54 protein-coding genes, 1 pseudogene and 1 riboswitch (2 of these 56 running past the window's edge) are annotated in these 56,613 nt (G+C 60.0%); of the genes and pseudogenes, 28 read left to right on the top strand and 27 right to left on the bottom strand.

Annotated features, from left to right (window positions below):
• Positions 1–187 carry the beginning of an adenosylcobalamin-dependent ribonucleoside-diphosphate reductase gene (locus H8L67_RS09740; RefSeq protein ID WP_220379658.1) on the bottom strand. 1,967 nt of this gene lie to the left of the window's left edge, so the window shows 187 of its 2,154 coding nt (coding positions 1–187); the start codon lies at positions 185–187; its stop codon lies off the left edge, out of view.
• 322 nt (positions 188–509) lie between these two features.
• Here H8L67_RS09740 and H8L67_RS09735 point away from each other — a divergent pair, with 322 nt between their 5' ends.
• Genes H8L67_RS09735 through H8L67_RS09705 form a run of 7 tightly spaced genes read left to right on the top strand, consistent with a single transcriptional unit; the run spans position 510 to position 6,519 of the window.
• Positions 510–1,925, top strand: coding sequence for a trypsin-like peptidase domain-containing protein (locus H8L67_RS09735; protein ID WP_220379657.1), 1,416 nt, complete (start codon positions 510–512; stop codon positions 1,923–1,925).
• 35 nt (positions 1,926–1,960) lie between these two features.
• On the top strand, positions 1,961–2,317 hold the full coding sequence (locus H8L67_RS09730) for a hypothetical protein (protein WP_220379656.1): 357 nt from the start codon (positions 1,961–1,963) through the stop codon (positions 2,315–2,317).
• 6 nt (positions 2,318–2,323) lie between these two features.
• Entirely contained in the window at positions 2,324–2,863 is a 540-nt protein-coding gene (locus tag H8L67_RS09725; RefSeq protein ID WP_220379655.1) for a phage holin family protein, read from the top strand.
• 11 nt (positions 2,864–2,874) lie between these two features.
• Positions 2,875–3,285, top strand: a complete 411-nt coding sequence (locus H8L67_RS09720; protein WP_220379654.1) for a hypothetical protein — start codon at positions 2,875–2,877, stop codon at positions 3,283–3,285.
• Entirely contained in the window at positions 3,285–4,415 is a 1,131-nt protein-coding gene (locus tag H8L67_RS09715) for an AI-2E family transporter (RefSeq protein WP_255555967.1), read from the top strand. Before H8L67_RS09720 ends, H8L67_RS09715 begins: the two co-directional genes overlap by 1 nt.
• 35 nt (positions 4,416–4,450) lie before the next feature.
• Complete coding sequence (locus H8L67_RS09710; protein WP_220379653.1) at positions 4,451–5,143, top strand: HAD family hydrolase; 693 nt, start codon at positions 4,451–4,453, stop codon at positions 5,141–5,143.
• Positions 5,143–6,519 carry a leucyl aminopeptidase family protein gene (locus H8L67_RS09705; RefSeq protein WP_220379652.1) on the top strand — a complete coding sequence of 459 codons (1,377 nt, stop codon included), beginning with the start codon at positions 5,143–5,145 and terminating at the stop codon, positions 6,517–6,519. Before H8L67_RS09710 ends, H8L67_RS09705 begins: the two co-directional genes overlap by 1 nt.
• Before the next feature lie 7 nt (positions 6,520–6,526).
• On the opposite strand, the gene H8L67_RS09700 is transcribed toward H8L67_RS09705, so the two are convergent.
• Genes H8L67_RS09700 through H8L67_RS09685 form a run of 4 tightly spaced genes read right to left on the bottom strand, consistent with a single transcriptional unit; the run spans position 6,527 to position 9,965 of the window.
• Positions 6,527–7,129, bottom strand: a complete 603-nt coding sequence (locus H8L67_RS09700) for a response regulator transcription factor (RefSeq protein ID WP_220379651.1) — start codon at positions 7,127–7,129, stop codon at positions 6,527–6,529.
• Entirely contained in the window at positions 7,126–8,262 is a 1,137-nt protein-coding gene (locus tag H8L67_RS09695; protein WP_220379650.1) for a sensor histidine kinase, read from the bottom strand. The genes H8L67_RS09700 and H8L67_RS09695 overlap by 4 nt, the downstream gene beginning before the upstream one ends.
• Positions 8,263–8,286: 24 nt before the next feature.
• Positions 8,287–9,057, bottom strand: a complete 771-nt coding sequence (locus H8L67_RS09690) for an ABC transporter permease (RefSeq protein ID WP_220379649.1) — start codon at positions 9,055–9,057, stop codon at positions 8,287–8,289.
• Positions 9,057–9,965, bottom strand: coding sequence for an ABC transporter ATP-binding protein (locus H8L67_RS09685; protein ID WP_434063402.1), 909 nt, complete (start codon positions 9,963–9,965; stop codon positions 9,057–9,059). The genes H8L67_RS09690 and H8L67_RS09685 overlap by 1 nt, the downstream gene beginning before the upstream one ends.
• A 153-nt stretch (positions 9,966–10,118) precedes the next feature.
• Here H8L67_RS09685 and H8L67_RS09680 point away from each other — a divergent pair, with 153 nt between their 5' ends.
• Entirely contained in the window at positions 10,119–11,255 is a 1,137-nt protein-coding gene (locus tag H8L67_RS09680; protein WP_220379647.1) for a hypothetical protein, read from the top strand.
• Positions 11,256–11,313: 58 nt separating this feature from the next.
• Here the strand turns inward: H8L67_RS09680 and accC are convergent, their stop codons facing one another.
• The 6 genes from accC to recQ form a co-directional block, all read right to left on the bottom strand.
• Positions 11,314–12,681 carry an acetyl-CoA carboxylase biotin carboxylase subunit gene (gene accC, locus H8L67_RS09675; RefSeq protein WP_220380813.1) on the bottom strand — a complete coding sequence of 456 codons (1,368 nt, stop codon included), beginning with the start codon at positions 12,679–12,681 and terminating at the stop codon, positions 11,314–11,316.
• A gap of 19 nt (positions 12,682–12,700) precedes the next feature.
• Positions 12,701–13,174 carry an acetyl-CoA carboxylase biotin carboxyl carrier protein gene (gene accB / locus H8L67_RS09670; RefSeq protein ID WP_220379646.1) on the bottom strand — a complete coding sequence of 158 codons (474 nt, stop codon included), beginning with the start codon at positions 13,172–13,174 and terminating at the stop codon, positions 12,701–12,703.
• A 21-nt stretch (positions 13,175–13,195) separates the two neighbouring features.
• Positions 13,196–13,639 carry a type II 3-dehydroquinate dehydratase gene (gene aroQ / locus H8L67_RS09665; RefSeq protein ID WP_220379645.1) on the bottom strand — a complete coding sequence of 148 codons (444 nt, stop codon included), beginning with the start codon at positions 13,637–13,639 and terminating at the stop codon, positions 13,196–13,198.
• 86 nt (positions 13,640–13,725) lie between these two features.
• Entirely contained in the window at positions 13,726–14,337 is a 612-nt protein-coding gene (locus H8L67_RS09660; protein WP_220379644.1) for a TlpA family protein disulfide reductase, read from the bottom strand.
• Complete coding sequence (locus tag H8L67_RS09655; RefSeq protein ID WP_220379643.1) at positions 14,334–16,700, bottom strand: protein-disulfide reductase DsbD family protein; 2,367 nt, start codon at positions 16,698–16,700, stop codon at positions 14,334–14,336. Before H8L67_RS09655 ends, H8L67_RS09660 begins: the two co-directional genes overlap by 4 nt.
• A gap of 78 nt (positions 16,701–16,778) precedes the next feature.
• A complete protein-coding gene (recQ, locus tag H8L67_RS09650; protein WP_220379642.1) occupies positions 16,779–18,602 on the bottom strand; it encodes a DNA helicase RecQ in 1,824 nt (607 codons plus the stop codon).
• A gap of 225 nt (positions 18,603–18,827) precedes the next feature.
• On the opposite strand from recQ, the gene groES reads away from it, so the two are divergent.
• Both groES and groL read left to right on the top strand, forming a co-directional pair.
• Positions 18,828–19,115: a co-chaperone GroES gene (gene groES / locus H8L67_RS09645; protein ID WP_220379641.1), complete on the top strand. Its 288-nt coding sequence runs from the start codon at positions 18,828–18,830 to the stop codon at positions 19,113–19,115.
• A gap of 36 nt (positions 19,116–19,151) precedes the next feature.
• Positions 19,152–20,792, top strand: a complete 1,641-nt coding sequence (gene groL / locus H8L67_RS09640) for a chaperonin GroEL (protein ID WP_220379640.1) — start codon at positions 19,152–19,154, stop codon at positions 20,790–20,792.
• Between the two features lie 165 nt (positions 20,793–20,957).
• On the opposite strand, the gene H8L67_RS09635 is transcribed toward groL, so the two are convergent.
• The 4 genes from H8L67_RS09635 to H8L67_RS09620 form a co-directional block, all read right to left on the bottom strand.
• On the bottom strand, positions 20,958–21,323 hold the full coding sequence (locus tag H8L67_RS09635) for a hypothetical protein (protein WP_220379639.1): 366 nt from the start codon (positions 21,321–21,323) through the stop codon (positions 20,958–20,960).
• Between the two features lie 27 nt (positions 21,324–21,350).
• Positions 21,351–22,139, bottom strand: a complete 789-nt coding sequence (locus tag H8L67_RS09630) for a LytR/AlgR family response regulator transcription factor (protein WP_220379637.1) — start codon at positions 22,137–22,139, stop codon at positions 21,351–21,353.
• Positions 22,132–23,394 (bottom strand): sensor histidine kinase, encoded by a 1,263-nt coding sequence (locus H8L67_RS09625; protein WP_220379636.1) that lies wholly within the window; start codon positions 23,392–23,394, stop codon positions 22,132–22,134. The genes H8L67_RS09630 and H8L67_RS09625 overlap by 8 nt, the downstream gene beginning before the upstream one ends.
• Positions 23,395–23,558: 164 nt before the next feature.
• Positions 23,559–25,175, bottom strand: coding sequence for a phytoene desaturase family protein (locus H8L67_RS09620; RefSeq protein ID WP_220379635.1), 1,617 nt, complete (start codon positions 25,173–25,175; stop codon positions 23,559–23,561).
• A 78-nt stretch (positions 25,176–25,253) separates the two neighbouring features.
• Between H8L67_RS09620 and glnE the strand changes: the two genes are divergently transcribed.
• Entirely contained in the window at positions 25,254–28,058 is a 2,805-nt protein-coding gene (gene glnE / locus H8L67_RS09615; protein WP_491546934.1) for a bifunctional [glutamate--ammonia ligase]-adenylyl-L-tyrosine phosphorylase/[glutamate--ammonia-ligase] adenylyltransferase, read from the top strand.
• Here glnE and H8L67_RS09610 read toward each other — a convergent pair.
• Complete coding sequence (locus H8L67_RS09610; protein WP_220379632.1) at positions 28,006–28,974, bottom strand: mitochondrial fission ELM1 family protein; 969 nt, start codon at positions 28,972–28,974, stop codon at positions 28,006–28,008. The genes glnE and H8L67_RS09610 overlap by 53 nt on opposite strands.
• 86 nt (positions 28,975–29,060) lie before the next feature.
• Between H8L67_RS09610 and H8L67_RS09605 the strand changes: the two genes are divergently transcribed.
• From H8L67_RS09605 to H8L67_RS09580, 6 genes are read left to right on the top strand one after another with little or no spacing between them, the layout of a single operon-like run.
• Positions 29,061–29,651: a malonic semialdehyde reductase gene (locus tag H8L67_RS09605; RefSeq protein ID WP_220379631.1), complete on the top strand. Its 591-nt coding sequence runs from the start codon at positions 29,061–29,063 to the stop codon at positions 29,649–29,651.
• Complete coding sequence (locus H8L67_RS09600) at positions 29,648–30,355, top strand: pirin family protein (RefSeq protein WP_220379629.1); 708 nt, start codon at positions 29,648–29,650, stop codon at positions 30,353–30,355. The genes H8L67_RS09605 and H8L67_RS09600 overlap by 4 nt, the downstream gene beginning before the upstream one ends.
• Positions 30,356–30,388: 33 nt before the next feature.
• Positions 30,389–30,586, top strand: coding sequence for a zinc-finger domain-containing protein (locus H8L67_RS09595; RefSeq protein WP_220379627.1), 198 nt, complete (start codon positions 30,389–30,391; stop codon positions 30,584–30,586).
• Positions 30,587–30,595: 9 nt separating this feature from the next.
• Entirely contained in the window at positions 30,596–31,714 is a 1,119-nt protein-coding gene (locus H8L67_RS09590; protein ID WP_220379625.1) for a glycosyltransferase, read from the top strand.
• Positions 31,689–33,002: an O-antigen ligase family protein gene (locus tag H8L67_RS09585; protein WP_220379624.1), complete on the top strand. Its 1,314-nt coding sequence runs from the start codon at positions 31,689–31,691 to the stop codon at positions 33,000–33,002. The genes H8L67_RS09590 and H8L67_RS09585 overlap by 26 nt, the downstream gene beginning before the upstream one ends.
• Positions 32,999–33,772, top strand: coding sequence for a glycosyltransferase family 2 protein (locus tag H8L67_RS09580; RefSeq protein ID WP_220379622.1), 774 nt, complete (start codon positions 32,999–33,001; stop codon positions 33,770–33,772). The genes H8L67_RS09585 and H8L67_RS09580 overlap by 4 nt, the downstream gene beginning before the upstream one ends.
• Here H8L67_RS09580 and lpxL read toward each other — a convergent pair.
• Positions 33,760–34,665 (bottom strand): LpxL/LpxP family Kdo(2)-lipid IV(A) lauroyl/palmitoleoyl acyltransferase, encoded by a 906-nt coding sequence (gene lpxL / locus H8L67_RS09575; protein WP_220379620.1) that lies wholly within the window; start codon positions 34,663–34,665, stop codon positions 33,760–33,762. The two genes, H8L67_RS09580 and lpxL, sit on opposite strands and share 13 nt — an antisense overlap.
• Positions 34,666–34,727: 62 nt before the next feature.
• On the opposite strand from lpxL, the gene waaA reads away from it, so the two are divergent.
• A complete protein-coding gene (gene waaA / locus H8L67_RS09570; protein WP_220379619.1) occupies positions 34,728–36,023 on the top strand; it encodes a lipid IV(A) 3-deoxy-D-manno-octulosonic acid transferase in 1,296 nt (431 codons plus the stop codon).
• Here waaA and H8L67_RS09565 read toward each other — a convergent pair.
• Together H8L67_RS09565 and H8L67_RS09560 are read right to left on the bottom strand one after the other, a co-directional pair.
• Entirely contained in the window at positions 35,995–37,434 is a 1,440-nt protein-coding gene (locus H8L67_RS09565; RefSeq protein ID WP_220379617.1) for a TolC family outer membrane protein, read from the bottom strand. The genes waaA and H8L67_RS09565 overlap by 29 nt on opposite strands.
• 14 nt (positions 37,435–37,448) lie before the next feature.
• Positions 37,449–38,093 (bottom strand): protein-L-isoaspartate O-methyltransferase family protein, encoded by a 645-nt coding sequence (locus H8L67_RS09560; RefSeq protein ID WP_220379615.1) that lies wholly within the window; start codon positions 38,091–38,093, stop codon positions 37,449–37,451.
• A gap of 173 nt (positions 38,094–38,266) precedes the next feature.
• Positions 38,267–38,358, top strand: a riboswitch (TPP riboswitch).
• Positions 38,359–38,399: 41 nt separating this feature from the next.
• Between H8L67_RS09560 and thiC the strand changes: the two genes are divergently transcribed.
• From thiC to H8L67_RS09535, 5 genes are all read left to right on the top strand, one after another.
• Positions 38,400–40,277 carry a phosphomethylpyrimidine synthase ThiC gene (thiC, locus tag H8L67_RS09555; protein WP_220379613.1) on the top strand — a complete coding sequence of 626 codons (1,878 nt, stop codon included), beginning with the start codon at positions 38,400–38,402 and terminating at the stop codon, positions 40,275–40,277.
• Between the two features lie 19 nt (positions 40,278–40,296).
• Positions 40,297–41,013 carry an ion channel gene (locus H8L67_RS09550; protein ID WP_220379612.1) on the top strand — a complete coding sequence of 239 codons (717 nt, stop codon included), beginning with the start codon at positions 40,297–40,299 and terminating at the stop codon, positions 41,011–41,013.
• Between the two features lie 33 nt (positions 41,014–41,046).
• Positions 41,047–41,979 carry an aspartyl/asparaginyl beta-hydroxylase domain-containing protein gene (locus H8L67_RS09545; RefSeq protein WP_220379610.1) on the top strand — a complete coding sequence of 311 codons (933 nt, stop codon included), beginning with the start codon at positions 41,047–41,049 and terminating at the stop codon, positions 41,977–41,979.
• A gap of 118 nt (positions 41,980–42,097) precedes the next feature.
• A complete protein-coding gene (locus H8L67_RS09540; protein WP_220379608.1) occupies positions 42,098–42,700 on the top strand; it encodes a DUF4136 domain-containing protein in 603 nt (200 codons plus the stop codon).
• Between the two features lie 3 nt (positions 42,701–42,703).
• Positions 42,704–43,315 carry a glutathione S-transferase family protein gene (locus tag H8L67_RS09535; RefSeq protein WP_220379605.1) on the top strand — a complete coding sequence of 204 codons (612 nt, stop codon included), beginning with the start codon at positions 42,704–42,706 and terminating at the stop codon, positions 43,313–43,315.
• Positions 43,316–43,366: 51 nt separating this feature from the next.
• On the opposite strand, the gene H8L67_RS09530 is transcribed toward H8L67_RS09535, so the two are convergent.
• Both H8L67_RS09530 and H8L67_RS09525 read right to left on the bottom strand, forming a co-directional pair.
• Positions 43,367–43,969 (bottom strand): YceI family protein, encoded by a 603-nt coding sequence (locus H8L67_RS09530; protein ID WP_220379604.1) that lies wholly within the window; start codon positions 43,967–43,969, stop codon positions 43,367–43,369.
• 17 nt (positions 43,970–43,986) lie between these two features.
• On the bottom strand, positions 43,987–44,850 hold the full coding sequence (locus H8L67_RS09525) for a pirin family protein (RefSeq protein WP_220379603.1): 864 nt from the start codon (positions 44,848–44,850) through the stop codon (positions 43,987–43,989).
• Positions 44,851–44,978: 128 nt separating this feature from the next.
• On the opposite strand from H8L67_RS09525, the gene H8L67_RS09520 reads away from it, so the two are divergent.
• Positions 44,979–45,887, top strand: coding sequence for a LysR substrate-binding domain-containing protein (locus H8L67_RS09520; RefSeq protein WP_220379599.1), 909 nt, complete (start codon positions 44,979–44,981; stop codon positions 45,885–45,887).
• A gap of 12 nt (positions 45,888–45,899) precedes the next feature.
• Here the strand turns inward: H8L67_RS09520 and ppa are convergent, their stop codons facing one another.
• From ppa to H8L67_RS09510, 3 genes and pseudogenes are all read right to left on the bottom strand, one after another.
• On the bottom strand, positions 45,900–46,454 hold the full coding sequence (gene ppa / locus H8L67_RS09515) for an inorganic diphosphatase (protein ID WP_220380812.1): 555 nt from the start codon (positions 46,452–46,454) through the stop codon (positions 45,900–45,902).
• A gap of 110 nt (positions 46,455–46,564) precedes the next feature.
• Complete coding sequence (locus H8L67_RS10360) at positions 46,565–46,912, bottom strand: OmpA family protein (protein ID WP_255556080.1); 348 nt, start codon at positions 46,910–46,912, stop codon at positions 46,565–46,567.
• Between the two features lie 66 nt (positions 46,913–46,978).
• A pseudogene (locus tag H8L67_RS09510) lies at positions 46,979–49,012 on the bottom strand (sodium-translocating pyrophosphatase); the annotation flags it as partial.
• 142 nt (positions 49,013–49,154) lie between these two features.
• Between H8L67_RS09510 and H8L67_RS09505 the strand changes: the two are divergent.
• Positions 49,155–49,658 carry a hypothetical protein gene (locus H8L67_RS09505; protein WP_220379597.1) on the top strand — a complete coding sequence of 168 codons (504 nt, stop codon included), beginning with the start codon at positions 49,155–49,157 and terminating at the stop codon, positions 49,656–49,658.
• Positions 49,659–49,671: 13 nt separating this feature from the next.
• Here the strand turns inward: H8L67_RS09505 and H8L67_RS09500 are convergent, their stop codons facing one another.
• Entirely contained in the window at positions 49,672–50,910 is a 1,239-nt protein-coding gene (locus tag H8L67_RS09500; protein WP_220379596.1) for a 6-phosphofructokinase, read from the bottom strand.
• Positions 50,911–51,017: 107 nt separating this feature from the next.
• On the opposite strand from H8L67_RS09500, the gene H8L67_RS09495 reads away from it, so the two are divergent.
• Positions 51,018–51,596, top strand: a complete 579-nt coding sequence (locus H8L67_RS09495; protein ID WP_220379595.1) for an adenylate kinase — start codon at positions 51,018–51,020, stop codon at positions 51,594–51,596.
• Positions 51,597–51,626: 30 nt separating this feature from the next.
• Positions 51,627–52,988 (top strand): UDP-N-acetylmuramate:L-alanyl-gamma-D-glutamyl-meso-diaminopimelate ligase, encoded by a 1,362-nt coding sequence (mpl, locus tag H8L67_RS09490; protein WP_220379594.1) that lies wholly within the window; start codon positions 51,627–51,629, stop codon positions 52,986–52,988.
• On the opposite strand, the gene H8L67_RS09485 is transcribed toward mpl, so the two are convergent.
• A complete protein-coding gene (locus H8L67_RS09485) occupies positions 52,985–54,976 on the bottom strand; it encodes a bifunctional DedA family/phosphatase PAP2 family protein (RefSeq protein ID WP_220379593.1) in 1,992 nt (663 codons plus the stop codon). The two genes, mpl and H8L67_RS09485, sit on opposite strands and share 4 nt — an antisense overlap.
• A gap of 80 nt (positions 54,977–55,056) precedes the next feature.
• On the opposite strand from H8L67_RS09485, the gene H8L67_RS09480 reads away from it, so the two are divergent.
• Complete coding sequence (locus tag H8L67_RS09480; protein WP_220379592.1) at positions 55,057–55,488, top strand: VOC family protein; 432 nt, start codon at positions 55,057–55,059, stop codon at positions 55,486–55,488.
• Here the strand turns inward: H8L67_RS09480 and hemL are convergent, their stop codons facing one another.
• A protein-coding gene (gene hemL, locus H8L67_RS09475; RefSeq protein ID WP_220379591.1) for a glutamate-1-semialdehyde 2,1-aminomutase crosses the window boundary here: on the bottom strand, positions 55,489–56,613 show its 3' portion. It continues 162 nt past the right edge of the window; the window shows 1,125 of its 1,287 coding nt (coding positions 163–1,287); its start codon lies off the right edge, out of view — the gene reads right to left on this strand; the stop codon is at positions 55,489–55,491. It abuts the gene before it with no gap.

The following is a 56,613-nucleotide window of genomic DNA, read 5'->3' as shown; positions in this document are numbered from 1 at the left end:
CCGGTTCGGCTTCCGCCAGCGCCTTGGCAACACGCGCATAGGTCGCGTCCATGTCGGCGTCGATGTTTTCGCCTTGCTTCGACTTCAGACGATATTTTTTGTCCCAGATGTCGACCGAAGCCGGTTGCATGTCCACGCGGTCACTTGAGTGGTCGTTTCGCACGGCTTCGAGGCGGGCATTACTCATCTATAAAACTCCTGCTAAGAACGGAAGCGGCATCAAGGACCGCTGTCACAGATTTGGCGCTCAACCCCAACAATTGGGATTCTCCCCAGAACGAACCACAACATGTTGTGTTCTCTTGGCAGCAAAAATTAGTCCACCGTTCCCAGCCTGTCAACGTTTCTTTTTTGTTCATCAAATCGCCGTAGATTTTCCCTATTCAGTTTTCTCGATCCGTGGTGCGGCGCAGCAGTTGGCTGAACAAATGCGCTGAACAACAGCCGTGTTCACGTTGCAGCCACCGGCATCCAGACAAGAATGGCCATAGAGAGGAGATTGCAAATTGATGCGTAAAACACCCACTTTGCTGGTTTTGGCCGCGGCAGCTGCGTTCGGAGGCTTTGCCGCGACCGCGATCCGGGAAGGCGTCGAGCAACAGGCGCATGCCGAGGCCATGCCGGTCGGCGCGGCGACCACGCTGCCGGCAATGGTCAACGGGCAAGCTTTGCCCTCACTTGCACCGATGTTGGAGCGTGTGTTGCCGAGCGTGGTCAGCGTGCATACCAAGCAGCGGGTCAGCGTCAGCCCGTTCGGGAATGATCCGATGTTGCGACGGATGTTCCCCGAGCTGACCCAGGAGCGCATCAACGAGTCCTTGGGTTCGGGCGTCATCATCGATGCCGAGAAGGGTTACATCCTCACCAATCATCACGTGATCGAAAACGCCGACGACGTCTCGGTCACGCTCAGCGACGGACGGACGCTAAAAGCATCGCCGGTGGGTTCCGATCCGGACACCGATGTGGCGGTCATGCGCATTCCCGCCGAAAAGCTCACTGCCTTGCCGATGGCAGACAGCAGCCAACTGCGCGTGGGTGACTTTGTGGTGGCTGTGGGCAACCCGTTCGGTGTCGGGCAAACCGTGACCTCGGGCATTGTGTCGGCCGTCGGTCGCAGCAATATCCCGGGCATGGGCTATCAGAACTTTATTCAAACCGACGCCTCTATCAACCCCGGTAATTCCGGTGGCGCGTTGGTGAATTTGCAAGGTCAATTGGTCGGCATCAATACCGCGAGTTTCAATCCGCGCGGCTCGATGGCGGGCAACATCGGTTTGGGCTTCGCCATTCCCACCAGTCTCGCGCGCAACGTGATGCAACAGCTCATCACCAATAAAGGTGTGGTGAAGCGTGGCACCTTGGGCATTGATACCGCGGATTTGAGTGAGGCCGATGCCCGTCGCTTGGGATTGAGCTCGCCCAACGGTGCGCGCGTCACGCGCGTGTATGCCGGTTCCTCGGCGGAATCGAGCGGATTGCGCGTCGGTGATGTGATTACCGCTGCCAATGGTCAGGCAATCACCAATAGCGACGATCTGCGCAACATCCAAGGTCTGCAAATGGCCAACGCCACCTTGAGCTTGGATGTGATTCGCAATGGCAACGCCATGAAGCTCAGTGCCGGCTTGAAAGAACAACCGCGCGATGGCGCAAGTTTGGATCCGCGCCTGGACGGTGTCACCTTCGGTGAGTTGCCCGAGAGTCTGCGCCGCGAAGGTGCCAGCGGCATCATCGTGACCGCCGTTGCGCCGCGCTCGCGTGCGGCACTGGCCGGGCTTCGTGCCGGCGATGTGGTGCTGGCCGGCAGCAACGGGCCCTTCAATGATTTGGCCAGTTTCCGCGCCGGTTTTAGCAATCCCCCGTCGAATCTTGTCTTCCGTGTCTGGCGCAACGGCACGCAAGGTGAATTGTTGATTCGTTGAACCCTCTAACACATTCGTTAACTTCGGAGAGCAGCATGAGCACGCAAGGACTGAAAGACAATCTCGGCGAAACCGGTAGCCACTTGAAGAATGCGGCTGTTGCCGCCGGTGAAAGCATCAAGAGTGCCGCCGGCGTGGCGGTGGATGAGCTCAAGCTCGGTAAAGCCAATACCAAAGCGGAGTTGGCCGATGGTGCCTTGTCCGGTATCGCCGCAGCGGAAAACATGGGTGCGGCCGCCAAAGAACAAATGGACGTGTTGATGGAAAAGGGTCGCGACGTGGTAGACAGCGCCGCGGAACTGATTCGTGAGCGTCCGTTGACCGCTTTCGGTATCGCGTTTGCAGCAGGTTGGGCAATCTCCAAGGTTGCCGGCATGGGCAAAGACAAGTAATCCGGCGTGGACGAAGGGGCGCGTAACAGCGACGGGCCTGCGCCTGATCTCCTTACCGCGTTCAAGGAGATCAAGAGCGCAGGCGCGTCGGGCTTTGCCGCATTCAATGATGCGAGCAAGGCCATGCGGACATTGCTTGCCGCCGATGTTTCATTGGCACGCAGTGCCCTGGGTCGGACGCTGGCGTTGCTCGGCGTTGCGGTGTCGGTCGGCGCCGCAGCGGTGTTGATGTTGATGGGCGCGTTGGTCGCTTGGTTGGTGCAATCACACGGACTCTCACTCGCGGTGGCGATGTTGATGCTCGGTCTGGTGGCACTGGTTTTGGCACTCCTGGCGGGCTTGCTAGGTAGTCGCTATTTCGAACACACGCGGATGAAGGCGACCCGTCGTCAGCTTGCCCGTTTGGGTATCGGCGAACTGGCGGATCGGACCCCGGATCCGGGCTCGGCAGTGTCGAGCAAAGACGCGGTTGAAAATCTGAAGCCCGCCGCGGCCGACGGCGCACCGGTGAAAGACGCACAAGGTATCGACATCACGCAACCATAGGGGGCTTGGGCATGGGTTTTTCGCATCTGAAAGAGAAGGTTGACCAAGCCGAAAAGGCCTTGGAGGCGAACGAGCGCGTCGTTGCCTCCGATTGGCGTGTGTTCAAACAATCGTGGCGTGATGCGTGGACGCCCGGACGCATCATCGTTGCCGGTCTGGCCTCGGGCTATGTGTTCGGCCGCATCGAGCCGGTGAGCAAAAGCAAGGCCAGCAGCATCGTCAACATGCTGACCGCCGTGGGTGGCTTGTTTGCCAGTGGTACGGCAAAGGGTGCGGCGATAGACGCCAAGAACGCGGCAAACCGTGTTGAACAAAACGTACCGGCCGGCGCGGGCGAGTTTCCGGCGCAAGTCGCTCCGGTGGCGGATGACGCATTGAAAGCGGAAACGCACGAAAAGCTGCGCAAAGCAGGGCTCATTTAATGGATCCGATCGTTCCGGAAGAGGGCCTGATCCGCGAAGCGCAGGTGACCATCGAATCCGAGGAGGCGGTAGAACAACCCAGGCCGCGCGCCTCGATGGCGGTGTTGGTTCTCGCGACGATTGCCGTCGGTGCAGTCGCGTGGCTGGCGCAAAGCGTCATCCTGCCGGTATTGCTTGCCATATTTCTTTCACTGATCGGCAATCCGATCATCCGCGCTTTACGCAAGCTCTATCTGCCGCGTGCGTTGGCGGCGATCTTGGTGGTGGCTGGCGGCTTGACGCTCACCGGTGTGCTGGTCGCGCAATTAATCGAGCCCGCCAAAGAATGGGCGCATGACGTACCCAAGCAAGTGTCGAAGCTGACCCCGAAGATCAAGACCTTGATCAAACCGGTGCAAGATGCCAACCGCGTCGCCGAGAACATTGCACAAGCGGCCGGTAGCACCGCGACCACGGCGCAAAAGCCGATGGTGGTCAAAGCGACTTCCGAAGAAGACAAAGTCATTTCGCTGGCAACTACGCCCAAGCATTTGACCCAGGTGTTCTCGGTGATTTTGCTGACCCTGTTCTTCATGATCTTCGGAGAAAATCTGCAAAGACACGCCATCGACCTGCTGCCCGGTTGGCGCAGGAAAAAGTTGACCGTCGAAATCTTGCAGGCGATAGAACGCGAGATGTCGCGCTATGTGCTGACCATCAGCGCCATCAATCTGGCGATGGGTTTCGCGATTGCTTTGGGTCTTTATTTCATCGCCGGGATGAATCTGCAAGAAACGCTGCTGTGGGGAACCATGGCCGCGCTGCTGAATTTCGCGCCTTATCTTGGCCCCGCCATCGGCGTCTTGGTGATGTTGGTCGTGGGCTTCGTGCAGGAAGACCAGTTGTGGCCGGCGTTGTTACCCGCGGGCATCTATTTGGCATTGCATACGCTCGAAGGGCAGATTGTCACGCCGCTCATTCTCGGAAAGCGTTTGGCCATCTCGCCGCTGATTTTGATGGTGGCTCTGCTTGTCTTCGGCTCCGGTTGGGGCATCGTGGGATTGTTGCTGGCGGTGCCTTTGCTCGCCTGCGTCAAAATCGTGCTGTCCAAAATCGAGGGCATGGAAGGTTGGGCGCGCTTGCTCGAATAATCGGCATTTGTCGCCCGGCAGGCTAAAATCGAACCGTGCAAACGATTCGCGCCATCACCCTCGACCTCGACGACACGCTTTGGCCGTTTGCACCGATCGGTGCGCGTATCGAGCAGACCTTGCATGCCTGGTTTGAAACGCATAGCGCTGAGACAGCGCGCATGTTTCCGCCTGCTGCAATGCAAACCCTGCGCGAGCAAGTGGTGGAAGCGCATCCGGATCTGGCACATGACATGACGCGCTTGCGCAAACTGACCATCGAGCGCGCGCTGAAAGACAGTGGCGCCGATGTCGCTTTGGCAGCCGATGCTTATGCGCAGTTTTTCATGGTGCGCAATCAGATCGAGTTTTATGCCGGTGCGCGCGAAGCCCTCGAAACATTGGCGGCGCACCTGCCGTTGTGTTCGTTGAGCAACGGCAACGCCGATCTGGATGCGATCGGCATCGGGCATTTGTTTGTGTCGCGCGTCGGGGCGCGCGAGTTCGGCGCGGCGAAGCCCGACCCACGCATTTTTCATCACGCCTGCAGCCTGCTCGGGGAGGCGCCGGAGAATGTCTTGCATATCGGAGACGACCTGGCCGCTGACGTGCACGGCGCACAAGCCGCGGGCATGCCGGTGTGTTGGATCCACCCGGCGCCCCGCCAGGCGGGTGTCGCCGATTATCAATTCGATTCACTCGCAGACTTCGCGGACGCCTTCGTCCGCGCTCGATCCAAGGACGCCTGATGGACGCTTTCGAACCAGTCATCACCCACGCAGCTGTGGACAGTGTGTTGCATGTCATCAAACCGGCGGACCTGCCGGCTTGGTTACAGGCGCGCACCGACAGCGAACAGCAATGGCTCAACGTACATGCATGGAAGAGCGATGCCGTGGGTCTTTGGGTTTACCCGACGCACACCGGAAGCTTCGCCGCCGTCTTGGTTGCGGCGGATCTTGAAGACCCGATGGCGTTTGCCACATTGCCAATGCAATTGCCTGCCAACGTTTGGCGGGTGGAAGGGCTCATCAGCGAAACGGCCGCCGCTGCGCTGCAATTGGGTTGGCGAATCGGCGCCTACCAATTCACCCGTTACAAAGCGCCCAAACGCTTGCCGGCGCAGCTGTGCGTCGATGCCATCGATGCCGAGATGGCAGATATCGCGCGTGCTTGTTGCCAAGTACGTGATTGGGTCAACACCCCCACCGAAGACATGGGGCCGGCGCATCTGCAAGCCATCGCCGAGGAATTCGCCGCGAAGTACGCCGCGCATTGCAAAGTGATCGAAGGCGACGACTTGCTGGCGCACAACTTCCCCACCATTCACGCGGTCGGTCGCGCCTCCCATCGAGCGCCCCGATTGATTCATTTGAAGTGGGGGGCTGCGGACGCGCCCAAACTCAGCATCGTCGGTAAAGGCGTCTGTTTCGACACCGGCGGATTGAATCTGAAAGCATCCGCTGGCATGCGCAACATGAAAAAAGACATGGGCGGTGCGGCCCATGCACTCGCCTTGGCCGGATGGGTGATGGCGCGCAAGTTGCCAGTGCAGCTCAACCTGTTCATCGCCGCAGTCGAAAATGCCGTGGGGCCGAATGCGTTGCGACCCGGTGAGGTCGTCGTGACGCGCAAGGGACTCAGCGTGGAAATCGACAACACCGATGCCGAAGGCCGACTGGTGCTTTGCGACGCATTGGCGCGCGCCTGCGATGACACGCCGGATTTGATCATCGATTTTGCCACTTTGACCGGTGCGGCGCGGGTGGCCTTGGGTCCGGATTTGCCGGCTTTGTATTCGAATGACGACGGCATGGCCGCACAGTTGCAAAGTGCGTCACTGGCGGTGCGCGACCCGATGTGGCGGATGCCGCTGTGGCAGTCGTATTACCGCTATCTCGATAGCAAAGTGGCCGACCTTGCCAACGCCAGTGCCACGCCGATGGCAGGGAGTGTCACGGCCGCGCTGTATCTGCAGAAATTTGTCAGACCTGACATTCCTTGGGTGCACTTCGATGTGTACTCATGGAACGATGCCGATCGGCCTGGCCGTCCGGCAGGTGGCGAAGCGCAGGGTTTGCGTGCGGTGTTCGCCATGTTGCAGGCACGCTATTCGGCGTCTTGAAGCAGACTCAAAGCCAGCCTTTTTGCCGCGCCAAACGGTGCGCTTCAATGCGGTTGCCGACACCCAGCTTTCCGATCGCTTCGGACAAATAGTTGCGCACGGTGCCCTGTGACAAGTTGAGCGCTGTTGCGATCTCGCTTGCCGATTGGCCTTCTCCAGCCATGCGCAACACCTGGCGTTCGCGATCATTCAAAGGATCGGCCTCGCCCCAAGCTTCCATCGCCAGTTGCGCGTCGATGCTGCGGCCACCCGCGTGCACGTTGCGCAGCGCGTCGGCCAGTTGTGCCGACGGCGCATCTTTCAGCAAATAACCGCGTACGCCCGCATCCAATGCACGTCGAAGAAAACCCGCGCGTGCGAAGGTGGTCACGATCACCACGCTGATCGGCAGTTCATGGCGTTGAATCCGCTGCGCCAACTCGATACCGGACAAATGCGGCATCTCAACATCGGTGACCACGACATCGGGCTTGACCTCCGCCAGCATCTTCCAAGCAGACTCACCATCTTCCGCCTGCGCCACCACCTCAATGTCGGCTTCCAAATTGAGCAGTGCCGACAAGGCGCCGCGCACCATCGCTTGGTCTTCAACCAGCATGACCCGAATCATGCGTCGACCGCCATCGGCGCGCGCGCTTCAATACAGGTGCCGCGTCCGCGCTGCGCATCGATCGAGAGATCGCCGCCCACTGCCCGCAAACGCTCCTGCATTCCGGAGAGTCCGTTGCCTAGGCGTATGCCCTCGCCGCGGCCGTTGTCGCTGATGCGCAAAACCGCATGGCGATCTTCCGCCGACAACGAAATCCGCACATGGGTGGCGCCGGCATGCCGATGAACATTGGTCATCGCTTCGCGAAGCGCCAACGCCAAGGCGGACTCGGTCTCCGCGGCCAAGGCAAGCGGTTGCATGTCGATGTCCATCTTTGTGCCTTCCGCCTCCATGAGCACGCGCGCCGATGCCAGTTCTGCCGCTAGCGCCGCGTTGCGGATGCCGCTGACGGCGCGCCGGACTTCATCCAAGGTGTCGCGGCTGATCCGTGCCACCGCATCGATCTCCGTTTTGGCTGCCGCTTGATCCTGCGACAACAGTCGGCCGGCCAACTCGGCTTTCAATGCAATCACAGACAAGGTGTGCCCGAGCAGATCATGCAAGTCGCGACCGATCCGTTCGCGCTCGGCAAACGCGGCAATCCGCCGGACTTCATCATGCGACAGCCGCAATTCGGCGCGCTTGCGCTCGCGCTCGGCTTGATAGTGATTGCCGATGAAGGCGGCGATGGAAATCATCGCGGTGATGGCCGCCACAAATGCCGGCACGTGGAATGCGAGCAGCAATCCGGTGTACAGCACCAACACCGCGGCGAGCAACAACCAGCGCCACAGGAGTGACAGGCGCTGATGCGCAATCAGCGTTGCGGCATAAATGATGTAGGTGTTGGAAAACGCATTCCAAGGCAACAATCCACAACCCAAGGCGATCATACCGGCCACCGAAACGATCGCGGCCACGCCCGATGCGCGTCGCGAGAATCCGAGCACGAAGAAGGGAAGGAATATCAGCAGCGACAGCAGCGTCGGCCCCCAAGCGAACGGCAGCCGCGGATCACCGGTGAATGCAGGGACGGCCGGCACGAACAGGAACCCCAGATAGGCGAGGTTCCAGAGGTAGGTCCAGCCTTGTTCCGGGTCCCGATACCGCTGCCATGATGCGGCGGTATCGCGAGTGGGTGAGCGTTCGGTCATGAGGCGACTTTAACGGATGCGGATTCAACCGACGCGACGGAGCCTGCGTGCCGCCAAGAGCGAAAACACTGCGGCGACGACCAGCATGTAGGCAACGTGCACCCATGCCAGACCTTCAGTCTGGCTGCCGGCAATCGCCAATGCGAGTTGCGCGTGGTGCCATGCGGGCCAAACCGGCGCCAAGCTGCGAATGGCTGCGGGCAGAAACTGCAAAGGCATCCACAGCCCGGACAAGAAGGCCATCGGCAAATAGACCAAATTGACAAAGGCAGGCGCGCCGCGTGCGTTCATGCGGGTGCCGATATACAGTCCGATCGCGCCGTAGGGCAGGGCGCCCAACGCGTCCACAGCGATCAGACCGAGCGCTTGCCGCGGCATCAGCGTCACGTGTGCCACGAGCAGCGCCAGCACCGTGAGCAACAACGAAATCACCGCGGTGAAAATCACCGCCATCACCAACTTCGAGGCCAGATAGGCGCCGGGCGGCATCGGTTGCGCCCGCTTCAGTGTCAGCCAACCGTGCTCGCGATCCATCGCCACACTCACACCGAAGCCGAATAGCGATGCGCCCATGGCGCCGAATACACCGTATGAAGCCAGCAAGTAGCGTGATGCCGCTGCGTTGTCGCCATGCTGCATCAGCACACCGAACATCACATAGAACACCAAGGGAAACGCGAGCACCGGAATCGAATAGGCAGGTGTTCGCACCATGCGCAGGAACTCATATTTCGCCTCCAGCCAATAGGCGCGCGAAAGCGAAGGGGTGCGATGGTGCATCGGCAAGGTGTTCATCAAGTGGTCTCCTCAGTGTCGTTTTGGGTCAGCGCCAAAAATGCTTCGGCCAGGCCGGTGGCACTCACCTCAAGTCCGGACAACGCGTCATCCGCGTCGAGTAAGCGGCGAAGAATCGCCTCAGGTGTTTCACAAACGATTTGCAGACGCGCACCTTCACGCACGGCCGATTCAACCCCCGCCCATGCTGCGACCGTTTCCACATCGAGTGCCGACAGGCAACGGATGCGCGAGCGCGCCACACGTGAGGCGATTTCGCGCGGTGTGCCTTCGGCCAGGACTTTGCCGTGATCCACCACGACGATGCGATTGGCCAGGGCTTCGGCTTCTTCCAAATAATGCGTCGTCAGCAAGACCGAGGTGCCGTTGTCGACCAGCTGACGGATGGCACGCCATAGCGACTGTCTCGCATCAATGTCGAGGCCTGTGGTGGGCTCATCCAGAAACACCAGTTTGGGACGGCCGCAAATGGCCAGCGCGAACTGCACGCGACGTTGTTGCCCACCGGACAACGCGGCATAACGACGATTCAATAGAGCATCGACACCGGCCATGCGTGCTGCTTCGTCAACCTCGAGTGGATCGGCGTAGTAGCTGCAAGTGAGGTGAATCAGCTCGCGCACCGTATTCGTCGGCGGGATGCCCGCGCTCTGTAACATCACGCCGACTTGTCGGCGTGCGACCAACGCTTGCGGTGATTCACCGAACAATTCCGCGCGTCCGCTATCGGGCAAACTCAAGCCGAGCAACTGGGCGATGGCGGTGCTCTTGCCGGCACCGTTGGCGCCCAAGACGGCCAGCACTTCACCCGCACGCAATTCCAGCGTCAGCCCATCGAGTGCGCGAATTTTTCCATAGGTCTTGACGACGTTTTCCAAGCCGCCAAGCGATTGCCTTGCCATGTCCATCCGGTCTTCCCCGTTGAAGTGAGGTCATTCTGGAATGGCCCGTCATTCACTTTGAGTGGACGACGTCATGACAAACACATGATGTTTGTCACCCTTGCACAGTTATCTGCTACAAATTGGCCTCCGGAAAACATGTGGGTTTGGGGAGAAACTTTGAAAAAGTTATTGGCGCTGATGCTGATCATCATCGGCACCGTGTTGATCGGTGCCGGTTTGATGGCGTTCGCCGCGCGCCCCTTGGGTGCCATGATGGCGCTCTTGGCGGGTGCGACCTGTTGGGTTGTGGCATGGCGCGTCGACCGCAAGCCGAAGATCATCGTGCCGGAAGGCGTGATCCCGTTGCCACCCGCCGAAGCACCGGTTGAAGTGCGTCGTCAGCCCGGAAAAATCATTGCGCTGGCGATCTTCTTCGGTTTGGTGGCCGCGGTGATGGCATTGCCGGTGGTGGACGAGATACTGGGTTTGGGTCGCAAGGGTTGGCCGTTAGCGGTGCTTGCCGGCGTCGCTGTTGCCGTGCTGATTCCTTGGTCGATGCTGCGGCACTCACCTTATCTGCGGATCGATGCGATGGGATTCACCGGGCCGGGTCAACGCCTGCTGCCTTGGCGGGAGATCGAAGGTGTCCGCTTGTTCGGCGTGACGGTGAAAGGACAAACGCATCATTACCTGCATCTGCGTCTGGCGCGACCCGAACAGCATGTGGATCGCGTGTCCGGACTCGGACGCTGGCGTCTAAAAAAACAGGGAATCCTGCATTACAGCCTGAAATTCATCGATACCGATTTACTCGTCATTTTCGAGGCCTTGTCGCGACGCATTGCGGCCGCGCACGATGGCCCTGTGCTCTCCGGCTTCCGCGCAGAATCCCAATGGCTGCCTTGGGTTCAAACGCATGTGAAATTCGGTCAACAAGATGCTGCGCCGGCATGGCAGGAACGCGTCAATGCACTGCATATGGCAATCAATGGCGGCTGGTCGCAATACGATGATTTCGAAGCCAGCGGTCTGAAGTTGAAGTTGCAACGTGCCGAACACGCCCAACGCGAAGCGGCGTTCGCCCGACTCGACCAGCAATTGGAGGCGGCGGTGGCGCGGCAAGCCGGTGAACCCGAACTGCAACAACTCTTCGCTTCGGTGATGCCCGGAAATCTGGCGGACTCGGCCGACGTCGCGGGCTTGAAGCAACAACTGGCGATCAAGGCAAGAAAAACACAACGGAACACGTTCATCAGCGTTGGCGTGGTCGGGGTGCTGATCATCCTCTATGTGTGGTTTCGCTTTGTGTCGTAGCACATAAAAAAACGGCGACCCTTCGGTCGCCGTTATTCGTTTCGGACTGTTGAAACAATCAGCCGATGTTGAGCGTCTTGCCTTTGCGCTCGGCCAAGCGTTTTTCCAGGTAATGGATGTTCTGGCCGCCGGCACGGAACCCTTGGTCACGCATGATGCGTTGCTGCAGGGGGATATTGGTCTTGATGCCATCCACCACCATTTCCGAGAGCGCGACATGCATGCGTGCGATGGCGGTTTCGCGATCCGGGCCATGCACGATGAGCTTGCCGATCATCGAATCGTAATTCGGCGGGACGCGGTAGCCCTCGTAGATATGCGAGTCGACGCGCACACCCGGGCCGCCCGGTGCATGGAAGTGTTGGATGAGTCCGGGAGACGGCAGGAAGCTTTCCGGGTCTTCGGCATTGATCCGGCATTCGATGGCGTGACCGCGCAAGACCACATCTTCTTGCTTGATCGACAACTTCTGGCCGGCCGCGATCATCAATTGCTCTTTCACCAAGTCGATACCGGTGACAAGTTCAGTCACGGGATGTTCGACTTGGATGCGGGTGTTCATTTCGATGAAGTAGAAACGGCCGTTTTCGTAAAGGAACTCGAAAGTGCCCGCGCCGCGATAGCCGATACGGATACAGGCTTCGACGCAGACCTTGCCGATCTCGGCGCGCTGCTCATCACTGATGCCCGGTGCCGGTGCTTCTTCCACCACTTTTTGGTGGCGGCGTTGCATCGAGCAATCACGCTCACCCAAATGGATGGCATTGCCTTGGCCGTCCGCCAGCACCTGGATCTCAACGTGCCTCGGATTCTCAAGGAATTTCTCCATATAGACCATGTCGTTACCGAACGCGGCTTTCGCTTCGGTTTGGGTGGTCGCAATGGCATTGATCAAGGCGGCTTCGGTATGCACCACGCGCATCCCGCGGCCACCGCCGCCACCGGCGGCTTTCACGATGACCGGATAACCGATCTCCCGCGCGATCTTCATATTGGTTTCGGCATCGTCGCCCAAGGGGCCGCCACTGCCCGGCACGCAGGGCACGCCCGCAGCCTTCATGGCGCGAATGGCCTCCACCTTGTCCCCCATCAAACGGATGGTGTCCGCTTTGGGGCCGATGAAGATGAAACCGGATTGCTCAACGCGTTCCGCGAAATCAGCGTTCTCTGAAAGAAAGCCATAGCCCGGGTGGATCGCTTGCGCGTCGGTCACTTCAGCCGCGGCAATGATCGCCGGCATATTGAGATAGCTTTCCGACGAAGGTGCAGGACCGATGCAAATCGATTCGTCGGCCATGGCGACGTGCTTCAAATTGCGGTCGGCGGTCGAGTGCACCGCCACCGTGCGAATACCCAGCGTGCTGCACGCGCGCAAAATGCGCAGCGCGATCTCGCCCCGGTTGGCAATGACAACTTTGTCCAGCATTGGCATGATGCTCTCCCGCTCAGCCAATCACGAACATGGGTTGGTCGAACTCGACCGGCTGACCGTTTTCGCACTGGATGGCAAGCACCGTGCCTGCGACTTCGGCTTCGATCGGGTTGAACATTTTCATTGCCTCGATGATGCCGAGCGTATCGCCCGGCTTCACGGCTTGGCCCACGGTGACGAAGGGCGGTTTGTCCGGCGCCGGAGAGGCGTAGTAGGTGCCGACCATCGGCGCACGCACCACCGTGCCTGGCGGAAGATCCGGTCCCGGACGTGCGGCACCGCCGGTTGCGGCTTCGACCGGCGAGACCATCGGCATCGGCGCGACGGGGGCGGCAGCTTGCACGGGCGCGGGCGCGAAGTGCATCGGCGCACCATGCACGCCACCGCGCGACAGACGAACCGACTCTTCGCCTTCTTTGATTTCAATCTCGTTGAGGTTGGATTCCTCCAACAGGTCGATCAGCTTCTTGATCTTGCGAAGATCCATCTGGAACGCTCCCGGGTTTTTTTAAGATGTATGCAGGTGAGCCAACGCGGCCTCGAAGGCCAACGTGTAGCTTTGGGCGCCGAACCCGCAGATCACGCCATGGGCGAGATCGCTGAAGTAGCTTTGGCGACGAAACGCTTCGCGCGCGTGCGGGTTGGACAAGTGAACTTCTATGAAAGGGATGGCAACGGCCGCCAATGCGTCGCGAATGGCGACAGACGTGTGTGTATAAGCGGCCGGATTGATCAGGATGAAACGGGTGCCGTCCGAGCGCGCTGTTTGGATGCGATCAACCAATGCGGATTCTTGGTTCGATTGCAGGCATTCGACGGTGATGCCGGCACGATCGGCGGCGTCTTCAAGCGACGCGTTGATTTCTGACAGCGTGGTGTGCCCATAGATCCCCGGCTCCCGCTCGCCGAGCAGGTTCAAATTGGGGCCGTGCAGGACGAGCATCTGTGGCATGTGGCGAAGTTTGCGGTATGCAGGGGTTCCTGTCCAGTTCGCCGAAGATACGCACACGTTCGGAGAATGCGGCCCTAGGCGTGGCTTCAACGCGTGGCCGATTCCACCCACCGCGTGATGTCTTCTGCCGAGTGGAAAACTCCGGTTCTGCGTGCAATCACCCGACCTTTGGCATCGAGCAACACCGAATAGGGCAGGACACCGGCCGGATTACCCAATTGCCCGGGCGTAAACGCGGGCGGTTCGGCCGCCAACAATTGCGGAATCTTGCTCGGGCGTCGCGACAGGAAATCTTTGACCGCCGCATGTTCGTCCATACCAATGGCGATGAGCTTTGCGTTCGGGCGTCGGTTGGCGAAGGCTTCCAGCGCAGGCAGCTCCTTCAAGCAAGGGCCGCACCAGGTGGCCCAAAGGTTGACGACCGTAAAGCCTTTGCCCAAATGAGCGTCAAGCCCGGCCGGTTTGCCATCCAGCGTGAACAAGGAGAGGTCACGCACGGTGTCGCCTTCGCGCACACGGTGCGCACCGGGCACCACTGGCGCACGCCAATCCAGAAACGCTTGCAACATGCGTTGACCGGCACTCGATTCGAGCAGCCACGGTTTGGGATCGACCAAGACGGCGGCGAGCAGGGCAATGACGGCACCGGCAACGGCCGCCATCACCACCTTTAGGTGGCCGTAGCCGCTGTCTTTCATCGTGCGCCCGCCGCGGTCAGCGCATCCGCCACCATGCCTTGAGTCAGAACGGTGGGGAGTACGCGACCTTCGCCGCCATTCGCCGGATAGACCACGTACAGCGGCAGACCCACCGCTTTGTGCGTGCGCAGGAACGCGCCGATGGCTTCATCGGGATCGGTGTTGTCGGCAATCATGTACACCGCGTTGTGCTGTTCGAACATCGTTTTGAACGCGGGCGTAAACAACACCGCGCGTTCATTCACCTTGCAGGTGATGCACCAATCGGCGGTGACATCGACAAATACAACGCGCCCCTCGGTGCGCAGCGCCAGCAGACGTTGCGCCGAATACGGTTCGGCCTTCAAGCCATTCGGAAGAACGTGTACGGCTGAGTCCGATGCCAACGATTTTTGCGAGCGCATGCTTTGCAAAGTGAATGCCAATCCTGCAACCACGACGAGTGCGAGCAAGCGCGGCAACCAGCGGCGAAGCGTTGAAGCATGCGGCCTGCCTGCATCGCGCAACACCCAGACGACGCCGATGGCGGCGAGCGCAAACACCGCAACCGCGAGACCCCCACGTTGTTGGAACAACAGCCAAACCAACCACGCGACGGTGGCATACATCGGAATCGCCATGACCTTCTTAAAGGTGTCGGTCCAGGCGCCGGGCTTCGGAATCAAACGGCCAAGCGCGGGAATCCAGGCGATGAGCAGGAAAGGCAATGCCAAGCCGACGCCAAGCGCAACGAACACCATCGCCGCTTGCAGGGGCGGCGCGAAAAACGCATAGCCCAACGCTGCGCCCATAAACGGCGCGGTACACGGCGTGGCCAAAACCACCGCCAACACGCCGGTGGCGAAATCGCCTTTCAGTCCCTGCGCGGTGACCGCGCGCTGCGCGGCATTCGGCAACACAAAGTTGGCCTGCCAAACGCCCGAAAGCGACAAACCGAATGCGAGGACGAACAGTGCCAAGACCAAGACCACCGCCGGCTGTTGCATCTGGAAGCCCCAAGCCAGGCCGCCCTGAGATGCCAATCCGCGCAGCGCCAACACCAGTCCACCCAAAGCCAACATGCTCAAAATGACACCGCTGGCATAGGCGAAGACGTGCTGGCGCAACGCCGCACGATCGTTGCCTGCTTGCGCAATCGACACCGCCTTCATGGACAACACCGGCAACACGCAGGGCATGAGGTTGAGAATGAGCCCGCCGAGCAGGGCGAGCAACACGGCCTTCCAAATCGAGAGACTCTCCAAGGCCGACGGTGACGTGGCAGGCTGCGGCGCCGCATCGGTCGTTGGCTTGGTGTCGGCTGCCGTCGGTGCGGTTTCGACCTTCACCGGCAATGCGGCCGTGGCGGTCGCGGCATCGACTGCGGGTGCGGCCGTCTCCACCGTTGTTTCATCGGCCTTCGTTTGCGTGGTTTCGCCGGCAGCAGGCAGGGCAATCGTGAAGCTTCGCTGCATCGGCTCGTAGCAAATGCCGTTGTCTTGGCAGCCTTGCAATTCGATCTGCAGCGCAACCTGCGTCGCGCGCGGGTGGTTGCGCTTGAGCAACACCGGCACATCGATTTCGTTGAAGTACACCGGCACATTGCCGAAATGTTCGTCACGGTGCAGCGTGGCTTTCGGCCATTGCACCGCGCTGATGCTGATGCCCTCGGCTTTCAAATTGAAACGCGTTTGATTTTTGTACAGGTAATAGCCCGGCGCCGGAATGAAACGGATCAGCAAGCGATCACCGCCATCAGCAATGGCATCCGCCTTGAAGGCTTGCGCTGGCGGGAGAGGTGCCGCTTTTCCGGATGCCGCCGATAGCGGATTCGCGGTGGCGCCGAATTTTCCGGCTAGCGCTTGGAAACCCGAATCCGCCTGGGGTTCCTTGGTGGGGCCGAGGCTCGCGGTGAGGTTGCGCGTTTGCGGCGGATAACAGACACCGACATCGGCGCAGCCTTGATACTTCACCCGAATCGGGATGGCGGCGGTGCCCGCGGGGGCTGTCACCGGAATCGTGATGGCCACTTGTTGGCGATACGTCTCGACGTCGCCGAAGAACTCATCATGATGTTTCTTGCCGGCCGGAATGTTGGCATTGCCTAAGGTCACGCCGGGTGCGGTGGTGCTGAACTTGAATTGGTGCTTGTAAAGATAAAAGCCAGGCGCAATCGTCCAGCGAAGATGAACGCTGCCATCAGTGCCGGCTTCCGTCTGAAGTTTGAAAACACTGTCGACCGGCGGCAAATCCTGCGGCGTCGTCTGCGCCGACACGCCGGCGGCCGAAAATGCCAAAAGCAAGGCACAAACCCAGTGCAAGACACCGGTGGCGCGCCCGTTGTCGCGGCGCGGATTCCAACTCAAACGTGCAATTCGGTTCATTCGACCATTGTAAGGAGGCGCTTCACGCGTCGCAGGCTTCGACCTGCCAGCGTCCTGATGGTTCATTCACCTTCGCGTTCAATTCGCCGAAATCAGGTCGAGCACCTGATTGCCATATTCCGCCAATTTTCTCGGACCGATGCCCTCGATGGTCCCTAGGGCAGACAGGCTTTCGGGCCGGGAGGTGGCAATTTCCCGCAGGGTCTTGTCGTGGAAGATCACGTAGGGCGGCACACTCTGGGCGCGCGCCAACTCGGTTCTCAATGCGCGCAGCGCATCAAATAAGAGGCGGGCATCGGCGGACATCCAGGCATCCGGCGAGTTCGGGTTCGACAGTGCGGCACGTCGCTGACGGCGGACTCGCGCTTGCTCGCGGCGCAATTGCAGCGTTTGTTCGCCCTTCAAGAGCGTACGTGAAGCCTCTGCCAACCGCAGACCGCCATGTGTGTCGGTCTCCAGATATCCGTGCGATACCAATTGGCGAAAAATACTGCGCCAAGTATTCGAATCGATATCCCGACCGATGGCGAAGGTGCTGACGGTGTCATGACCCAACTGGAGGATGCGTTCAGTACGTTCGCCCCGCAGCACATCAATCAGGTGGGAGGCACCGAAGCGTTGACCGCAACGGTAGACACAACTCAGTGCCATCCGTGCGGGTTCGGTGGCATCCCAAGCTTCCGGCGGATTGAGGCAGTTGTCGCAATTCCCGCAAGGATTGGCCATCACTTCGCCGAAGCTTGCCAGCAAGCGTTGGCGACGGCAGCCCAGCGTTTCGCAGTAGCCCAATAGACTGTCGAGCTTGCGACGCTCCATCCATTTGCGCGAATCATCCGCTTCGGAGCTTTCGATCATCTTGCGCAAATTGACGACATCACCCAAGCCATAGGCCATCCACGCTTCGGCTGGTTCGCCGTCGCGGCCGGCACGACCGGTTTCTTGGTAATAGCCCTCGACCGATTTCGGCAGATCCACGTGGGCGACAAATCGGACATCCGGCTTGTCGATGCCCATTCCGAAGGCGATGGTCGCCGCCATGATGATGCCGTCTTCGCGCAAAAACCGGCGCTGATGTAACGCGCGCGTTTCCGTATCCATGCCGGCGTGATACGCCAAGGCGTTATAGCCTTTGCTTCGCAAAAACGCGGCCGTGTCTTCGACTTTTTTCCGGGACATCGCATAGACGATGCCGGACTCACCGGCATGCCCGTCGAGAAAGTCGAGCAACTGCCGGCGTGCATCGTTTTTCTCGACAATGGTGTAGCGGATGTTGGGTCGGTCGAAGCTGCTGGAGAACTGCTCGGCATCATCCAATTGCAAGCGTTCGATGATTTCCTCTTGTGTGGCGGGATCGGCGGTGGCGGTCAGCGCGATGCGTGGAATTGACGGCCAACGTTTGTGCAGCATCGTCAGCTGTCGATACTCGGGCCTGAAATCGTGCCCCCATTGCGACACGCAATGGGCTTCGTCAATCGCGAACAAAGACACCGGCGCGCGCGCGACAAGGTCCAAGAAACGCGGCGTCAACAAGCGTTCGGGTGCCACGTACAACAGTTTCAAATCGCCCGACACAAAACGCTGCTCAACGGCATACGCCTCGCCGGCCGGCAAACTTGAATTCAAATACGCCGCTTCAATGCCAAGCTGGTGCAGCGCTTCGACCTGATCCTGCATCAAGGCAATCAGCGGAGAGACCACGATGGCGCAGCCCGGACGCAGGAGGGCTGGGACTTGATAGCACAGTGACTTTCCGCCACCCGTCGGCATCAGCACCAAGGCATCGAGGCCGGCGGCGACATGGTTGACGATGGCGTGCTGGCGCCCCCGGAAGGTCTGATAGCCCCAAACACTGCGCAACACATCTAGCGCGGAGTCGTTGGCGGCGTCTTGAACGGATTTCATGGCGAGGAGCCTAGCACCCGATCGGCGCCCTGCCCAAAGGAAATCCGGCCGGTGCGCGGTCGGGAAAACATTCTTTTCCTGAGGGTCTTGAAAGGGCAAACGAAGGCCCCATTACATAGGCATCCCTGTGAGGGGGGCCGTTCCGCCGAGATTGGCACTCTCAACATGAGACTGCTAAAATCGGCATGTTTTTTCATACCAATCAATAACTTGCGGAGTATATCCATGAACCTGAAGCCGCTCTACGACCGCGTCGTCGTCAAGCCTGTCGAAGCCGAAGAACTCTCTGCCGGTGGCATCCTGATCCCCGACAACGCCAAAGAAAAGCCCACCAAAGGTGAAGTGGTCGCCGTCGGCCCGGGCAAGGCGCTTGACAACGGCAACACCCGTCCCATGACCGTCAAGGTCGGCGACAAGGTGATTTATGGCCAATACGCCGGTAGCGCCTACAAGCACGAAGGCACCGAATACAAGGTTGTGAAGGAAGACGACATCCTCGCGATCGTCGGCTGATTGTTCACTCAAGCATTTAGATAAGGAATCAAGATCATGGCTGCAAAAGATATTCGCTTTAGTGAAGACGCACGTTCGCGCATGGTGCGCGGTGTCAACGTGCTCGCCAACGCCGTCAAGGCCACGCTGGGTCCGAAGGGCCGCAACGTTGTTCTGCAAAAGAGCTACGGCGCCCCGACCATCACCAAGGACGGCGTGTCCGTCGCCAAGGAAATCGAACTCGCCGATGCGTTCGAAAACATGGGCGCACAAATGGTGAAGGAAGTCGCTTCCAAGACCTCCGACAACGCCGGTGACGGCACCACCACCGCCACCGTTCTGGCTGCCGCGCTGATCCGCGAAGGCATGAAGGGTGTGGCCGCCGGCATGAACCCGATGGACCTCAAGCGCGGTATCGACAAAGCCGTCGCCGCTGCCATCGACGAACTCAAGAAGATGAGCAAGCCGACCACCGACGACAAGGCAATCGCCCAAGTCGGCACCATCTCGGCCAACTCCGACGAATCGATCGGCAACATCATCGCCGACGCGATGAAGAAAGTCGGTAAAGAAGGCGTGATCACGGTTGAAGAAGGTTCGGGTCTCGACAACGAACTCGACGTCGTCGAAGGCATGCAGTTCGACCGCGGCTACCTGTCGCCGTACTTCGTCAACAACCAACAATCGATGTCGGCAGAACTCGACGACCCGTTCATCCTCTTGCACGACAAGAAGATCTCGAACGTTCGTGACTTGCTCCCCGTCCTCGAAGGCGTGGCCAAGGCCGGCAAGCCGCTGTTGATCGTTGCCGAAGAAGTGGAAGGCGAAGCCCTCGCAACGCTCGTCGTCAACACCATTCGCGGCATCGTCAAAGTTTGCGCCGTCAAGGCACCGGGCTTCGGCGACCGTCGCAAGGCGATGTTGGAAGACATGGCCATTCTCACCGGCGGCACCGTGATTTCGGAAGAAGTCGGCTTGTCGCTTGAAAAGGCCACGATCAAGGACCTCGGCCGCGCCAAGAAGGTGCAAGTGTCGAAGGAAAACACCACCATCATCGATGGTGCCGGCGAAGGTACGGGCATCGAAGCGCGCATCAAGCAAATCAAGGCGCAAATCGAAGAAACTTCTTCGGATTACGACCGTGAAAAACTGCAAGAGCGCGTGGCCAAGTTGGCCGGCGGCGTTGCCGTGATCAAGGTCGGTGCATCCACCGAAATCGAAATGAAGGAAAAGAAGGCTCGCGTTGAAGACGCGCTGCACGCCACCCGCGCTGCCGTTGAAGAAGGCATCGTTCCGGGCGGTGGTGTCGCCTTGGTGCGTGCACTGACGGCCATCAAGGGTCTGAAGGGCATCAACGAAGACCAGAACCACGGTATCGAAATCGCCTTGCGTTCGATGGAAGCACCGTTGCGCGAAATCGTCACCAACGCCGGTGAAGAACCGTCGGTCATCTTGAACAAGGTGAAAGAAGGCACGGGTAACTTCGGTTACAACGCGGCGACCGGTGAATTCGTCGACATGGTTGAATCCGGAATCTTGGATCCGACCAAGGTCACCCGCACCGCGTTGCAAAACGCAGCGTCGATCGCCGGCTTGATGATCACCACCGAAGCCATGGTTGCCGAAGCGCCGAAGAAAGACGAACCGGCCATGCCGGGCGCCGGTGGCATGGGCGGCATGGGCGGTATGGATTTCTAATCCAGCCCCAACGCTTCAAGCAACACCGCAAAACAAAAACCCCCGCAATCCATCGCGGGGGTTTTCTTTTTCCTCCCTTCTCCACAAAGTGGAGAAGGTGGCCCCAAAGGGGCCGGATGAGGGCGCTTCGCAGACGAGATCAATAATGCAGTTTGCCTGCGCTTGTCATGGCATCAATTCCCGGCAATCCGGCCCCACCGGCTTCGCATCCAAGGCCACGCAAGGATGGAACTTGGCGATCCCGCGCAATGCTTTTGATTCACCCCGCTGCAGGACGAAGGTCTGCAACGGCTTCTCCTTGCACGCCTCGGCATCGGTGCAGGCTGACGCATACAAGGTGTAATGGCATTGCCCGCTGCTGCTTTCGCGGCAGACAAATTTCGCCTCGCCTTCGTTGTCGGCAGCCGTGCTGTAGAGGGTCGCGCCCTGGGTGCTCAAAATTTTGTTGCTGAATTCCGTGGCGCCGGGCGAACAACCGGCCAGCGTCAACAGAAATTGTGCCAAGGCAAAGAGTTGTGCGATCGCGTTCATGTCATTTCTCCGAAGACGCGCGGCGTCTTACATGGTCTTGAACAAGGTCATGAAGGGTTGGCTGATGTGCAGTGTTTCGTCGCGACCGCGAAGACGCACGGTGCCTCTGCCCGATTCATCGCGAATCACGCCGGCGATGGCGCGCATATTGACGATGGTCGAGCGATGGATCTGTTTGAAGACTTTCGGATCCAGTCGCGGCAACAATTCCCGCAGCGGCGTCCTCAAGAGGGATTCGCCCTCCGCGGTCACCACCGTGGTGTACTTCTGGTCGGCACGAAAATAGACGACGTCTTCGACCAGAACCAAACGCGTTTCGCGGCCGGCACTGGCCGTGAGCCAGGTCAGCGGCTCCGGTGTACCCGCTGCACCGGGCGCCGCATCCAGGCGCTTGAGTAATGCTTTGAGTGAGGCAAGATCCGGCTGTGTGCTCCGCGCTTGCAGCCGCGCCACAGTGGCGTCGAGTCGCTCCGGTTGAACCGGCTTCAACAAATAGTCGACCGCCCCTTGGTCAAACGCCTCGATCGCGTATTGGTTGTACGCGGTGACAAACACGATATGCGTTTCGGGGCTGGCTTCAGCCGCAGCGGCGGCGACCTCCATGCCGGTCAGGCCGGGCATGCGTATATCAAGAAAGGCGACGTCGGGACGATGTTCCGCAATCGCTTCCAAGGCACTGGCGCCGTCTTCGCATTCGGCGACGACTGAGAGGCCAGGCCAAGCCCGCGCGAGCTCGGACACCAATGCATGTCGCAACAAGGTTTCATCTTCGGCCACCACACAAGTTGGTGTGCTGGCGACGTTGGGATCATGCATGACCGCTGTCTCCGTTTTGCGGGTCGGCCGACGCGGGAACCATCAAGGTCGCGGCAACACCCGAAGGAAAGTTGGCAATGACTGACAAACTGGCGGCGCCGGCGAAGCGCAAGCGCAGACGCTCGCGGATATTTTTCAGACCGATGCCGGTGCCCGCCGTTTTCGTGTTGAATCCTTCACCGTCATCGGCCACCGTCACGGCCACGCCTTCCTCGCTGCGGCGCGCACGAATCCACACGGTGCCGCCGCCGGTGCGCGGCTCCAAGCCGTGCTTGATGGCGTTTTCAACCAAAGTCTGCAGCATCATCGCGGGAATCGCCGTGCCACGCAGCGCATCCGGCACATCCACTTGGACGTTCAACCGCTCGCCCATACGGATTTTCAGAATCTCCAAATAGGCCAAGGCGCGTTCGAGTTCGGCACCCAAGGTGGACATGCCGTCGCCCGCATCAGGCAGAGAGCGACGCAAGTACTGGATCAAGTGGCCCAACATGGTTTCGGCGCGCGCCGGATCACTGCGCGTGAGCAATTGCGCACTGGCCAAGGTGTTGTAGAGAAAGTGCGGTTCGACTTGTGCGTGAAGGAGGTGCAGCTTGGCTTCTGTGAGCTCTTTTTCCGTTGCGGTTTGTTCGGCGTGGGTACGTTCACCGCGACGTCGTTCGCCGATGCGGCGGGTGAGTGCGCGCACGATCGCTTCTGCGTTTTCGAAGTTGGTACCGTCATCCACAAGGAACCAGTCACGCCAGGCGGGATGGTCGGGCTCGCAAATCAAGGTGACGCTGCCGCTGTCGCCGGCCGGTGTGACGGTCGCCTGCAATTGATTGCGCGGCTGGCCGAACCAACGGAGCGGATTCCAGCGCGGTAATTCGTCTTCGCCGTAGGTGTCGGGGCGCGCCACCTTCGCCTTGATCTGCAGGCTGTCACGCGCGCTTTGGATGCGCTCAACGCCGGGCAATTCACGCACAGCCGCATCCAGCAAATCGAAGGCTTCGCCGGCTTCGAATGGAATTTCAATCTGACGTTTCTGACGGTTTGACAGCGTGTCACGATTGACCGTTCCGGCGATCAGCTTGACGCGACGGATGTGCGAGAAAGCCCCGGCCAACACCAATGCCGACGTGATGAGGGTGAAGAGCACCGCAGGCAGTTCGAAGCTACCAAAGAACGGCAAAGACGAATAGGTGACAACCGCCAGGAATATCGCTGTTCCCCACGCCAAGGCGATGCGCAACACAAACAGAAGACTCTTGAACATGATGGGACTCGCAATGTGGTTCAGGGCCGAGCTTGGCGCGATGGCGGCGTCCTGTCATCGGGGGAATGACGAAACGCCCGGCCGCCGGCATGAAGCTGCCATTGTCAGGGATGAGCCGTTGGGCAAACATCGGCGCGCGTGGCCAGACGCGGCAGAGGTGTTGCTCAATCGGGGCGAGGACGCCGTTTCAGATCTTTCAATATTTCGCGCGCGGCGTTGCGACCGGGCAGGCCGGTGACGCCGCCGCCCGGATGCGTACCCGCACCGCAGAGATACAAGCCTTTCAAAGCGCCGCGGTAGTTGCCTTGGCCGAGCAACGGACGTGCCGAAAACATCTGATCCAAGCCCAAGGTGCCGTGGAAAATATCGCCGCCGGCCAAGCCGATTCGCCGTTCAAGTTCCAACGGTGACAACACATCCATGCCCAACACACTGCGTTTGAAATTCGGTGCATAGGCATCCACGGTGTCGATCATCAACTCGGCCACCGTCTGCGCGTGCGCATCCCAACCATCCGTCACTTCCCGCGCCACGTGCTGGCAGAAGAGGCTCGCGACGTGTTGCCCGGGCGGTGCCAGGCTGTCGTCCAAGGCAGACGAAATGCACAGCTCGACGATCGGCGCGCGCGACCAGCCCGGATTGTGTTCGCGTGTCTTCGCATCGACGAAAGCCTGTTCGAAATACGCCAACGACGGCCCGATCAAGATGCCGGTTTGATGGTGCGGCTGAAGCGTTGTTCCCGGCATTGCGCTGAAATCCGGTAACTCGCTCAGTGCGACATTCATGCGGAAGGTGCCCGAACCGACGCGATAGCGGCGCATGCGTTCGTGTTGTTCATCGGACAAATGCTGCGGCTCGATCAAGGATTGATACAAAGGCTTCGGACCGATGTTGGAGACCACACAGCTCGCTTCAAATCGGCGTCCGTCCACCGTCTCTGCGCCGAATGCTTGGCCGTTGCGCACGAGCACGCGCGCGACCGCCGCACCGGTCTCCACCTGCACAGCCCGAGCGACGCATTCTTTGCGCATCGCTTCGGTGATGGCACCCATGCCGCCGATGGCGTGGCCCCATTGCCCGGCTTTGCCATTGACCTCGCCGAAGAGGTGATGCAACAAGACATACGCGCATCCGGGGGTATAGGGGCTATTGAATGAACCCACCACAGAGTCCCAACCCAAAATCGCCTTCAAGGGCTCGCATTGGAAGTAGTCATCCAACAACTCGCCGGCCGATTTGGTGAACATGTCCAACAAATCGCGGCGCGCGCCGAGATCCAGGTGCTTGAGTTTGCGCGCCAACGACGCGCTGCGGAGCCAGTCGGCGAAGGCGATGCGGTCGCCGATGTTCGGCGGTGTCATGTGAACGATTTCGCGCAGTACCGCGACGATGCGATCCATGCGTGCGTTATAGGCGTGCCAGCGCGGAATATCGCCCGGACAGTGACGCTGCAACTCCGCTTCGGTGTGTTGACCGCCTTTGAAGTGGCCGCCTGAAGGCAGGGGTAAAAAGTTCGCGTACGGACGTTCGACGATGCGCAAGCCGTGGCTTGCCAAGCGAAGGTCGCGTATCACCTTCGGATTCAGCAGGCTCACCGTATAGCTCGCGACGGAATTCCGGAAGCCGGGATGAAATTCTTCGGTGACGGCGGCGCCACCGACGATGTCACGTCGTTCAAGAATGCGCACCGAGAGCCCTGCCGCGGCCAGGTACGCGGCACACACCAAGCCGTTGTGCCCGCCGCCCAAAATCAAAATGTCGCTATGTGTGCTCGTCGCCATGAAGTTCCGCCGCCTGTTTCCGGATTATGCAGTGCCGTCGGCTGGTTATCATGGGTGACGCCAGAAATCCGCCATGCCATGCACGTGTCGACCGAACTCAACGCTGCCATAGAGACCACGTGCAAACGCGTTGTGGCGGCATGTGAACGGGCGTCGATCCCATTGGACCCGACCGCCATCGCCAAGCTTGCGCAAATCGCCCGGGTCAGTGATTTCGCCATGGACGTTTTTGAACGCCGCCCGGAGGTGTTGCAACATTTGTTGGCCGACGATGGTGCCGCGGCCTTTGAGTTCGCTGCAGAAGAAGCGGCTGACACCGGCGCCGTACAAATCGGTTTGCGTCGGCTGCGACAAAACGAATCCGTGCGTCTGATCTGGCGCGACGTGTTTGCCTTGGACGACACGGTTGTCACACTGCGCGAAAGTACCCGGTTGGCCGAGCGCTGCATGGCCATCGCCTTGGCGCATCTGGAATCGGTCATGGCGTCGCGACACGGTCTGGTGCGGACACCTGCAGGCGACGTGGTACGCCTAGTGGTGTTCGGCCTTGGCAAGCTCGGCGGCGGCGAACTCAATTTCTCTTCCGACATCGATATCGTCTTCGGCTATGAAGCGGAAGGGGAGAGTGACGGCCCAAGACCTTTGTCGGCCGAGCAGTATTTCGCGCGACTTGGCCAGCAGTTTTCGAAGTTGCTCGACGAGATTACGCCGGAGGGTTTCAGCCATCGCGTGGACTTGCGGCTGCGTCCTTACGGCAACGCCGGTCGCGTCGCTTGGTCGTTCGGTGCGCTAGAGCAATATTTCCAGCGCGAAGGGCGCGATTGGGAGCGCTACGCCTGGCTGAAGGCGCGCGCCGTGGTGGGCGATCTCGAAGCCGGTGCGCGTTTCTCGCGTTTGCTGCGGCCCTTCGTCTATCGACGTTATCTCGACTACGGCGCTATCGATGGTCTGCGCGAAATGAAGGCGATGATCAACGCCGAAGTCGCGCGCAAGGAAATGGCTGATGATGTGAAACGCGGGCCCGGCGGCATCCGTGAAGTCGAGTTCTTTGCGCAAGTACTGCAGATCATTCGCGGCGGACGAACGCCCGCGTTGCAACAGCGAGGATTCATGACCGCCTTGGCGGCTTTGAAGAACGCCGGCTTGGTTGCCACAGATGATGCTGCGGAGATGCTTGCCGCCTATTTGTTTTTACGTAAGGTCGAGAACCGCATCCAAATGCGGAACGACGCGCAAGTGCATGCCTTGCCGGAAGACGCCGCGGGTCGTTACCGTCTCGCAACCGGCTTGAATTTCAACGACACCGAACAGTTCGAGATGGCACTAGCGGACGCACGCGCGGTCATTAGCAAACATTTCTCAGGATTGCTCGGGACCCGCAAAAAAGCCGAGGATGCCGGTGATATCTCGACCTATTGGCGGGAGCTGCCGGATGACGGTGACGCCGCCGTTCTGGCTGCCGCGGGCTTTGCGGATGCAGACGCCGCCGATGACGCCCTGCGCAGGTTCGCGCAATCCCTCGGCGTCAAGACCGCCACGGCCCAAAGCCGTAGCCGGTTGGATCGCGTCATGCCCGCCCTCATTGAAGCCAGCGCCGCGGCAACGGCCCCTGATGTTGCGCTGACGCGAATGATCACCTTGCTAGGCAACATCTTGCGTCGCAGCAGTTATCTCGCCTTGTTGGACGAGCAACCGGCGGCACTGCAAAGACTGGTAGACATCCTGGGGCGGAGCGCGTTGCTCGGCGAACGCTTGGCGAATTTTCCGATTCTGCTCGACGAATTGTTGGACGCGCGCGCGGCGGACGAGTTTCCTACGCGCGACGAGCTGGTGGCACAGTGCCTCGCGCAGGTCGCGGCGCATCCGGATGACACGGAGCGCGCACTGGCAGACCTCAACGAGCTTCGTCAGATGTTGAGCTTTCGCATTGCGCTGGCCACGCTCGATGGACGACTGACGGCGAGCCATGCCAGTCAAGCCTTGGCGTGGATTGCCGATGCGGTGCTGGAAGTCGTCGTCGTCCTGGCACAGCAAGACATGGCGCGCATGCATGGCACGGTGGCCAGCGGTGAGTTCGTGGTGATCGGCTATGGCAGTGTCGGCGGCGAAGAGTTGGCATTCGGTTCCGACCTGGATTTGGTGTTCTTGTATGACGCGGCGGCCGACGCGCAATCGAACGGCACGCGTCCGCTGGATGCTGCGCGATGGTATGCACGGCTCGCCCAAAAAATCGTCAGCTTGTTGCAAACACCGACTGCAGCGGGACGTCTCTATGACGTGGATGTCCGTCTGCGTCCCGATGGTGCCAAAGGCTTGTTGGTTTCCACTATGTCGAGTTACACGGAGTATCAAGCCCAGCGTGCTTGGACTTGGGAGCATCAAGCCTTGGTGCGCGCTCGCGCGTTGACCGGCACGCCCGGCTTGCGCGCACGCTTCGACCAGGTGCGTGCCGACATCCTCCGGCAATCGCGCGACGCATCAAAGGTGATGCAGGACGTCGCGCAGATGCGTTCGCGCATGCGCGCCGAATTGGATCGTTCGCGCGGCGCCCTGTTTGATTTGAAGCAAGGCGAAGGCGGACTGGTCGACATTGAATTCATCCTGCAGGCGCTGGTGCTGGTTCACGCCGGGCATAAGCCGGCGCTCACTGGTTGGACGCGCAGCACCGCGTTGATTTCGGCCTTGTCGGACATCGGCGCGTTGGATGCTTGCGGCACGCATCTGAAAGAAGCGCATGACATTCTTTCGACGCGTGCACTGCAATGCATGCTCGACCGTCGCAAACGGATCGTGAGCGAAGACGACGCGCTGCAACGCGCACGTGACATCGTCAGACAGACGTGGGCGCGGGTGTTTGAAGAGGTAAACCCAGAAAACGGCTGATTTCGGCCGCGACCCGTGCCGATTCGCGTAGCGGTGTGATGTTCAGCGAAAGTGCACTCCCCAGCGGACGCACGCGCTGCATGTCCACCAACGAGGTGACGAAGTCGGCTACGCGTCCATGACGTCCGTTACTCGGAATGAACTCTACCGGCGCCGATGTGGCACAGCTTTCCGACAGCATGTTGACTGAATCGGCGGTGCACACAATGTGGTCCGCACAGGCGAGAAGAGACGCGTAGGGATTGGCCCCGTCCTTCGGCGAGGTCCATGCTTGCGCCGCCTCCCGCTTGGCGATCGTTTGAATTGGTTCTAACCACTCCATCGGCGTGCGTGGCGACGTGCAAATGTAGAGTTCGCCATCCATCGAGATGCGGATTTGCTTGATCGCCTGCATCACGTCCGACAGTTCGAACGGCGTATCCGTGGTGGGGCCGCCGACCAACAGCGCGCACAGCGACCCACCACTACATATCGACGCCGGTGCCGAATCCCGGTGGGCTTGCAGCCAGGCGTCGTCAATGGCGTTCAAGCTGCCAAGCATGACAATCACGTTGTCGCCGCGGCAGTTGTCGTGCGCAGGTACCACAACAAGGTCCCAGTGACGCGGGTCAATGCGCGGATCCAGAATCTGGATGCTGCAAACACGTTCGCTACGCAACAATCGCGTTGCCAACGCCGCTTGCCGCCCACAGCCAATGGCGAGGCAACGTTGATCGGTCGGCAGCGCCGCCAGTGCGGATCCGAAGGCGCGGCGTGCGCCCGGCAATCGTCGCGGCGCAAGCCAGCGCCAGGGCGCATGGCTATCCAATTGCAGCGAGGTTGAAACCGGGCTCAACCAATGCGCAAGCGCCTCCGCTTGGCGCACATTGCCAGCGCGGCCGTCATGCAAGGCGAAACAGGGAAGGAACTGAGACATGCGCGACCACAATACTGTGATTTCCCCTTGTTTTCCCGTCGTCGAAGCTACACTTGTTCAAGGTATCAATCATTCCGGAAGGAAACATGACATTCAACGCATTGGACGCAACCGCTTTGGCGCAGCTTTTCACCGAAGCGCGTACCCACAACAAGCTCGACGGCGAGATCACTGACGCGCAGCTGCAAGAGATCTACGAACTCACAAAATTCGGACCGACAGCGGCGAACGGCTCTCCGGCCCGATTCGTTTTCGTGAAATCGGCGGAGGCGAAAAAGCTGCTCGAACCGGCATTGGACGAAGGCAATCGTGAAAAGACCATGGCATCGCCGGTGACGGTCATTGCCGCATATGACATGGACTTTCATGAAAAGCTGCCGCAGTTGTTCCCCCATACCAATGCCAAGGCGTGGTTTGAAGGCGAGCGCGACAACCGGTTCATCCCGGCATTTCGCAACGGCACGCTGCAGGCCGGCTACTTCATAATGGCGGCGCGCGCGATGGGCTTGGATTGCGGCCCGATGTCAGGCTTCAACAATGCGATGGTGGACGAAGCCTTCTTCAAAGGCACGCACATCCGCTCGAACTTCCTGATCAATTTGGGTAAGGGCGATCCGTCAGCGATCTTCGCCCGTTCACCGCGGTTGCGTTTTGACGAGGCGTGCAAAATCGCATGAGTACGCGCGTGCTGCGACCCGGCGGAGAGCGTGGACGGGTGTCCGCCGGTTGGCTGGATAGCCGGCACACTTTTTCATTCGGGCATTACTACGACCCGGCATGGATGGGGTTCGGTCCCTTGCGCGTGATCAATGAAGATCGGGTCCAGCCCGGCAAGGGTTTTCAAACCCATGGCCACGCCAACATGGAAATCCTGAGCTTCGTGCTCGAAGGTCAATTGGCCCATGCCGACACCCTCGGCACCCGAATCGATTTGTCAGCGGGTGATGTGCAATGCATGAGTGCCGGCGCCGGCATCGAGCACAGTGAATTCAACGGGTCGGACACCGAATCGGTGCATTTTTTGCAGGTGTGGATCCAGCCCGATCGTGTGAATGCCACGCCGAGACACGCCCAGGCGCGCTTTGTGCCCGAGGTCACGGGTCAATGGTTGCTGGTGGCGTCGCCCGAGGGCCGTGACGGCAGTCTGCCGATCCGCCAAGACGCCAATGTTCTACGCGCCGCCGTAGACGCCGGTGCGTCGCTGGCCTACACGGCCGCTGCCAATCGCAAACTTTGGGTACAAGTCACTCGTGGCAGTCTCACCGTGGACGGTACGCCCTTGCAGGCAGGCGACGGCCTTGGTATCGACGGTGCGGACGACATTCTTGCGTTCATCTCGGATACGCATGCCGAACTGATCCTGTTCGACATGCCGTCCTGATAAAATAGCGTTTTCGAGCACAGTCTGATCCCCATGTCCGAATCGAACGCCACATCGAATCCGCAAGCGCCGCGAGTGCATGAAGTCAGACGCGCCGATTTGCCGCTCAGCTGCCCGATGCCGGAAATGGCTTTGTGGAACGCACACCCGCGCGTCTACCTGCCGATCGAGGCCGATGGCGGCGAAGTCAGCTGTCCCTACTGCGGCGCGCAATACAAGTTGATTGACTGACACGCGCGCTTGAACGCACGCCAGCAGCCACTCCGTGTTTTGCAGTTGCTGCCCGCGCTTGATGCCGGGGGCGTGGAAAAATCAACGCTGGAAATTGCCGCCGCGCTGATCGCCGCTGGGCATGAAGCCACGGTCGTTTCCGCCGGTGGGCGGATGGTCACAGGGCTAGAGGCGCTTGGCGCCCGTCACATCACCTTGGACATTGGCAGGAAGTCGCTTGCCGTACTGCGGCATGTGCGCACTTTGCGTCAATTGTTTGCCGACTACGACATCGTTCACGCGCGCTCACGCATTCCGGCCTGGTTGGCATGGCTGGCGCTGCGCGGTATGAAGACGCCGCCCCATTTCGTCACCACCGTCCACGGACTCAACTCGCCCTCCCGATACAGCCGGATCATGACCGCCGGCGAGCGGGTCATTTGTGTATCGAATGCGGTGAAGGCTTACGTGTTGCAGCACTATCCGCAGACAGACGCGCGCAAGTTGGTCGTGATTCCAAGAGGCATCAGTGTGGCGGCCTTCCCGCGCCGAGCCGCGACAGACCGCAATGCGCGCGCGCGATTCTCCGGATGCTGGCCACGCTTGGCACAGGCCGGACCGCTCATCTTGATGCCGGGTCGCGGCACCCGATTGAAGGGCCACGAAGATGCGATCCGATTGGTTCAACACCTGAAAGCCGACAACTTACACGCCGTGTTGTGGATGCCTGGCGCAGAAGATCCGAAAAGGGCAGGCTACATCGCAGAGCTGGAAACACTGGCTGCAACACTCGGCGTGGCAGAGCAAGTGATCATCACGCCACCGGTAGCTGATGTCGCGGATGCCTATGCCGCCAGTGATCTGGTCTTGCAACTGTCTCGCAAGCCCGAGAGTTTCGGCCGAACCGTGGTCGAAGCGTTGAGCGTGGGTGTGCCGGTGCTCGGCTGGGATCATGGTGGTGTCGGCGAAATCTTTCAGTCGATCTTCCCCGAAGGTGCCGTGCCTTGCTTCGCGACAGACGTGCTCACGCACAAGGCCTTGTCATTCTTGAAGGCGCCGCCGCAACCCCCTGCATCGATTCCTTACAATCTCGGATCCATGCAGAGTGCTACGCTCGAAGTGTATGACGACCTCCAACACACAAACTGATCTGCAATCAACCGGATGGCGCTGGGCGCCATGGTGGGTCCTGGCCTACGTGGCGTTGCTGCCTGCGCCGGGTGTGGCGGAAGCCGTGCTCACGCTGGGCGCATTGTTCACGATCTTCCGCCTGTCACTGGTGCGATTCCGCGGCGGATCCCAGCTGCTCAGTGCGCCCGCTTGGGCGTTGACCACCACATTGTTCTTTGCCTATTGGACGCCGCAATTGATCGCGTCGGTGGATGCCAGTGATCATGTTCATGCGCTCAAGCGCACCTTTGCCGGCCTGCGTTACCTCCCATTCCTATGGCTAGCTGCCATTGCAGTGGCCGACAAGCGATTGCGGACAACGACATTCACCGGGATCGGGATCCTCGTCATCGTGTGGAGTGTGGACGCGTTGATTCAAGCCTTGCTGGGTGAAAGTCCGGGTTATCGCGCGTTGAACGCCTTGAAGGTGTTGATCGAACACAAGCCGATGTGTACCGATGCCGAAATCGCGGCCGCCGATCGCATCGGTGGCGTACTCGGACCCTGCAATCTGAAGCTCGGCATTGTCTTGGCCAGTCTGTCGCCTTTTGCCTTGCACCTTGCACACCAACGCGCGCGCGTGCCCGGATGGTTCTTGACGGCCGCGCTATTGGGCATCGCCATCTTGTTGGCCGGTTCTCGCGCCTCATGGATCACATTCGGTTTGGTCCTGTTGTTGTCTGGCTGGCGCATTTTGGGCTGGAAGGGATTGACCGCCACCTTCGCGCTCGGCGTGTTGGCACTGTTCGTCTTGAGCCAAACCGTGCCGCAAGTGGCACAACGCATCGAGCGCACGCGGTCTGCGGTCACGCTGAGCGAAGAAGGTGTGGACCACGCATTGGCAGGACGCGCTCGCATTTGGGGCGCGGCCGAATGCATGATCGAATCGCATCCTGTGAACGGCGTCGGTCCGCGCGACTTCCGCAAAGCATTTCCGGCATGCGATCCCGAGCCCGGTGTGAAACCCGCATGGGGTCAAGGGCCGGCACTGCACGCCCATCAATGGGTCTTGGAAGTGTTGAGCGAAACCGGCGTGATCGGTTTGTTGCTATGGCTGTCGGGCATCGCACTGGCATGGCGGGCATGGCGCTTCGCGCAGGCCGATGCGCGTGAGCACGCGTGCCCTGCGATGTGGGCCGTCGTAGTGACGTTCTTTCCGTTGAATACCCACTTGGCGTTCTATTCGGCGTTTTGGGGCGGCATCGCCTTGTTGCTGGTCGCCCTCTACGCCGGCAGTTTGCTGGCCAAGGATGAACTCGCCGAATGAGCGCTTCGCAGCCGATGTTGAGTGGCGTCGTCACGACCTTCAACAACGCGGAAACGCTGGATCGCTGCTTGGCGAGCATGGCGTTTTGCGATGAATTGGTGGTGCTGGATTCGGGTTCGACCGATGGCAGTCAAGCCATTGCCGAGGCGCACCATGCAAAGCTGTTTATTGAAGTTTTCAAAGGCTACGGGCCGCAGAAGCAATCCGCTATCGACAAATGCGTCGGTGAGTGGATTTTGCTATTGGATGCGGATGAGTTTTTGGCGCCGGGCGCTGCCGAGGTCATTCGGGATCGTCTGGCGGCACCGGATGCCGAGGGCTATCGTCTGTCTCGCGACGAATGGCTGTTTTGGCGGTGGCCCGCACCGGGGACACGTGGCAACCGGCAACTCAGGTTGTTCAACAAATCGGCCGGTGCGATGAATGCCGTTCCGGTGCATGCTGCACCCGAGGTCAACGGGCAAGTTCGTGATCTGGACGCGCGATTCATGCATTTCGGCGAGCCGGAGTTGGCAGTGCGCGTGGAAAAAATCAATCGCTATTCATCCGGATTGGTCGCGCATTCGGCACGCAAACAAAAACGTTTCATGGCCGCGCGTCTGATCTTCTATCCGTGGATCGCGTTCCTGAAAATGTATATCGGAAAGCGCTACTTCTTAAACGGTTGGGCGGGATTTTTTGCCGCACGCACCCACGCTTTCTATGCGTTCTTGAAGTACGCCAAGGTCCATGAAGCCCGGCAAAAATCCGCGCGCGATCAGGCGCTGTAACGCGACACACCATCCGGTTGCCGTTTGAATCGGCGATGGATCCATAAATATTGTGTTGGCGCCTCGCGCACCATGGCTTCGATCGCGGCATTGACCCGGGCGGTGTCTTCGACAACATCCTCGCTCGGGAAGTTCGCCAGCGGCGGTGCAATCCGCAATACATAGCGGTCGCCTTCACGGCGATGAAAAAACGGCACTACCGCACACCCGCTGATTTTCGCGAACTGGTGCGTGGCGGTAATGGTGGCGGCAGGCACACCGAAAAACGGCACAAACACCGTCTCTTTGCCGCGCATGTCCTGGTCGGGGGCATACCAAAGGAATCCGCCCTTTTTCAGATGGCGTAGTGCCGCGCGCGTTTCATGGTTGCCGAACATATGCGAGGCATAGCGAAGCCGTCCTTCCATCACGGCGCGCTCCATCAACGGATTGCGATAGGGGCGATACATGCCGGCCAAAGCAACGTGATCACACAACAGTCGTCCGCACATTTCCAAGGTCATGAAATGGCCAGAAATCAGCAACACGCCTTTGCCTTGCGCTTGCAAAGCCTTGAGGTGCTCCAAGCCTTCAATCGTCACGGTGCGTTTGAAGCGTTCCGCATCGCCCCACCAGGCGCGGGCAAATTCGAACAGACCGATACCGAGATCGCGAAAACTTTCACGCACCAGTGCGTCGCGCTCACTCGCTGCAAGATTCGGGAAACACAACGCAATGTTGATCTCGGCCGCACGGCGGCGGGCGGGCATCAGGTGAAAGGCCAAGGTGCCCACTAAGGCGCCGAGCGCCTTTTGGAGCGGCCAAGACATCCGGCCGCAGCCTCTGAGCATCGCAAGGCCGAACCAAGCGGGTAACAAATGCAATGGCAGTTGGGTGTCCGGCAGATCGGTCATGCTTGAAAGTCTAATTTGCATTTCGCACGCCGTGGTGACGAGCCGGTTGTTATCCTTGTGCGATGAGCCGGGATCCCATCGAACGTGTCCTTCGGGCCGCGTATTCCGTGGTCTTGGTGGTGCTGTTGCCGATCACGCTCTATCACTTGGTGTGGCGCGGTTTTCGTCAGCCGGCTTACTTCCAACGCTGGGGTGAACGCTATGCGCGTTACCCGACAACCGTGTCGCCTGCGCCGATATGGGTTCATGCGGTTTCTGTGGGTGAAGTCAATGCCATTGCGCCGTTGGTGCAAAAGCTGCTGGATCGCACGGATGCACAACGCATCGTCATCACCACGATCACGCCGACCGGTTCGGCTCGGGTCAAAGCCCTGTGGGGCGATCGTGTCGAACACGTCTACTTGCCCTACGACCTCAAACGTTTCATGCGTCGCTTCCTCGCGCATTTCAATCCGTCCGTGGGATTGATTGTGGAAACCGAGCTCTGGCCGAACATGTTGTTCGCGTGCCGCGATGCCGCCGTGCCGGTTTGCATCTTGAACGCACGCCTGTCTGCACGTTCATTGCGCGGATATCAGGTCTTGGACGCCTTGGTGCGTCGCGCGCTGGCAACGGTGAGTCGTGTCTGCGCGCAATCACGCACGGACGGCGAGCGCTTCTTCCATCTCGGCGCGCGACGCGACGCCGTGGTCGTCACCGGAAACTTGAAATTCGACGTCAATCCGCCGGAGAACGCCGACGCCCTGCGGCAGATCTTTCTCCATCACGCCGGCCAGCGGCCGGTGTGGATTGCGGCGAGCACCCATGCCGATGAAGAAACAATCGTCATCTCCGCGCACCGCAAGTTGCGTCAGCGTTGGCCTGATGCGTTGCTGATTTGGGCGCCCCGCCATCCCGAACGTTTCAAAAGCGTGGCGGAGCAAGCACGTGCACAGGGCTTACGCGTTTCAACGCGCAGCGCGAACGAATGGCCGGAACAAAAGGACGCCGTATTCGTGTTGGACACCTTGGGTGAGCTGGGCCGGTTCTATGCTGCTGCCGATGTGGCCTTTGTCGGCGGTAGCTTGCAGCCCATCGGCGGGCACAACATGCTTGAGCCGGCCATCATCGGCACGCCGATCATCACCGGGCCGCACCTGTTCAATTTCAGCGACATCAGTCAGCGCATGCGCGAGGCGGATGCCATGATCGTTGCAGAAGATGTCGCCGGTTTCGAAGCGGCGTTGATGCGTTTGTTTGCCTCGCCGGAAGAACGCACGCGTATGAAAAACGCCGCGCATGCACTGGTGGTGCAAGGACGCGGCGCTTTGGCCAATACCTTGGAAGCGATTAATTCTTTTTTGCCTTCGAGTTCGTAGCAGCCGGTGCCATCTTGCCGACTTTTTCGGCCGGGACGGTCAACATGCGATTCACGTCGGCCAAATCATCCACATTCAAAGTGCCTGCGGATTGTTCAAGCACCAAACGTGACTGCAGGAAGTTGTACTTGGCCTGCGAGTACGCTTGTTTTGCGTTGAACAGATTCTGTTGGTTGATCAGCACGTCAATGACCGTGCGAGTACCGACTTCCAAACCCACCAACGAGGCATCGTAAGCCGCTTGCGCCGATTCCAACGCCGAGCGGCGTGCTTCGACCGAGCTGATGCCGGCCACCAGGCCTTGGTAGGCGGCACGCGTATTGCGTTCCAAACCGCGACGCGTGGCTTCCATCTGATCTTGCGCACCATCACGCTGGGCGATCGCTTGGCGGACCTGCGACGCCGTGGCGCCGCCGTTGAAAATCGGCACGCTCAATTGCAGACCGACCGACGGGCCGTCGTTCATGCCATCGGTGCTGCGCGATGTGCCCGCCGACTTGCTCGTCGTCCAGCTCTTGCGCACGTCGTAACCGGCACTTGCGTACAAACGCGGCAGGTAGCCCGCGCGTGCGCTGGCAATGCCTTCTTCCGCCGCTTCAACATTGAACTTTTGCGCCGCCAAGGTCGGGTTGTTCTCAAAGGCGCGTTGCACCCACGCTTCGACCGGGCCTTCTGCCGGCAGCGACGGCTTGAAGTTGTCCGGCAATGCCATCAGGTTGCTGACCGGTGCGCCGGTGATTTCACGCAGCGCTTGGTAGGCATCGTCCACGGCGTTGCGCGCCAGAATGGTGTTGGCGCGTGCGTCGTCATATTGCGCGCGAGCTTCGTGCACGTCGGTAATCGGGGCGAGGCCGACTTCCAAGCGTTTAGAGGCGAAGTCGAATTGTTTTTTCAGCGCGGTTTCGCGCGAATCGGCCGCGTTCAAGGTTTCCAATGCGATCAGCACATTGAAATACGCCTGCGACGTCCGCGTGATGAGCGTGTCGCCCGCGGCATTCAACGTCATGTCGCTGGCTTTGCCGCTCGCGCGTGCGCTGCGCAGGCGTGCATTGGCCGCCGGGTCGAAAACCATTTGGCTCAAGCTGATGCCGGAGCTCAGAGAGCGCGAGTTGGTCGTCGAGTTGCCGTTCACGGTGATCGGCAAGCCGGTGTTGGGATCAATGGTCGTGGTCGTGCCGGAATCCGACTTCGAGGACGACGCGCTACCGGTCACCGAGCCGCTGATTTGCGGCAACATGGCGGCGCGCGCCTGCACGGCATTTTCTTTGACGGCGCGATTGTTGGCTTCGGCACCGGCGAAAGTCGGATCCGAGTTGCGGGCGAGGTTGTAGGCCTGAAGCAAGTCATCCGCGTGGGCGAAGCCCGGTGCGAATGCGATTGCGATGGCTAGGGTCAGGCTGCTGCGGCGCATGCAAAGTCCTCGAATCAAAATTTGAAAGTGGGCGCGGGTGCGGCGCCCCTCAGGTAGGGGAGATCTGTTTCGAACATCGAATCCGTTTTGCCGTCCGCGTGGCGCACGACGGCTTCCATCACCGGAGACTGCCCTTGAATGACAAACAGACGACCAGTCGGTGCCAGCCATTCTTGGAAGTGTGCCGGCAGATCGTTGACTGCACCGGATACGCACACGACATCGAAGGTCTTGTCGGTTTTCCAAGACATGGCATCGGCTTCGATCACGTCGACATTGTTTGAACCGTTCGCGGTCAGGTTCTCACGCGCGCGCGAGGCAAGGTCGCCGTCGATTTCGAGGCTGGTGACATGGGCAGACAGGCGCGCCAAGCAGGCTGCCAGGTAGCCCGAACCCGCGCCGATCTCAAGGACGCGCTCATGCGCCTGCGGCAGCAGCGCTTGCAAGGTGCGGCCTTCGATCACCGGCTTCATCATGAATTCGCCGCCGCCCAAGGGCAGTGCCGTGTCGGCATAGGCATGCGCGCGCTGGGCTTCGGGCACAAAGGCTTCGCGCGGTACAGCATTCAAAGTTTCGAGCACGCGCATGTCGACCACTTCCCAGGGGCGAACCTGTTGCTCAACCATGTTTTCGCGAAGCTGGCGGAAATCGATCGTCATGTGGAGTCCGAAATGCGAGGGGACACAATTTTAACGCGTTGGGTCCAATTTCGATGACAAGGGTGGCAGATGGCATTCACCTACCCGAGTGCCGGAAGTCACCAGACCAGAGTCATGGCTGCGCCTACCTGCCCGAAACGGTGGGTCCACCGTCGAATCATGGCAAAATGGCGGCTTGAAGCGGGGGTACCGCGTACGCGGTTGAGACATACCCTTTGAACCTGATCCGGGTGATGCCGGCGGAGGGAAGCTTATAGGTCGGCTCGTGCCACCGCTTCGTCTTGATCCCGCAAAAGGACGAATGCCATGAATGCCGTACCCAATGAATTGATTCGCCAGACCGAGGAACTGTCGGAAACGGTCACCCGACCCATTCCCGGTTCCTGCAAGATCCATGTGCAGGGGTCGCGCGAGGACATTCGTGTCCCGATGCGGGAAATCAGCTTGACGACCACGCCGACCTTGTTCGGCGGCGAAGCCAATGCGCCGGTGACGGTGTATGACACCTCAGGCCCGTACTCAGACCCCGCGGTGCGCATTGATTTGGCGGCCGGCTTGGCGCCGTTGCGCCAAGCGTGGATCGAGGAACGCGGCGACACGGTGCAATTGGCAGGCATCACGTCGCGTTTCGGGCAAGCCCGCGAGCACGATGCGAAGTTGGATCACGTCCGTTTTCCGAATCGCAAGGCGCCGCGTTGCGCCGCGTCGGGTGCCAATGTCAGCCAGATGCACTACGCGCGCCGCGGCATCGTCACGCCGGAAATGGAATTTGTCGCGATTCGCGAGAACCAACGTTTGGAAGCGGTACGCGAAGCACATTTGTTGAACCAGCATCCGGGACATTCGTTCGGTGCCAACATCCAAAAGTTGATCACCCCGGAATTCGTGCGCGACGAAATCGCCCGCGGCCGCGCGATCTTGCCGAATAACATCAACCACCCGGAAAGCGAGCCGATGATCATCGGTCGCAACTTCCTGACCAAGATCAACGCCAATATCGGCAACAGTGCGGTCAGCTCGGGCATTGCCGAAGAAGTTGAAAAGCTGGTGTACGCGATTCGTTGGGGCGCGGACACGGTGATGGACCTTTCCACCGGCAAACATATTCACGAAACCCGTGAATGGATTCTGCGCAATTCACCGGTGCCGATCGGCACTGTGCCGATCTACCAAGCCTTGGAAAAGGTCGATGGTCGTGCCGAAGAATTGAATTGGGAGATTTTCCGCGACACCTTGATTGAGCAAGCCGAGCAAGGGGTGGACTACTTCACCATCCACGCGGGTGTGTTGCTGCGGCACGTACCGCTGACGGCAAAACGCGTGACCGGCATCGTGTCACGCGGCGGTTCGATCATGGCCAAGTGGTGCCTTGCGCACCACAAGGAAAATTTCCTCTACACCCACTTCGAAGACATTTGCGACATCATGAAGGCCTATGACGTCGCCTTCTCTCTCGGAGACGGTTTGCGTCCGGGTTGCTTGGCCGACGCCAATGACGCCGCGCAATTCGGCGAACTCGAAGCCTTGGGCGAACTGACCAAGATTGCCTGGAAACATGATGTCCAAACGATGATCGAAGGGCCCGGCCACGTGCCGATGCAGTTGATCAAAGAAAACATGGACAAGCAGCTTGCCGAATGTGGCGAAGCGCCGTTCTATACGCTTGGCCCGCTGACCACGGATATCGCGCCCGGCTACGATCACATCACCTCCGCCATCGGCGCCGCCATGATCGGTTGGTACGGCACCGCGATGCTTTGCTACGTAACCCCGAAAGAGCACTTGGGATTGCCGAACCGCGAAGACGTCCGTGAAGGCATCATGGCGTACAAAATCGCTGCGCATGCGGCCGATCTCGCCAAAGGCCACCCGGGTGCGCAAGTGCGCGACAACGCGCTTTCCAAGGCGCGCTTCGAGTTCCGCTGGCAGGATCAGTTCCATCTGGGGCTCGATCCCGAGCGCGCCATGGAATATCACGATGAGACGATGCCGAAAGAGGCGCACAAGTCGGCGCATTTCTGCAGCATGTGCGGCCCGCATTTTTGTTCGATGCGCATTACCCAGGACGTGCGCGATTACGCGGCCGAGCAGGGCATCAGCGAAGAAGAGGCCTTGAAGGCGGGGATGGCGGCGAAATCGGAAGAGTTCCGCGAAGCGGGCGCGCAGGTTTACCATCAAGAGTGAGTTCGCCGGACATCACGCGATGCAGCACTTGAAACGACAAGCCACGGGGTTGCGCGACTTCATCGGATGGATTCGCCATGAGCCGAGCCGTTTGTTATTGGCGGCGCAATTTCTGGCGGTGTTGCTTTATCCGCTGGCGGGCGGCAATCGGGTCGGCCACGTCATCACCAGCATCATCAGTGTCGGGGTGCTGGGCATTGCCTTGCTGATGGTGCGGCAATCACCGCGCAGTGCCATCTTGGCGGCGGGGCTCTCACTTGCCGGGGTGCTTCTGTGGATTTATCACTCGAGCACCGCCAACGCGACCGCCGGGATCGCTGCCGGCTTGTTTTATGCCGCCGCGTATTTTTATGCGGCGAGCGCGTTGATCGGCTACCTGATGGAGGACGAGCACGCCACCCTGGATGAAATCTGGGCGGCCGCCGCGACATTCATGCTGTTTGTGGAGGGCTATGCGTGGCTGTTCATGTCCATGCAGTTGTTCGACCGTCATGCCTTCATCGGTCCGCCGGACATGCACGGCGTGAAAGGGGCGGAGCTCAGCTGGGTCGCACTCCTTTATCTGTCGGGCACGAATTTTTCAGCCACCGGCATCGGCGACATCCTTCCGCAGTCGCCCATGGCCCGAATGGTGGTCATCATCCAGCAGTGGAACGGGGTGATGTACCTCGCCGTGGTGCTGGCACGTTTGGCCGGCTTGATCCGGCGCAAGGACCTCGGCGGCGGCAAAGGCTAAAATCGAACGCGAAACCCACGATTTGCCTTCGAGATGAAACTGACCGCGCCCTTCATTCAACTACCGCTGCTGTTCGACGCGCAGCGTTTGGCCGACGAAATCCACGCGTTGGGCGAAACCCCTTGGCGTGATCATCCGGCAAAATTTCCGGGAAACAGCATGCTGCCGCTGGTCGCGGCGAACGGCAATCCGGCCGATGAAAGCTTTGCCGGGCGCATGGCGCCGACGCCTGAGCTCGAGGCCTGTCCGTACCTCATGCAAGTCATGGAAAGTTTCGGGGCGACCTTGGGGCGCAGTCGGTTGATGCGTTTGGAGGGCCAGGCGGAAGTCACGCCGCATACCGACCAGGGCTATTACTGGGCGGAGCGCGTGCGCATCCACGTACCGATCGTGACGCAGCCCACTGTGCGCTTCGAGTGTGGCGATGCCGCCATCAACATGGCTGCCGGCGAATGCTGGATCTTCGACACTTGGCGCAACCACCGAGTGCTGAACGACTCAAGCCTCAGACGCGTCCATTTGGTTGCCGACTCCGTGGGCGGCGGTCGCTTTTGGCACATGGTTGCGCAAGGCCGTCCACACGGCGTGCCTGCGCCGGGTTTCCAACCGCGCACTATCGCCTTCGATCCGAACAAGCGCGCGCAATTGGATTGTGAACACTTCAATCTCCCCAAGGTCATGACCCCGTGGGAGATCCGTTGTCATTTCGAAGATCTGTTCAACGACACGCCGGAACAACCCGGTCGTGCCGAAGCCCTGATGCAAAGCCGCCAATTCATTCGCGACTGGCATGGACTTTGGTCGCGCTATGGCGACTCGGGCGAAGGAATCGACGCTTACCGCAACGCCCTGCAACGTTTTATCGAAGCGTTACCGGCAAATGTGGAGGGCATTCTGCTCGCCAACCAAACGCAATGGTTCACCGGCATGACGGCTTGGATAGCAAAACCCGCGCTCGGACGCTGAGGTGCGCGGCTGATTCATGCAGGTGAACCTCCGGCAACTGTTCAGCCGCCGAGTCGAAACGTTCATGCGCGACTGCGTCCGGTCTTTCTAGACTGGGATCATCAATCGGAGAATGACTATGAAATGCCAACAGTTGCGTTTGCGCGCGATCCTTTTCGCTCTGTTTGCGGCAGCGGTGCTCGCGGCGTGTTCGAGCGGACCTCGGGTGCGGACCGATACCGACCCGGAAGCGAACTTCGGTCGTTACAAGACCTGGGGTTTCTATTCGCCGCTCAGCATGGAAAAAGCCGGCTACAGCAATTGGGTCAGCGAACGAATCAAAACCAACATCCGTCGTGAAATGACGGCGCGCGGCTACGCCTACAGTGAGAAGCCCGATCTGTGGGTGAATTTCCGTGAGCGCAGTGATGTCCGGACCGCCGTTTATCCGGTGACACAGTCGGATGTCCGCTATTTCTACAATCCGCGCGCGCGAGCCTACATCGCGGTGCCGGTCTACTACGACGACTATGCGGTGCATCAGTATGTCGAGGGAACCTTGAGCGTGGATATCGTCGATGCCGCGGCCAATCGCATGGTGTGGACGGCGGATGCCGTCGGACGTTCCATGCAAAAACTGCCGCAAAAACGCGCGCCTGAAATCGATACGGCATTGACGGCAATTTTCATGCACTATCCGTACACGGCAGGTAACGCCCAGCCCATCGCCAAGGACAAGTAATCCATGAAAAAGCCCGTCTTCTACACCAATCCGATGTCGCGCGGTCGAATCACCCGGTGGATGTTGGAGGAGACGGGCCTGGATTACGACACCGTGGTGCTCGACTACGAGACCTCCATGAAGGCTGACGAATATCTCGCCATCAATCCGATGGGGAAGGTGCCGGCGATCGTGCACAACGACCATGTGGTGACAGAGAACTCGGCGATCATTCTCTATTTGGCCGATTTGGTCCCGGAAAAGAAGCTCGCACCGGCGCCGGGTTCGCTGCTGCGCGGTGACTACTATCGGTGGATTGCGTTCCTTTCAGGACCGTTCGAAGCATTCATGACCGCCAAAACCGCGGGCGCGCTGGCCAAGCCCACCGCGGCCGGCTATGGCAACGAAGCAGATTTGTTCAACACACTGGACAGCGCACTCGGCAAAGGAATGTTCTTGGCCGGTGACCACTTCACTGCAGCCGATCTCTACATGGCTGCCTATCTGGGCTTCTATCAACGCTTCAAGTTGTTGCCGGACAAGCCCTTGTATTCGGACTATGTCGCGTTCCATATGTCGCGGCCTGCATGTAATGCCGCACAAGCCAAAGACAACGCATTGATGCCGCAGACATGAAAAAACCGCCGGTGCATGCCGGCGGTTTCGCGTTCAACGAATTTTCGCGCTTTACTTCGCCTTGGCAGCCGCTGCGGTCGCCAGTGCCTCGGTGGTGATGCGAATGTCGATGTTGTCACTCACCGCCGGCACAAACGCGGCAATACCGAAATCACTGCGTTTGATTTGGGTCGTCGCGTCAAAGCCTACGGCCGGCACTTTCATCATCGGGTGTTCGCCGGCGTGATTGAGCGTCGCATCGAGCACCACCGGCTTGGTCACACCTTTGATGGTCAAGTTGCCGTAAATCTTGTACCGGTTGCCGTTGCCTTCGCGCTCGACTTTCGTGCTCTTGAACGATGCCGTCGGATACTTGGCCGCGTCGAAGAAATCCGCACTCATCAAGTGCTTGTCCAGATCCGGCACCCGCGTATCAATCGTGTTGATCGGCATCGTCAACGACACCGAGGCGCGCGTCGGTGCGTCCGGATCGAACTTGAGGACGCCGTCAGTCACGTGAATCGCGGCCGCGGGCGTGGAAAAGCCCATGTGGCGCCAGCGGAAGTCCACTTGAGTGTGGCCCGGGTCGAGCGTGTAAGTGCGTTCAACCGCGCCGGCGTTCAGGGCGAACAAGGACAGCGCAATCAAGGTGCTTTTGAGCAGGGTGTGCTTCATGACAATCTCCTAGATGTTTATTGGGGCATGCGGCCGAATTTCCCCGCGTTGAAGTCGCGGATGGCTTCGGCAATTTCGGCTTGCGAGTTCATGACAAACGGCCCATAGCCGACCACCGGTTCGTCAATGGGTTCTCCTGCCATCAATAGCAGTTTGGGGTTACCGTCCGTGTCAATTCGGACGTCGGTTCCCCCGGTCGACAGGGTGAGCATTTCCTTGGCTTTGACGACTTCGCCATTGACCTTTGCCGAGCCGTCCAGCACCAGTACCAAAGTGGTCCAGCCCTCGGGTTGCGGAAGATGCATGTGGCCGGGAACCATCCGCACGTCGAAAACATTCATCGGCGAAAAGGTGGTTGCCGGACCGGTGGCATCGTCGTAGCGACCGGCGATGACGCGAATTGTGTGTCCACCTTCGACCGTCTTGGCGGGAATGTCCGCGTCGGTAATGCCTTGGTAACCGGGGGCGACCATTTTTGCGCTTTTGGGCAAATTCACCCACAGTTGAACCATCTCGAAATCACCGCCGCGTTGGCTGTAATTGGTTGAATGGAACTCCTCGTGCAAGATGCCGCCGCCGGCTGTCATCCATTGCACATCGCCTTTGCCGATCACGCCGCCGTTGCCGGTGGAGTCGCGATGTTCGACTTCACCCTCGTACACGATGGTCACGGTCTCGAATCCGCGATGCGGGTGCTGTCCAACACCACGGCGATGGTTCGGGCTGGGCTCGAAATAGGCCGGCGCGGCGTAATCCAACATCAAAAACGGGCTGCGCTCGGCGACGTCGGCACCGTTGTAGCCGAACATGCCGTGGACCGGAAAGCCATCGCCGACCCAATGGCGATTGGGGGCCGAATGTTTGCGAATCACCTTTTTCATGGCGTGCTCCTGAGTCATGTCGCACCGGGGCTTCCAGTGCATGACACCTATTCTGGATATGGGACACCGACTGCGGTAGTCTGCAAAAATTGACTTGATCGTTCCACATTCTGAACGCTGGGCGCACAATGCATGACTTGAATGATCTGTACTACTTCGTCCAAGTGGTTGAGCACGGGGGCTTCGCGCCTGCGGGCCGCGCCTTGGGTGAACCCAAATCCAAATTGAGCCGGCGCGTGGCCGGCATGGAAGAGGCGCTGGGCGCGCGTTTGTTGCATCGCTCCACGCGGCAATTCTCAGTGACCGAGCTCGGTCAAAACGTTTACATGCATGCGAAGGCCATGTTGATGGAAGCCGAAGCCGCGTTCGACGTGGTGCAACGCCATCATGCGAAACCCAGAGGCGTGGTTCGCTTGGCGTGTCCGATGGCGTTGCTCGATCAAAGAGTCGGCGGCATGTTGGTGCGCTTCATGCGGCGACACCCGGATGTCGAACTGAGTGTCGATCCCACCCATCGTCGCGTGGATGTGATCGCCGATGGTTTCGATCTTGCCTTGCGCGTCCGACCGCCGCCGTTGGAGGACTCTGAGTTGGTCCTACGTGTGTTGGCGAACGCGACACAGTGTTTGGTCGCCAGCCCCAAATTGTTGGCGAAGGTAGGGACGCCGCGAAAGCCCGGCGAGTTGATGGGATTGCCTTCATTGGAAATGGGCATGCCGCAGAACCAACATGCCTGGCATTTGGTCGGGCCCGGCGACGAACAGGTTGCGATCTTCCATTCGCCGAGGCTCGTCACCCGCGCCATGCTCACGTTGCGCGATGCGGCATTGGAGGGGCTCGGTATCGTGCAATTGCCCACGCTGTTGACCGAGCCGCTGATGAAAGAGGGCAGCTTGGTGCGGGTCTTGCCCGATTGGGCGCCGCTACCGGAAATCGTGCACGCCGTGTATCCCTCGCGCCGCGGGATGCTTCCCGCGGTGCAGGCATTGCTCGATCATTTGAGTGCCGAGTTTGTCGCCCTCGGCAAGGCGCTTTAAGGCAAGCCGGAATCAGAATTTCGGCTTGTCGTCTTCCGGGGTGTCGTTATAGCGGGCTATCGATTCAACGATGATCTTTTTCGCCTCTTCGGCATTGCCCCAGCCGTCGAGCTTCACCCATTTGCCCTTTTCCAGATCTTTGTAGTGTTCGAAAAAGTGACCGATACGCTCCAGCCAATGCTTGCTCACTTGGTCGATATCTTGGATGTGCGCATAGCCGGCGAAGATTTTTTCCACCGGCACGGCCAGAATTTTTTCGTCACTGCCGGCTTCGTCACTCATGCGCAGCACGCCGACCGGACGGACGCGAATCACTGAGCCCGGCACCAACGGCAGAGGCAAAATCACCAAGACATCGGCCGGATCGCCGTCACCGCACAGCGTGTGCGGCACGTAGCCGTAGTTGCAGGGGTAGCGCATCGGGGTCGACAAAATGCGGTCGACGAAAATCGCGCCGGTGGCTTTATCCACCTCGTACTTCACCGGCTCGGCATCCTTCTGGATTTCGATAATGACGTTGAGTTCGTCGGGGGGATTTTTGCCGGTCGGTACGAGATCGAGACCCATGGATCGCTCTGCTTGCTGTGATGAGGGGGCCATTTTACGCCCCTCATTGCTGCATCGCAAAAAAGAACGGCGGCCGAAGCCGCCGTTCACCCTGTTCCCTGACGGGACGGCTATTGAATCGCCACCTCGACGCGGCGGCCCTCGGGGTCGCCCGCAACGCCGCCGGTCGAAACGGCCGGCTTCTCCAGATCCAAACGACCGCTGGCAATGCCGTGCGCTACCAAGGCATCGCGCACCGCTTCCGCACGTTGTTTCGATAGCTCGCTGTTCACGGCCGCGTCGCCGCTGGCATCGTGGAAGCCTGAAATCACCGCGCGGCTCGCAGGCTCAGCTTGCATGGTGGCCAGCAATGCGCGGAAGTTGTCCTCGGCATTTGCGGGCATCTGCGCCGAACCCGTGTCGAAGTACAGCCGTGCATGGCGGGCATCGCTCCCCGGATTCAAATCCCCGCTCGGCATGGACGCCGCAGTGCTGTGCGCGGCACCCGCTGACGTCCCTGCATCGGCCTGTGTTTTTCCGACGGGCAGCAGCGGCACCAACAACAACGCCACGATGTTGATGATTTTGATCAACGGATTGATGGCCGGACCTGCGGTGTCCTTGTAGGGATCACCCACCGTGTCACCGGTGACCGCGGCCTTGTGGGCTTCGGAGCCTTTTCCGCCGAAGTTGCCATCTTCGATGTATTTCTTGGCGTTATCCCATGCACCGCCACCGGTGGTCATCGAGATGGCCACGAAAATGCCGGTCACGATGGTGCCGATCAACAATCCGCCCAAAGCTTCTGCACCAAGCAACATGCCGACAATGATCGGCACGGCGACCGGCAACAGCGACGGCACGATCATTTCCTTGATCGCCGACTTGGTCAGCATGTCGACCGCTTTGTCGTACTGCGGTTTGCCCGTGCCTTGCATGATGCCCGGGATGTCGCGGAACTGACGGCGGACTTCTTCCACCACCGCACCCGCGGCGCGTCCCACCGCTTCCATCGCCATGGCACCGAACAGATAGGGAATCAGGCCGCCGATCAACAGGCCGATGATCACGCGATGGTCGGACAAGTCGAACGCGAAACGCACGCCGGGATGCGCGGTTTGCAGGTTGTGCGTGTAGTCCGCGAACAAGACCAGCGCAGCCAAGGCCGCTGAACCGATGGCGTATCCCTTGGTCACGGCTTTGGTGGTGTTGCCAACGGCATCCAACGGATCGGTGATGGCACGCACTTCACTGGGCAGCTCGCTCATTTCGGCAATACCGCCGGCGTTGTCCGTAATCGGGCCGTAAGCGTCCAGCGCAACGATCATGCCGGCCATGGACAACATGGACGTCGCCGCAATCGCGATGCCGTACAGGCCGCCCAACTTGTAGGCGAACAGAATCGACAAACACACGGCGATCACCGGCAAAGCGGTGGATTTCATCGAAACCCCGAGCCCGGCGATGATGTTGGTGCCGTGACCTGTCGTGGACGCTTGCGCGATATGGCGTACCGGCTTGTATTGCGTGCCGGTGTAGTACTCGGTGATCCAAACAATCACGCCCGTGAGTGCCAGCCCGATCAACGTGCATAAGAAGATGTTGGTCGCGCCGTGGCTGTTGTCTTTCATCATTTGCGCGGTGATGAAGTAAAACGCGATTGCCGCCAACACCGCCGACACAATCACGCCGCGATACAACGCACCCATGATGTTGGGCTTGTCGCCGGAGACTTTCACGAACATCGCGCCGATGATCGATGCGATGATCGACACGCCGCCCAGCACCAACGGATAAATCACCGCGCTGGCGCCGGCGCCTTGGCTCGCCATCAGGCCGCCGAGCAACATGGTCGCAATCAAGGTGACCGCATAGGTCTCGAACAAATCCGCAGCCATGCCGGCGCAATCGCCGACGTTGTCGCCCACGTTGTCCGCAATCACCGCCGGATTACGCGGGTCGTCTTCCGGAATGCCGGCTTCAACTTTGCCCACCAAATCCGCGCCGACGTCGGCGCCCTTGGTGAAGATGCCGCCCCCCAAACGGGCAAAAATCGAAATCAGGCTGGAACCGAACGCCAACCCCACCAAGGCGTGCAGGGTACGCGCCTCATCCACTTTCATCACAGAGGTCATGAACCAGTAGTAGCCTGCGACACCGAGCAAGCCGAGGCCCACAACGAGCATGCCGGTGATGGCGCCGCCCTTGAACGCGACATTCATGGCCGGCCCCATGCCTTGGCGCGCTGCCTCGGCGGTGCGCACATTGGCACGTACCGACACATTCATTCCGATGTAGCCCGCCGCGCCCGATAGCACGGCGCCCAGCAAGAAGCCGACGGCGCTTGCCCAGGACAAAGCAAAGCCCATGACCACGAACAACAAGACGCCGGCAATGGCGATGGTCATGTATTGGCGATTCAAATAGGCGCGCGCACCTTCTTGGATGGCGCCGGCAATTTCCTGCATTCGCGAATTGCCTGCAGGTTGTGCGGTGATCCAGCGTGCTGACACGACGCCGTAAATGATTGCGATCAATGCGCAGACCAGCGCGATGATCGGACCGGAAGAATGCAGCATGAAACCTCCTAGCGTGGATGGACGTGCAACGCTTTGACTATGGCACAGGTCAGCTGACGTTCATGCTGTGCTGCAATAAGACGGATGCGATTCAGTCGACCCGTGCGAGGCTGGCACCAATGAAATCAGCCGGGTGGACACCATGAAATCGATTGCGCTTCTGGCGACGCTGTTTTTGGGCACGTCCGCGCTTGCCGCGGAAGGCAAGCCGGAGATTGTTCGGCCGATGGCCAAGCCCCAAGCCGTAGGACTCAAACACACGGTTCGCACCTTCCCCGAAGCCTGCGCGCGCATCACCGGTGTTTTCACCGGCAAGCCCGCCGATCCCTATAGCTTTGCCATCACCAAGACCGATCCGCGCTGCGCGCCGCGCGCCGAATTGGTCGATGCGAAGAAAGTCGGTGCCGCGACGGGTGCGGGCTGGGTCTTCCACGATTTGGTACAGGTCCCGAGCGCCGCGTGTCCTTCACAGATGGCGACGGTTCGTGTCTGGCGGGACAGCGCCAAACTCGCCCCGCCGAAGTTGGATGCACAAGGGCGCAGCCGTGTTTACGCGGCAGATGCCCAAGCCGCCAAACAACCAGGCGCGGTCAAGTTGCCGCGCTTCGCCGTGGCCATGAGCTTGGAAGGCAAAGCCTGCAAATAAGCCCGCGTCGGACTTAGTCGAAGTGCAATTGCAGATACTTCGGTAAACCGTTGCGTCCATAGGGCGGGTAGGCTTCACCGCGAATCAGCGGCTGCAAATAGCGGCGCGCCGCCTCGGTGATGCCGTATCCATCGGCACTGATGAACTCCGCCGGCATGGTTTTCTCGGCGTTGGCAATGTCCGACAGCGGCGCGGGTCGCACCGTCCAGCGGTAGGGCGTGTCACGTACGCGATGAATCACCGGCATCGTCGCATTCAAGCCTTTCAACGCGTATTGCACCGCTTTGCGGCCAACGGCCCGTGCATGCGCGAGATCGGTTTCGGAAGCCAAATGTCGGGCCGATCGTTGCATGTAGTCCGGCATCGCCCAATGGACTTTGTGTTTCAACACCGCTTGAACCCGCCCGGCCAAATACGGCGCCACGCCGCCCAACTGCGTGTGGCCGAACGAATCGGTGCCGCCGCCGGCATCGGCAACAAAGTCGCCGCTTGCGGTGCGAATGCCTTCACTGGCGACGACCACGCAATAGCCGTTGGACTTCACCACGGCGTCGACCTTGGCGAGGAACGCGTCCTCGTCATAGGCCACTTCCGGAAACAGGATCACTTGTGGCGCATCGCCATCGCGCCGCGCCGCGAGTCCGGCTGCCGCCGCGAGCCAGCCGGCATGCCGACCCATCACCTCATAGACGAACACCCGTGTGGAGGTTTCGGCCATGGCAGCGACATCCAGCGCGCATTCGCGAACCGACACCGCGGTGTACTTGGCGGCAGAACCGAAGCCGGGACAGGAATCGGTCACGGCAAGGTCGTTGTCGATGGTTTTTGGCACGCCGATACAGACCAGCGAATAGTCGAACTCCTCTGCCAGCGCAGACACCTTCAAGGCGGTGTCGGCGGAGTCGTTACCGCCGTTATAAAGAAAGTAGCGAATGTCGTGCTTCTTGAAGGTCTCCAGTAAGCGCACATACTTGTCGCGATCCTCCGCGAGGGACTTCAGCTTCAAACGACAGCTACCGAACGCGCCACCGGGCGTATGCATCAATGCACGGACATCCGCGGTGGACAGTGACGCCGTGTCCAACAGGTCGTCGTTCAATACGCCCAGAATGCCGTTGCGTGCGGCCAATACCTCGATGCGATGTGCCCGCGCTTCTGAAATCACCGCCGACGCGGTGGCATTGATCACCGCAGTGACGCCGCCCGATTGGGCGTAAAGGAGTTTTCCGGGGGAGGGCTTGCGCGTTGTCATGGGGCTCGGGGACAGGGCAGGATGGGCCGTGTATGCGTTAAAGTGGGCACATGGAGTGCATGCGATCGATTCTAAGGGCATGCATGTGACGAATCTTGGAGCAATTGATGCGATTGATACTTCTCGGTGCGCCGGGTTCCGGCAAGGGTACGCAGGCCGCACGCCTCAAAGACCATTTGCAGGTTCCGCACATTTCCACCGGCGACCTGTTGCGCGCCGAAGTCGCTGCCGGGTCTGAGCTCGGCCTCGCTGCGAAGGACGTGATGGCCCGGGGTGAATTGGTCAGCGACGACATTCTGCTCGGCATGCTGAAATCACGCATCTCCCGCGAAGACTGCCAAAACGGTTTCATCCTGGACGGCTACCCGCGCAACGTCGCCCAAGCCCATGCACTCACCGAGCTGTTGGCCTCAATCAAGCAACCGCTTGAAGCCGCCGTGCAATTGGAAGTGCCCAATGAATTGCTGGTTGAACGTATCGCCGGCCGTGCCAAAGCGGAAGGCCGGGCCGATGACAGCCCGGAATCCGTGCGCCATCGCCTCAAGGTGTATGACGAACAAACCGCGCCGGTCGTCGATTTCTATCGCAATACGGGCAATCTCAGCGTGGTGGACGGTGTCGGCGAATTGGACGAGGTGTTCACCCGCATCATCGAGGCCATCGACAACGTCACCCGCGTCGGCTGACGTCGGGAACAACGGAACCTGCACCCGGAAATGAAGCTCCACATCCTCGGCATAGCCGGCACCTTCATGGGCGGCGTCGCCGCACTGGCCCGCGAACTCGGACACGAAGTGGAGGGCAGCGATCAAGCGGTCTATCCGCCCATGTCCACGCAGCTCGAACAACTGGGCATACAACTGTCGCAAGGCTATTCCGCGGAAAACGTATCGCCTGATTGCGATGCGATTGTTATCGGCAATGCGCTGTCGCGCGGAAACCCCGCGGTCGAGCACGTGCTCGATCAAGCGCTAAACTACACCTCCGGCGCAGAGTGGTTGCGCGACCACGTGCTGCCGGGACGTCACACCATTGCTGTCGCCGGCACGCACGGAAAGACCACCACCACCTCCATCACCGCGCGCTTGTTGGAAGCGGCGGGTGCCTCGCCCGGATTTCTCATCGGCGGCGTGGCAGAAGACTTCGGCGTCTCCGCGCGCATCGGCCAAGGCAAGACGTTTGTTGTCGAGGCGGACGAGTACGACACGGCCTTCTTCGACAAGCGCAGCAAATTCGTGCATTACCGCCCGAAGGTCGCGATTCTGAACAACTTGGAATACGACCACGCCGACATCTTCCCGGACATCGAATCCATCCAACGTCAGTTCCACCACTTGGTGCGCACAGTTCCCGGTAGCGGTCGCATCATCGTCAATGGTGAAGACGCGCGTTTGCAGGAAGTGCTGGCGATGGGGTGTTGGACGCCGGTGGAAACCTTCGGCATCGGTGAAGGTTTTGATTGGCAGGCACGCCTCATTGAAGAAGACGGCAGTGTTTTCGACGTCCTCCATCGGGGCGAAATGTTCGGTCGCGTCGAATGGTCCTTGCTCGGACGACACAATGTCATGAACGCCCTTGCTGCCATTGCAGCCGGACAGGCGTCGGGCGCGGACATGCGCAGCGCATTGGAAGCGTTGCGGACTTTCAGAAGCGTCAAACGCCGCTTGGAGGTTGTCGGCGACGTGGCGGGTATCAAGGTCTACGACGATTTTGCCCATCATCCGACGGCCATTGCCACCACCTTGGCGGGACTCCGCGCGCGCGTCGGCGACGCACGCATCATCGTTGCCATGGAGCCGCGCAGCAACTCAATGCGGTTGGGCGCCCACGCAGACGCATTGGCGCCCTCGTTGGACGATGCGGATGCTGTGGTGTTTCTGCAGCGTCCCGAACTGCCTTGGCACGGCGAGAAAGTGATCCGCGCTTTACGTCATGAAGGCATTGCGGTGTCCGATACCGAGGCATTGTTGGCGGCGCTTTACGCCCACGCACGCGACGGCGACCACGTGGTCTTCATGTCCAACGGCGGCTTTGACGCCGCGCCGAAGCGTTTCGTCGAAAAACTGCGCGGCAACTAACGCGCTGCTGGTTTCGTCAGGTCGACGCGCAATACGTCCAAGCCGTCTTGGCTGGCGGTGTGTTGGGGCCAAGCTCGTGTCGCTTCCACCAGTGCTTCGTGTGAGGCGCGTCCGGCGTTGGTCGGTCGCCACAAACCGATCCAGCGGAAGCGTCGGCTGAACTGCATGCGTTGTGTGGTGGCAACCCACAGCGGTGTGCCATCTTCCAGCCGGGCCGGTGCGTGCCAAACGCGCAACACATCCCGCTCGCCATTGGGCAAATTTTTGTACATCAACAGGAATTCGGCGCGTGCTTCCACGGTGGAAGGCAGGATCGCTTGGGCGTTGGCAGGCAAACGATCATCCAAGGTGCGCAGCGCGTCCAACCAATCCGCCTGTTCTTGTTGTTGCCATCCACGCGCTGTCAGTGCGTGTATCAGCGGAGACAGCTCGCCGGCCATTTGCAGGTCCAGAGGCCATTGCTGCAGATCGTTGTAATGGTTGCGCATCGGGCGCACCGCGCGCCATTGCGAAGACCACCATGCGTCTTGACTGACAACGACGGCCGGCGTCGGTGGCTCGAAGCGTGAGAGCAATTTGCTTGCTTTGCCGGGCACGTGCCAAAGCATGGCGGCGACAAACACCGTGTAAAAAGCCGCCGAGACGGGACGCATCCAAAACGCGCGATTGACATGGTTGCGATAGGCGATCCCGATGATCAACAACCAAGTCACACCGATCGTCATCGCCATCGCAACATCGCTGGCCCAATGCGCGCCCAGATACACCCGCGCGAATGCCACCATCACCGTAATCAATGCGGCCAGCATGTAGGGCCAGACGCGGCGACGGGATGGCAGCTCGCGGGCGATGAGCACGGCAAAGAATCCCAGCATGACAGCGCAAACCAACACCGACACCGAAGGAAAACCGAATCCCGATGGCGCAGTCGGCGGGCGCGGCATGCTCACCAAGCGTTTGATCAACTCGCTGAAGCCCAAGCCGACCGCAACGGCAAAGATCCAATGGGTGGCGGCCATATAGCGTTTCCGCCAAAACAGCCAGGCCAGGCCCACGACGAAGGCCGGCAGCAACACTTGAATATCCGCAATGGAGGCGATGGCGGCCATCAATTGGTCGGCCAGCGGATTGCGCAAGGAGAACATCAACGAATAGATCTTGAGATCCATCGCCAGCGGCCCGCCACGCGCCACAAGTGCAAACAACCAGACGGCCAATACCCAGATCGAACCGGTTGCGGCGACCGCGAGCAACAAGATCGAAGGCGATTCCGGTCGCTTCGGGTCGACCAGCGTGCCAATGTACTTGCCAAGTCGCGGATGGCTGCGTGTCCATCGCAGCACGGCGGCGAACACCCGGTCGGCATGCAGTGCGAAAAATTTCGATGCATACACCACTAAGGCCCAAATGCCCGCAACCACCGCGGCGACGATCAACAGGACCAGCGCCAAGCGGTCGGCAACCGCCGCCACGGCTTCATAGGACGTACCGAATATCCACCCGGGCGCCAAAAACAATGCCGCCCAAGCGAACGAGGCCATCAAGCTCGGCAGGCCGAAACGCCAATAGGGCAGCTGCGCCATCCCGGCAATCGCCGGCACAAAGGGTCTTACTGCACCGACAAATCGTGCAATCACAATGGCCTTCAAGTCATGTTTCTTGAACATGCGCTCGGCGCGATCAATGAAAGTGGGGTAGCGCTTGAACAGCCACAGACCGCGCATGCCGTTGCCGTAACGGCGTCCGATCCAATAACTCAATGAGTCTCCGGCATAGGCCCCCAATGCCGCAGCCGCCAGCGCGTAAGCACCATTGATTTGACCGATGCCGATCATCGCGCCGACCGCGAACAGCAACGGCAATGCCGGTACAAGAATGCCGACGACGGCCAATGCATCGCAAAAACCGATCAGGAAAATTGCCAGGCCCGCCGCCAATGGATGCGACGAAATCCATTCGGCGATGTGGTTTAACCAAGCGGGCTGCATGCGCCCGATTATAGGGGGACGCGTCTAGACGCGAATGACACCGGCTCGGATACGATCAACGTTTTCATGGGAGCGTTCGAATGAAATACCTGCATACCATGGTGCGCGTCTCCGATCTCGCCGCATCACTGAAGTTTTATTGCGAAGGGCTGGGACTTCGCGAAACGCGTCGGATGGAAAATGCGCAAGGACGCTTCACCCTGATCTATTTGTCGGCGCCGCAAACGCCGGACGCCGAAGTGGAGCTGACCTACAACTGGCCGGGCGAAGCGGGGGATGTCGAAGACTACGGCAGTGCGCGCAATTTCGGTCATCTCGCGTTTGAGGTGGAAGACATTTACGCCACCTGCGCGCATCTGCAGGCCATGGGCTATGTGATCAACCGACCGCCGAGAGACGGCCATATGGCCTTCGTGCGCTCGCCCGATTTGATTTCTGTCGAGCTGTTGCAGGCAGGGCGCTTGCCGCCCCGCGAGCCATGGGCGTCCATGCCCAACACCGGTGAATGGTGATCAGCGCAAGGACTTGAAGGCTTCGCGCGCAGCTGCCACGGTTGCGGCAATCTCTTTTTCTCCGTGCGCGCTCGACATGAATCCGGCTTCGAAGGCCGACGGTGCCAAATAGACGCCGCGTTCGAGCATTGCATGGAAGAACTGATTGAAGCGCGCCGTGTCGCAGGCCACCGCTTGCTCGAAAGTATCCACGGCGTGCTCGCTGAAGAACATGCCGAACATGCCGCCGACGCGTTGGGTGGTAAAAGCGATACCGGCATCTTGCGCGGCAGCCTCGAGGCCGTCGCACAACAGATGGGTTTTCGCCTCGATTTGTTCGTGGAAGCCCGGCACGGAAATCAGATCGAGCATGGCAAGACCAGCCGCCATCGCCACCGGATTGCCCGACAGGGTGCCGGCCTGATAGATCGGGCCGGACGGTGCCACTTGCGACATCCATTCGCGCCGCCCGCCGTAAGCACCCACCGGCATGCCGCCGCCGATGATCTTGCCGAACGTGACCAGGTCTGCTTCCACACCGTAACGCGCTTGGGCCCCACCCAATGCGACGCGGAACCCGGTCATGACCTCATCAAAGATGAGCAGCGCACCGTGCTTGCTACACAAAGCGCGCAGGTGCTGCAAATAGCCGGGACGTGGCGGCAAGCAATTGGCGTTGCCGACCACGGGCTCAATAATCAAGCCGGCAATGTCATCGCCGCAGGATTCAAACAGCGCCGTGGCCGCATCGAAATCGTTATAGGCCAAGGTCAAGGTCAAATCGGCGAGCGATTTGGGCACGCCCGGAGAAGTCGGCACACCAAAGGTCAGCGCGCCGCTGCCGGCTTTAACCAGAAAGCTGTCGCCGTGCCCGTGATAACAGCCTTCGAATTTGACGATGCGGGAACGGCCGGTCACCCCGCGCGCCACCCGAATGGCGGACAGGGTGGCTTCGGTGCCGGAATTCACCATCCGCACCATCTCGCAATTCGGAATCAAGGCGCGAATACGCTCGGCCATAACCACTTCCAACGGATTGGGCGTGCCGAACGACAAGCCGTTTCGCGCGGTGTCGATCACCGCCTGCAAAACCGCAGGATGATTGTGTCCGACGATCATCGGTCCCCAAGAGCCGACATAGTCGAT

Origin of the sequence: Lysobacter soyae (genome assembly GCF_019551435.1) — a bacterium.
GTDB classification, from domain to species: Bacteria; Pseudomonadota; Gammaproteobacteria; order Xanthomonadales; family Xanthomonadaceae; genus Solilutibacter; species Solilutibacter soyae.
This window is presented reverse-complemented; position numbering and strand designations above follow the sequence as displayed.

Coding starts and splice junctions, on each gene's coding strand:
- H8L67_RS09730 (WP_220379656.1), top strand. CDS start 1,961: ATGAGCACGCAAGGACTGAAAGACAATCTCGGCGAAACCGGTAGCCAC.
- mpl (WP_220379594.1), top strand. CDS start 51,627: ATGAAGCTCCACATCCTCGGCATAGCCGGCACCTTCATGGGCGGCGTC.
- H8L67_RS09595 (WP_220379627.1), top strand. CDS start 30,389: ATGTCCGAATCGAACGCCACATCGAATCCGCAAGCGCCGCGAGTGCAT.
- H8L67_RS09485 (WP_220379593.1), bottom strand. CDS start 54,976: ATGCAGCCCGCTTGGTTAAACCACATCGCCGAATGGATTTCGTCGCAT.
- accB (WP_220379646.1), bottom strand. CDS start 13,174: ATGGATCTTCGCAAGATCAAGAAGCTGATCGACCTGTTGGAGGAATCC.
- accC (WP_220380813.1), bottom strand. CDS start 12,681: ATGCTGGACAAAGTTGTCATTGCCAACCGGGGCGAGATCGCGCTGCGC.
- H8L67_RS10360 (WP_255556080.1), bottom strand. CDS start 46,912: ATGCCGAGCGGGGATTTGAATCCGGGGAGCGATGCCCGCCATGCACGG.
- H8L67_RS09625 (WP_220379636.1), bottom strand. CDS start 23,394: ATGTTCAAGAGTCTTCTGTTTGTGTTGCGCATCGCCTTGGCGTGGGGA.
- ppa (WP_220380812.1), bottom strand. CDS start 46,454: ATGGGTCTCGATCTCGTACCGACCGGCAAAAATCCCCCCGACGAACTC.
- H8L67_RS09660 (WP_220379644.1), bottom strand. CDS start 14,337: ATGAAAGACAGCGGCTACGGCCACCTAAAGGTGGTGATGGCGGCCGTT.
- H8L67_RS09545 (WP_220379610.1), top strand. CDS start 41,047: ATGAAACTGACCGCGCCCTTCATTCAACTACCGCTGCTGTTCGACGCG.
- H8L67_RS09695 (WP_220379650.1), bottom strand. CDS start 8,262: ATGACCGAACGCTCACCCACTCGCGATACCGCCGCATCATGGCAGCGG.
- H8L67_RS09690 (WP_220379649.1), bottom strand. CDS start 9,057: ATGAACACCTTGCCGATGCACCATCGCACCCCTTCGCTTTCGCGCGCC.
- H8L67_RS09655 (WP_220379643.1), bottom strand. CDS start 16,700: ATGAACCGAATTGCACGTTTGAGTTGGAATCCGCGCCGCGACAACGGG.
- glnE (WP_491546934.1), top strand. CDS start 25,254: ATGCACGTGTCGACCGAACTCAACGCTGCCATAGAGACCACGTGCAAA.
- H8L67_RS09685 (WP_434063402.1), bottom strand. CDS start 9,965: ATGGACATGGCAAGGCAATCGCTTGGCGGCTTGGAAAACGTCGTCAAG.
- H8L67_RS09525 (WP_220379603.1), bottom strand. CDS start 44,850: ATGAAAAAGGTGATTCGCAAACATTCGGCCCCCAATCGCCATTGGGTC.
- H8L67_RS09610 (WP_220379632.1), bottom strand. CDS start 28,974: ATGTCTCAGTTCCTTCCCTGTTTCGCCTTGCATGACGGCCGCGCTGGC.
- H8L67_RS09540 (WP_220379608.1), top strand. CDS start 42,098: ATGAAATGCCAACAGTTGCGTTTGCGCGCGATCCTTTTCGCTCTGTTT.
- H8L67_RS09585 (WP_220379624.1), top strand. CDS start 31,689: ATGACGACCTCCAACACACAAACTGATCTGCAATCAACCGGATGGCGC.
- H8L67_RS09550 (WP_220379612.1), top strand. CDS start 40,297: ATGCAGCACTTGAAACGACAAGCCACGGGGTTGCGCGACTTCATCGGA.
- aroQ (WP_220379645.1), bottom strand. CDS start 13,639: ATGCCACAGATGCTCGTCCTGCACGGCCCCAATTTGAACCTGCTCGGC.
- H8L67_RS09565 (WP_220379617.1), bottom strand. CDS start 37,434: ATGCGCCGCAGCAGCCTGACCCTAGCCATCGCAATCGCATTCGCACCG.
- H8L67_RS09480 (WP_220379592.1), top strand. CDS start 55,057: ATGAAATACCTGCATACCATGGTGCGCGTCTCCGATCTCGCCGCATCA.
- H8L67_RS09505 (WP_220379597.1), top strand. CDS start 49,155: ATGAAATCGATTGCGCTTCTGGCGACGCTGTTTTTGGGCACGTCCGCG.
- thiC (WP_220379613.1), top strand. CDS start 38,400: ATGAATGCCGTACCCAATGAATTGATTCGCCAGACCGAGGAACTGTCG.
- H8L67_RS09620 (WP_220379635.1), bottom strand. CDS start 25,175: ATGGCGACGAGCACACATAGCGACATTTTGATTTTGGGCGGCGGGCAC.
- H8L67_RS09720 (WP_220379654.1), top strand. CDS start 2,875: ATGGGTTTTTCGCATCTGAAAGAGAAGGTTGACCAAGCCGAAAAGGCC.
- H8L67_RS09600 (WP_220379629.1), top strand. CDS start 29,648: ATGAGTACGCGCGTGCTGCGACCCGGCGGAGAGCGTGGACGGGTGTCC.
- H8L67_RS09500 (WP_220379596.1), bottom strand. CDS start 50,910: ATGACAACGCGCAAGCCCTCCCCCGGAAAACTCCTTTACGCCCAATCG.
- H8L67_RS09700 (WP_220379651.1), bottom strand. CDS start 7,129: ATGATTCGGGTCATGCTGGTTGAAGACCAAGCGATGGTGCGCGGCGCC.
- H8L67_RS09495 (WP_220379595.1), top strand. CDS start 51,018: ATGCGATTGATACTTCTCGGTGCGCCGGGTTCCGGCAAGGGTACGCAG.
- H8L67_RS09520 (WP_220379599.1), top strand. CDS start 44,979: ATGCATGACTTGAATGATCTGTACTACTTCGTCCAAGTGGTTGAGCAC.
- waaA (WP_220379619.1), top strand. CDS start 34,728: ATGAGCCGGGATCCCATCGAACGTGTCCTTCGGGCCGCGTATTCCGTG.
- groES (WP_220379641.1), top strand. CDS start 18,828: ATGAACCTGAAGCCGCTCTACGACCGCGTCGTCGTCAAGCCTGTCGAA.
- H8L67_RS09635 (WP_220379639.1), bottom strand. CDS start 21,323: ATGAACGCGATCGCACAACTCTTTGCCTTGGCACAATTTCTGTTGACG.
- H8L67_RS09605 (WP_220379631.1), top strand. CDS start 29,061: ATGACATTCAACGCATTGGACGCAACCGCTTTGGCGCAGCTTTTCACC.
- recQ (WP_220379642.1), bottom strand. CDS start 18,602: ATGAAATCCGTTCAAGACGCCGCCAACGACTCCGCGCTAGATGTGTTG.
- H8L67_RS09580 (WP_220379622.1), top strand. CDS start 32,999: ATGAGCGCTTCGCAGCCGATGTTGAGTGGCGTCGTCACGACCTTCAAC.
- groL (WP_220379640.1), top strand. CDS start 19,152: ATGGCTGCAAAAGATATTCGCTTTAGTGAAGACGCACGTTCGCGCATG.
- H8L67_RS09535 (WP_220379605.1), top strand. CDS start 42,704: ATGAAAAAGCCCGTCTTCTACACCAATCCGATGTCGCGCGGTCGAATC.
- H8L67_RS09705 (WP_220379652.1), top strand. CDS start 5,143: ATGGACGCTTTCGAACCAGTCATCACCCACGCAGCTGTGGACAGTGTG.
- H8L67_RS09530 (WP_220379604.1), bottom strand. CDS start 43,969: ATGAAGCACACCCTGCTCAAAAGCACCTTGATTGCGCTGTCCTTGTTC.
- H8L67_RS09630 (WP_220379637.1), bottom strand. CDS start 22,139: ATGCATGATCCCAACGTCGCCAGCACACCAACTTGTGTGGTGGCCGAA.
- H8L67_RS09735 (WP_220379657.1), top strand. CDS start 510: ATGCGTAAAACACCCACTTTGCTGGTTTTGGCCGCGGCAGCTGCGTTC.
- H8L67_RS09715 (WP_255555967.1), top strand. CDS start 3,285: ATGGATCCGATCGTTCCGGAAGAGGGCCTGATCCGCGAAGCGCAGGTG.
- lpxL (WP_220379620.1), bottom strand. CDS start 34,665: ATGACCGATCTGCCGGACACCCAACTGCCATTGCATTTGTTACCCGCT.
- H8L67_RS09560 (WP_220379615.1), bottom strand. CDS start 38,093: ATGACGATCGATTTCCGCCAGCTTCGCGAAAACATGGTTGAGCAACAG.